Source organism: Hyphomonas sp. BRH_c22, from assembly GCF_000961795.1.
In the GTDB taxonomy this organism is placed as follows: Bacteria; Pseudomonadota; Alphaproteobacteria; order Caulobacterales; family Hyphomonadaceae; genus Hyphomonas.
Genome location: NZ_LADU01000101.1, coordinates 1 through 57,671 on the forward strand (window position 1 = coordinate 1; position 57,671 = coordinate 57,671).

Annotated in this window: 48 protein-coding genes, 1 tRNA gene and 2 pseudogenes; 33 read left to right on the forward strand and 18 right to left on the reverse strand. The window is 57.3% G+C overall.

Features of this window, described 5'->3' with window-relative positions:
• From VR74_RS14035 to VR74_RS21575, 4 genes and pseudogenes are all read left to right on the forward strand, one after another.
• The coding region (locus tag VR74_RS14035; RefSeq protein ID WP_045697868.1) for an IS256 family transposase at positions 1-546 on the forward strand (546 nt) is incomplete at its 5' end.
• Between the two features lie 856 nt (positions 547-1,402).
• Positions 1,403-1,672, forward strand: a complete 270-nt coding sequence (locus tag VR74_RS14045; protein ID WP_045697872.1) for a type II toxin-antitoxin system VapB family antitoxin — start codon at positions 1,403-1,405, stop codon at positions 1,670-1,672.
• A complete protein-coding gene (locus VR74_RS14050) occupies positions 1,673-2,077 on the forward strand; it encodes a type II toxin-antitoxin system VapC family toxin (RefSeq protein ID WP_045697873.1) in 405 nt (134 codons plus the stop codon).
• A gap of 247 nt (positions 2,078-2,324) precedes the next feature.
• Positions 2,325-3,028, forward strand: a pseudogene (locus tag VR74_RS21575) (IS6 family transposase).
• Positions 3,029-3,072: 44 nt separating this feature from the next.
• Here the strand turns inward: VR74_RS21575 and VR74_RS14060 are convergent.
• Entirely contained in the window at positions 3,073-4,521 is a 1,449-nt protein-coding gene (locus tag VR74_RS14060; RefSeq protein ID WP_045697944.1) for a Mur ligase family protein, read from the reverse strand.
• A gap of 58 nt (positions 4,522-4,579) precedes the next feature.
• Between VR74_RS14060 and VR74_RS14065 the strand changes: the two genes are divergently transcribed.
• The 5 genes from VR74_RS14065 to VR74_RS14085 are packed head-to-tail and all read left to right on the forward strand — an operon-like array spanning position 4,580 to position 6,608.
• A complete protein-coding gene (locus tag VR74_RS14065; protein WP_299950624.1) occupies positions 4,580-5,425 on the forward strand; it encodes an LD-carboxypeptidase in 846 nt (281 codons plus the stop codon).
• A 60-nt stretch (positions 5,426-5,485) separates the two neighbouring features.
• Positions 5,486-5,851, forward strand: coding sequence for a TrbI/VirB10 family protein (locus VR74_RS14070; RefSeq protein ID WP_045697875.1), 366 nt, complete (start codon positions 5,486-5,488; stop codon positions 5,849-5,851).
• Positions 5,848-6,084, forward strand: a complete 237-nt coding sequence (locus VR74_RS14075; RefSeq protein ID WP_045697877.1) for a DUF2274 domain-containing protein — start codon at positions 5,848-5,850, stop codon at positions 6,082-6,084. Before VR74_RS14070 ends, VR74_RS14075 begins: the two co-directional genes overlap by 4 nt.
• Positions 6,085-6,088: 4 nt before the next feature.
• Complete coding sequence (locus VR74_RS14080; protein WP_045697879.1) at positions 6,089-6,397, forward strand: DUF736 domain-containing protein; 309 nt, start codon at positions 6,089-6,091, stop codon at positions 6,395-6,397.
• A gap of 10 nt (positions 6,398-6,407) precedes the next feature.
• Positions 6,408-6,608: a hypothetical protein gene (locus VR74_RS14085; RefSeq protein WP_045697881.1), complete on the forward strand. Its 201-nt coding sequence runs from the start codon at positions 6,408-6,410 to the stop codon at positions 6,606-6,608.
• Here VR74_RS14085 and VR74_RS14090 read toward each other — a convergent pair.
• From VR74_RS14090 to VR74_RS14150, 13 genes are all read right to left on the reverse strand, one after another.
• Positions 6,597-7,184 carry a mobile mystery protein B gene (locus tag VR74_RS14090; protein ID WP_045697883.1) on the reverse strand — a complete coding sequence of 196 codons (588 nt, stop codon included), beginning with the start codon at positions 7,182-7,184 and terminating at the stop codon, positions 6,597-6,599. The genes VR74_RS14085 and VR74_RS14090 overlap by 12 nt on opposite strands.
• Positions 7,184-7,654: a mobile mystery protein A gene (locus tag VR74_RS14095; protein ID WP_045697885.1), complete on the reverse strand. Its 471-nt coding sequence runs from the start codon at positions 7,652-7,654 to the stop codon at positions 7,184-7,186. The genes VR74_RS14090 and VR74_RS14095 overlap by 1 nt, the downstream gene beginning before the upstream one ends.
• A gap of 176 nt (positions 7,655-7,830) precedes the next feature.
• Positions 7,831-8,898, reverse strand: coding sequence for an AraC family transcriptional regulator (locus VR74_RS14100; RefSeq protein ID WP_299950627.1), 1,068 nt, complete (start codon positions 8,896-8,898; stop codon positions 7,831-7,833).
• An 11-nt stretch (positions 8,899-8,909) separates the two neighbouring features.
• A complete protein-coding gene (locus VR74_RS14105) occupies positions 8,910-9,734 on the reverse strand; it encodes an oxidoreductase (protein WP_045697887.1) in 825 nt (274 codons plus the stop codon).
• A 473-nt stretch (positions 9,735-10,207) separates the two neighbouring features.
• Entirely contained in the window at positions 10,208-11,584 is a 1,377-nt protein-coding gene (locus VR74_RS14110; protein ID WP_045697889.1) for a tyrosine-type recombinase/integrase, read from the reverse strand.
• A 65-nt stretch (positions 11,585-11,649) separates the two neighbouring features.
• Positions 11,650-11,829 carry a hypothetical protein gene (locus VR74_RS14115; RefSeq protein ID WP_045697891.1) on the reverse strand — a complete coding sequence of 60 codons (180 nt, stop codon included), beginning with the start codon at positions 11,827-11,829 and terminating at the stop codon, positions 11,650-11,652.
• A 389-nt stretch (positions 11,830-12,218) separates the two neighbouring features.
• Positions 12,219-12,734, reverse strand: a complete 516-nt coding sequence (locus tag VR74_RS14120) for a CBS domain-containing protein (RefSeq protein ID WP_045697893.1) — start codon at positions 12,732-12,734, stop codon at positions 12,219-12,221.
• A gap of 376 nt (positions 12,735-13,110) precedes the next feature.
• On the reverse strand, positions 13,111-13,311 hold the full coding sequence (locus VR74_RS14125) for a hypothetical protein (protein ID WP_045697894.1): 201 nt from the start codon (positions 13,309-13,311) through the stop codon (positions 13,111-13,113).
• Positions 13,312-13,794: 483 nt separating this feature from the next.
• Complete coding sequence (locus VR74_RS14130) at positions 13,795-14,487, reverse strand: ABC transporter ATP-binding protein (protein ID WP_045697896.1); 693 nt, start codon at positions 14,485-14,487, stop codon at positions 13,795-13,797.
• A complete protein-coding gene (locus VR74_RS14135) occupies positions 14,484-15,686 on the reverse strand; it encodes an ABC transporter permease (RefSeq protein WP_045697898.1) in 1,203 nt (400 codons plus the stop codon). The genes VR74_RS14130 and VR74_RS14135 overlap by 4 nt, the downstream gene beginning before the upstream one ends.
• The gene (locus VR74_RS14140) at positions 15,686-16,912 is read right to left on the reverse strand and encodes an efflux RND transporter periplasmic adaptor subunit (protein WP_299950630.1); all 1,227 of its coding nucleotides are present in this window, start codon (positions 16,910-16,912) and stop codon (positions 15,686-15,688) included. Before VR74_RS14140 ends, VR74_RS14135 begins: the two co-directional genes overlap by 1 nt.
• Positions 16,913-17,041: 129 nt before the next feature.
• The gene (locus VR74_RS14145) at positions 17,042-17,401 is read right to left on the reverse strand and encodes a chaperone modulator CbpM (protein WP_299950633.1); all 360 of its coding nucleotides are present in this window, start codon (positions 17,399-17,401) and stop codon (positions 17,042-17,044) included.
• Positions 17,398-18,339: a DnaJ C-terminal domain-containing protein gene (locus tag VR74_RS14150; protein ID WP_045697902.1), complete on the reverse strand. Its 942-nt coding sequence runs from the start codon at positions 18,337-18,339 to the stop codon at positions 17,398-17,400. The genes VR74_RS14145 and VR74_RS14150 overlap by 4 nt, the downstream gene beginning before the upstream one ends.
• Positions 18,340-18,553: 214 nt before the next feature.
• Here VR74_RS14150 and VR74_RS21580 point away from each other — a divergent pair, with 214 nt between their 5' ends.
• The 3 genes from VR74_RS21580 to VR74_RS14165 all read left to right on the forward strand — a co-directional run bounded on the left by VR74_RS21580 (position 18,554) and on the right by VR74_RS14165 (position 20,282).
• Positions 18,554-18,955 carry a thiol-disulfide oxidoreductase DCC family protein gene (locus tag VR74_RS21580; protein WP_045697904.1) on the forward strand — a complete coding sequence of 134 codons (402 nt, stop codon included), beginning with the start codon at positions 18,554-18,556 and terminating at the stop codon, positions 18,953-18,955.
• A 180-nt stretch (positions 18,956-19,135) separates the two neighbouring features.
• A complete protein-coding gene (gene folE / locus VR74_RS14160) occupies positions 19,136-19,852 on the forward strand; it encodes a GTP cyclohydrolase I (RefSeq protein WP_045697906.1) in 717 nt (238 codons plus the stop codon).
• Between the two features lies 1 nt (position 19,853).
• Positions 19,854-20,282 carry a BLUF domain-containing protein gene (locus VR74_RS14165; protein WP_045697908.1) on the forward strand — a complete coding sequence of 143 codons (429 nt, stop codon included), beginning with the start codon at positions 19,854-19,856 and terminating at the stop codon, positions 20,280-20,282.
• A gap of 468 nt (positions 20,283-20,750) precedes the next feature.
• On the opposite strand, the gene VR74_RS14170 is transcribed toward VR74_RS14165, so the two are convergent.
• A complete protein-coding gene (locus tag VR74_RS14170; RefSeq protein WP_299950636.1) occupies positions 20,751-21,464 on the reverse strand; it encodes a LytTR family DNA-binding domain-containing protein in 714 nt (237 codons plus the stop codon).
• 8 nt (positions 21,465-21,472) lie between these two features.
• A complete protein-coding gene (locus VR74_RS14175) occupies positions 21,473-22,570 on the reverse strand; it encodes a histidine kinase (protein ID WP_045697912.1) in 1,098 nt (365 codons plus the stop codon).
• A 248-nt stretch (positions 22,571-22,818) separates the two neighbouring features.
• On the opposite strand from VR74_RS14175, the gene VR74_RS14180 reads away from it, so the two are divergent.
• The 21 genes and pseudogenes from VR74_RS14180 (at position 22,819) to VR74_RS14285 (ending at position 54,687) form a co-directional block, all read left to right on the forward strand.
• On the forward strand, positions 22,819-23,880 hold the full coding sequence (locus VR74_RS14180) for a glycoside hydrolase family 16 protein (RefSeq protein WP_299950640.1): 1,062 nt from the start codon (positions 22,819-22,821) through the stop codon (positions 23,878-23,880).
• Positions 23,881-23,888: 8 nt separating this feature from the next.
• Positions 23,889-26,972 carry a TonB-dependent receptor gene (locus tag VR74_RS14185; protein ID WP_299950643.1) on the forward strand — a complete coding sequence of 1,028 codons (3,084 nt, stop codon included), beginning with the start codon at positions 23,889-23,891 and terminating at the stop codon, positions 26,970-26,972.
• Positions 26,973-27,106: 134 nt separating this feature from the next.
• Entirely contained in the window at positions 27,107-28,669 is a 1,563-nt protein-coding gene (locus VR74_RS14190) for a tryptophan halogenase family protein (RefSeq protein WP_045697914.1), read from the forward strand.
• On the forward strand, positions 28,669-29,709 hold the full coding sequence (locus VR74_RS14195; protein WP_299950646.1) for a cupin-like domain-containing protein: 1,041 nt from the start codon (positions 28,669-28,671) through the stop codon (positions 29,707-29,709). The genes VR74_RS14190 and VR74_RS14195 overlap by 1 nt, the downstream gene beginning before the upstream one ends.
• Positions 29,710-29,717: 8 nt before the next feature.
• A complete protein-coding gene (locus VR74_RS14200; RefSeq protein WP_045697915.1) occupies positions 29,718-31,214 on the forward strand; it encodes a tryptophan halogenase family protein in 1,497 nt (498 codons plus the stop codon).
• A gap of 30 nt (positions 31,215-31,244) precedes the next feature.
• Positions 31,245-33,752: a glycoside hydrolase family 3 protein gene (locus tag VR74_RS14205; RefSeq protein ID WP_045697917.1), complete on the forward strand. Its 2,508-nt coding sequence runs from the start codon at positions 31,245-31,247 to the stop codon at positions 33,750-33,752.
• Between the two features lie 55 nt (positions 33,753-33,807).
• The gene (locus tag VR74_RS14210; protein WP_045697919.1) at positions 33,808-35,397 is read left to right on the forward strand and encodes a sodium/sugar symporter; all 1,590 of its coding nucleotides are present in this window, start codon (positions 33,808-33,810) and stop codon (positions 35,395-35,397) included.
• 971 nt (positions 35,398-36,368) lie between these two features.
• On the forward strand, positions 36,369-37,760 hold the full coding sequence (gene selA / locus VR74_RS14220) for an L-seryl-tRNA(Sec) selenium transferase (RefSeq protein WP_299950649.1): 1,392 nt from the start codon (positions 36,369-36,371) through the stop codon (positions 37,758-37,760).
• Positions 37,757-39,637 (forward strand): selenocysteine-specific translation elongation factor, encoded by a 1,881-nt coding sequence (gene selB, locus VR74_RS14225; protein WP_045697924.1) that lies wholly within the window; start codon positions 37,757-37,759, stop codon positions 39,635-39,637. The genes selA and selB overlap by 4 nt, the downstream gene beginning before the upstream one ends.
• Before the next feature lie 35 nt (positions 39,638-39,672).
• Positions 39,673-39,767 (forward strand) — tRNA-Sec (locus VR74_RS14230).
• Between the two features lie 71 nt (positions 39,768-39,838).
• Positions 39,839-41,428, forward strand: coding sequence for a TlpA disulfide reductase family protein (locus VR74_RS14235; RefSeq protein ID WP_045697926.1), 1,590 nt, complete (start codon positions 39,839-39,841; stop codon positions 41,426-41,428).
• Positions 41,429-41,485: 57 nt separating this feature from the next.
• Positions 41,486-42,004, forward strand: a complete 519-nt coding sequence (locus VR74_RS21110) for a UGSC family (seleno)protein (protein ID WP_299950652.1) — start codon at positions 41,486-41,488, stop codon at positions 42,002-42,004.
• A 653-nt stretch (positions 42,005-42,657) separates the two neighbouring features.
• A complete protein-coding gene (locus tag VR74_RS14250) occupies positions 42,658-43,365 on the forward strand; it encodes an ABC transporter ATP-binding protein (protein ID WP_045697930.1) in 708 nt (235 codons plus the stop codon).
• Complete coding sequence (locus VR74_RS14255) at positions 43,362-45,734, forward strand: ABC transporter permease (protein WP_299950655.1); 2,373 nt, start codon at positions 43,362-43,364, stop codon at positions 45,732-45,734. The genes VR74_RS14250 and VR74_RS14255 overlap by 4 nt, the downstream gene beginning before the upstream one ends.
• A gap of 4 nt (positions 45,735-45,738) precedes the next feature.
• Positions 45,739-47,070, forward strand: coding sequence for an HlyD family efflux transporter periplasmic adaptor subunit (locus VR74_RS14260; protein ID WP_299950657.1), 1,332 nt, complete (start codon positions 45,739-45,741; stop codon positions 47,068-47,070).
• Between the two features lie 1,145 nt (positions 47,071-48,215).
• Positions 48,216-48,416, forward strand: a pseudogene (locus tag VR74_RS21585) (Lon-like protease helical domain-containing protein); the annotation flags it as partial.
• Positions 48,417-50,570, forward strand: coding sequence for an ATP-binding protein (locus VR74_RS14265; RefSeq protein ID WP_366462641.1), 2,154 nt, complete (start codon positions 48,417-48,419; stop codon positions 50,568-50,570). It begins immediately after the preceding pseudogene.
• Positions 50,567-51,337 carry a hypothetical protein gene (locus tag VR74_RS14270; RefSeq protein WP_299950663.1) on the forward strand — a complete coding sequence of 257 codons (771 nt, stop codon included), beginning with the start codon at positions 50,567-50,569 and terminating at the stop codon, positions 51,335-51,337. The genes VR74_RS14265 and VR74_RS14270 overlap by 4 nt, the downstream gene beginning before the upstream one ends.
• Positions 51,338-51,523: 186 nt before the next feature.
• Positions 51,524-52,390 carry a universal stress protein gene (locus tag VR74_RS14275; RefSeq protein WP_299950665.1) on the forward strand — a complete coding sequence of 289 codons (867 nt, stop codon included), beginning with the start codon at positions 51,524-51,526 and terminating at the stop codon, positions 52,388-52,390.
• Between the two features lie 106 nt (positions 52,391-52,496).
• Positions 52,497-53,732, forward strand: coding sequence for an amino acid permease (locus tag VR74_RS14280; protein ID WP_045697934.1), 1,236 nt, complete (start codon positions 52,497-52,499; stop codon positions 53,730-53,732).
• A gap of 196 nt (positions 53,733-53,928) precedes the next feature.
• The gene (locus tag VR74_RS14285; protein WP_299950667.1) at positions 53,929-54,687 is read left to right on the forward strand and encodes a universal stress protein; all 759 of its coding nucleotides are present in this window, start codon (positions 53,929-53,931) and stop codon (positions 54,685-54,687) included.
• Between the two features lie 45 nt (positions 54,688-54,732).
• On the opposite strand, the gene VR74_RS14290 is transcribed toward VR74_RS14285, so the two are convergent.
• Both VR74_RS14290 and VR74_RS14295 read right to left on the reverse strand, forming a co-directional pair.
• Positions 54,733-55,875: a site-2 protease family protein gene (locus VR74_RS14290; protein WP_045697936.1), complete on the reverse strand. Its 1,143-nt coding sequence runs from the start codon at positions 55,873-55,875 to the stop codon at positions 54,733-54,735.
• A 96-nt stretch (positions 55,876-55,971) separates the two neighbouring features.
• Positions 55,972-57,669, reverse strand: coding sequence for a class I adenylate-forming enzyme family protein (locus tag VR74_RS14295; protein ID WP_045697938.1), 1,698 nt, complete (start codon positions 57,667-57,669; stop codon positions 55,972-55,974).
• Positions 57,670-57,671: the final 2 nt, after the last annotated feature.

A 57,671-nucleotide genomic window follows, 5' to 3' on the forward strand; every position in this document is an offset into this window, starting at 1 on the left:
CTGCGCGGCGTTAAGCTCGTCATTGCCGACGATCACAAGGGCCTGCGCGCGGCCGCCACGAAAGTGCTGAACACCAGCCAGCAAAGATGCCGGGTGCATTGGATGCGCAACCTCCTCGGCCGGGTCGGCAAGACCCACCGCGCCGCCGTCGCCGCGCTGGTTAAAACGGTCTTTGTCCAGGAGACCCAGGAGGCAGCCCGCCAGCAGTGGCGCAGTGTCGCCGACAATCTGCGAGAGCGCTTCAACTCAGTCGCCGACCTGATGGATACCAGCGAGGAGGACGTGCTGGCCTACATGGCCTTCCCGAAGGAACACTGGACGCAGATCCACTCGACCAATCCCCTTGAACGCCTCAACAAGGAGATCAAGCGACGCACGAACGTTGTCGGTATCTTCCCGAACGATGCAGCCATCATCCGCCTTGTCGGCGCACTGCTGCTTGAGCAGAACGACGAATGGGCGCTCACCCGGCGATACATGTCACTGGAAAGTCTCGCCCGAATAGTCGATAACCCTGTTCTCAGCCTGCCCGGTGTGGGCAACTGAACCCATCACCGCAGCCGAGACGGCGTGCACGATTTACACCATCTGATGGGACGCTACCTAGATGTGCTAATGAAAAGAATAATATCAATCAAAAATACTATAAAAATCAATGTAAAAAAATGTGATAAGGGAGAGTCCCTGTCTCTCCGCCAGCCAGTCTTCAGAGATTGGCCGAGTTCGTTCAGCAACAAAATAGTGCCGGGTTCTGCGGGACTTGCGTCCGCTCTGGCGACACGATTGAGCATACATCCCTACATTTCAATCTCTAATCAGCCGAACTCAGGCGCCGGTCTCCGTTCGCCAATTCGGGGGTTACGTTCAGGCGGGTTCTGGCCGGATAACAGCGAATTTGCAGGGAATTTCTCCAAGAAGCCTGACTCCCGAAATCGCGATATCTTCCATGCCTCAGCCTGTCCAAATGGCCGTCACGTAAGCGTGCGGATACAATTTATCCTGGCACGCAGATTACGGATCGATTTGCAGCCACGCCGACTGATCCTGCAAGGCATCGGGCAGCTGTATCAAGGCAAGTGGCGCGAGCGCGCCATCTGATCCGACTCACAGCTAGCCACGCTGACGCTGAAAAACGGTGCCGACAGAAGCCCTATCCAGGCTCTGCTCGGCCATGAATCGCTGGAGACTACGCAAATCTACACCAAGATATCTGCCGCAAAGCGGGCTGACATACATGCGGCCACGTACCCGGGCCGCGCAGCTGCCGCAGCGGGGCGTGAGGATTTCGAGGCAGATCATCCAAGCCTTACGGACCGTGTCTATCAGCGCCTCAAACAGAAATGTCACCTTAAAATGATCGATATACCATGGCATCTAGAATGCAATCTAGAAAGGAGCTCAAATGGCTTTGAGCATCAAAACAGAAGAAGCGGATCGGCTGGCTCGGCAACTCGCTTCATTGACGGGAGAGACCATGACTGAGGCCGTTACAAAATCTCTCAAAGAACGTCTTGAGCGCCTGCGGGGGCACTCCAACGACAATCGCCCCATTGCTGAAAGGGTTCGCGCCTTCGCGGCCTCTATCGCCGACAAGTATGATCGTGAAACACCCGTCACCCAGGAAGAGTGGGACGAGGCATGTGGCGACATACCTGATGAGCGTGGTTTCTAGGTGCTGATCGTCGATAGTTCGGCGATTGTTGCCATGATGTTTGGAGAACCGGAGGCCGACAGCCTAGCCACCCGAATGGGAGATGCCTCGGCCCGGCTCTTGAGCGCTGCAAATTATGTTGAGACCGGTACGGTTCTGGCGGGGCGCGTTGCAGAGAACAATCGGGACAACGCGCTGGCAGACCTCGATGCTTTTCTGACTGCATTCGACATAAAAATGGTAGAAGTCACGCCCGAGCAGGCAATCACCGCCGTGCGCGCGCGAATCCGTTATGGCAAAGGCTTTGGCGCAGCGGCAGGGCTCAATTATGGTGACACATTTGCCTACGCACTCGCAAAAGCTCACAACGCGCCTCTGTTGTTCATCCGAGATGACTTCACCAAGACCGATGTGGGGATTGCATAAGGAAGATTTGCAGTGCGAAAAGCAAAAGCCGGGACCAGTTCCTCTCTCTCGATGACTTCCTGAAAGAAGAAGGTATCTCTGAGGAAGTGCAGGAAATTGCCATTTTGCGCGTGTTTGCCAGGAAAATCCGCGAGGCAATGAAGGCAAAGGCGTTGTCAGCGCAAACGGGTTTGAAACGGTTTGGCAGGGCGATTAGCCTCTCAGAATGGCCAAGAACCCGTTCGGCTAATTCAGAACCTCGCCTGAGATCATCCGGCTCGGGGTACTGATATATGTCCGGTTCCCGCTCTCGCTCCGAAATGTAGAAGACCTGCTCCACGAGCGCGGCATAGATGTCGGCCACGAAAGTGTGAGGTTCTGGGTCGATCGGTTCGGTACCTACATCGCTCACAGGATCCGGAAGCTCCGATAGGAATCAATGCGCCCAATCCCGCAGTGGGGGTGGCGCCTGAATAAGGTCTTCCTCAGCCTAAGGCAGGCGTAGCCAACATCAGGGATGAGCGACACTATCTTTGGCGGGCTGTCGACCACGAAGGCGAAGTTCTGGAGTCCTATGTCACGAAGAAGAGTGACAAGGACTCGACTATGAAATTCCTAAGAAAAGCAATGAAGGGGTACGGCAATCCAAATGTCGTGGTGACGGACATGTGCCTTTCTTAACAGGCGGCATTGAAAATGATGGGAAACCAACGTCGACAGGAAATTGGGCGTTATCTCAATAACCGCGCCGAGCATTTACACATCCCCTTTTGAAAGCGGAAGCGAGTCATGTCCAGTTTCCGGCGCATGCGAAGTCTGCAGAAGTTCGTTTCAGTCCATTCGTCAGTACACAATCACTTCAACCATCACGGCAATATCAACAAGAGAGGCCGGTTTAAACGGATGCGCGACGCCTCGCTTCGCGAATGGCACCGCCTTATCGCCGCACAGCCCCTGATCGTCCGCGATTAACTCAGACTAGGTCTCATGAAACTGACAGCAACCTCAGACAGCCCTTATGCGACGGATCCTGTCGCAGACGGCCAGTGCCGGCTCGGCTCCCCATGTCGGTCCTTTAGCTCGTCCAGGACGTTTCGGGCGAAAAGCGAGAGCGTATCGTCTCGCGCTCCCATCACCAGGATGCGGTCGCCGGGCCGTGCCAGTTCCAGCAGGCGGTCGCCGCAGGCGGCGCGGTCGCCCGGCGCTTCAGCATGCCGGCCCAGCGCATTGATATCGCCGGCGACGTCCTCGCTGGAAACCGACCTGTCGACAGTGCCGCCAAAATAGACCGGCTCGGGAATGAGCAGGACATCCTCGGCGTCGAGGTTTTCTGCAAAGCAGGCCGCAAATTCGTTCCGCATCTTGTTGAGCGGGCCAAATCCGTGCGGCTGGAACAGGACCAGGACGCGTCCGGGAAAATGCTTAACCGTGCGCAGTGTTGCGGCGATCTTGTCGGGATTGTGGCCGAAATCGTCGATCACGGTAATGCCGTTCTCCGTGCCGACAATGTCGAACCGGCGCAGGATGCCGGTGAAGGTATTCAATGCCCCGGCGGCGTCTTGCAGGGACACCCCGCATGCCAGGCCTGCCGCCATGGCAGCAAGCGCATTTGACACATTGTGCCGTCCGGGCGTCGCCAGACGGATTGCCGCCGTCTCGCCGGTCCTGCGATCGCAAACCGTGAAGGCAATGCCGGTCGGGGCCGGTTCAATGTCGCGGGCAAACAGGTCGGCAGCCTCATGGCCCAGGCTGTAGGTGATGGCGTCTGGGCATTCACGCGCCATCCGCGCTGTCTCGCCATTGTCGAGATTCAGGATCACAGTCCCTGCGCGGGCGACAAAACCGCCGAACAGGGCGCGGAGTTCGTCCATCGACTTGTGATCGAGGGAGATATTGGACACGACGGCCACATGCGGATCATAGGCTGCAATCGACCCGTCGCTCTCGTCGACTTCGCTCACGAAAATATTGCTCGTTCCCACCAGTGAGCTGGCAAACAAAGCATCCGGGGCCTGGAAATTCTTCATAACCGCGCCATTCATGACCGTCGGGCTCTTTCCGGCCTGGTACAGGATCCAGCTGATCATGCCGGTGGTCGTCGATTTTCCGCTGGTTCCGGCGACGCCGATACTGCAGCCTGCCGCATTGAAGAGTTCCGAAAGGAGTTGTGCGCGGCTCCTGCGTGTCGCGCCGACCTTGATCGCAGTCGCCATGTCGGGAACGGTATCTTCAATCGCGGCAGACGCCACCACGATCTGGTCGCGACTGACCAACCCGCTGCCATCCTGGGGATGCAACCTGATTCCCCGGCTTCGCAGGAAATCAAACTTTTCGGGCGTCCGTCCCTGGTCGAGGGAACGGTCCGATCCTTCGACATTGTTTCCCTGGTCCAGCAGGATCAGTGCCAGCGGCAGCATGCCGCTGCCGCCGATGCCGCAAAAGAAGTAGTGTTTGTGATTCTTCATGGACTTCATTCTAACTGCGATTGTCCGAAATGTGTAAGCGCGTGTTCAGGAGGATGAAATGGCGCAAGGAAGGTTGAGAATTGGTGTCGTTGCGCCGGGCAGGGCGATCGATGCGCATGCCCAGCATAAGGTAAGCGCCCTGGCCGCCGAAACCTATGGCGACGAGCGTGTCGAGCTGATCTTTCATCCGCAATGCTTCCTCCGGTCGGGGCACTTTGCCGGGCCGGACGCCGCGCGGGCCGCGGCCTTTGTCGAAATGGCGAATGATCCCGATCTCGATGCCGTCTGGTTCGCGCGTGGCGGGTATGGCTCTTGTCGGTTGCTGGAAGCTGCGTTCGAGGGCCTGGGCGACGTGGCCCGGCGCAAGACCTTCCTTGGTTACAGCGATACAGGAAGCCTCCTGGCACGCCTGTACAGGGACTCCATCGGCACGATCGTGCACGGCCCCATGCCTGCAGACATCACGCGGCCCGGCGGCGAGGCCGCGATCCTGCGGGCCCTGGACTTTCTGCTGGGCAGTGATGACAGGGATGGTCGTGAGGCATCGACGCGCATGCCCGGGCAGTACGCAGCCTTCAATATCACCGTGCTTGCGAATCTCATCGGTACGCCCTGGGTCCCGGATCTCACCGGCCATGTGCTCATGCTGGAAGAAGTCGGCGAGTATCACTACAGCCTCGACAGGATGTTGTTCAACATCACGTCAAATCCCGGTATGCGCGCCGTCGCAGGCATTCTGCTCGGGCGCTGCAGTGCCATCCCGGAAAACGACATCGACTTCGAAGCGACGGAAGAAGAGATCGCCGAGCACTGGTGCGCGCGCAATGCCATTCCGTATCTGGGCCGTGCAGATATCGGCCATGATGTGGACAACAAGATCGTTGTGTTCGGAAGGCAGAGCTAGCCGCGCGGCGCCCCGGCAGCCTGTCCGGTCGTTACCTGGTGCTTTTGCCATGCGGTTCCAGTGACCTGGGACCGGATCATCTTCCCTGACGGCTCCTCCATCGTCATTTCTGCGCCGGGTGCCGACGCCCAAGGTTTTGCGGGTCTCTCCGACCGCACCGACCATCACTGGGACCGTGTGTTTATCGCCGCGGGCCTCGCCACCATTCTCGGGATCGGAGCCGAGCTTGGCGCGGACGGTGACGGCGACCTCGAGCGCGCCATCCGCCGCGGCACGACGGACACGGTCAACCAGGCCGGTCAGCGCGTCGTCGAGCGCAATCTTGGCATTCAGCCGACGATCCGCGTGCGGCCCGGCTGGCCGGTGCGCGTGGTCGTCACCCGCGATCTCATCCTCAGACCCCATCCACAAGGAGCCACACGATGACCCTACGTCTTGACCGTCTTCCCGACCGCACGCCGGTTCGCATGAGCCTGTCGGTCGATCCAGAGCTTGCCAGCGCGCTCACCGACTATGCCGAAATCTATCGCCAGACCTATGGCCACGAAGAAAAGCCCGAAGCGCTGATCCCGGCCATGATCGAAAGTTTCCTGGCCTCGGACGCCGGGTTCAAACGGGCGCGCCGCGCCCTTCATTCCAACGCCAGCAATGAAAGGTAATCCCATGGCACAGATCGGCACGTTCACCCTGAAAGATGGCAGCTATATCGGCACCATCCGCACTATGACCATCAACGTGAAAGCCCAGCTTGTCCCGAACAGTGACAAAGCATCAGACGGCGCGCCCGACTTCCGGCTTTTTACCGGCGGCGCGGAACTTGGCGCAGCCTGGCGCCAGGAAAGCAAGGATGGCGAAACGCCCTACCTCGCCGTCAAGCTTTGCGATCCAAGCTTTGCCAGCCCCATTCGCGCGGCCTTCTTCGAGAATGAGAAGGACGGCACCGGCGTCATGGTCTGGAACCGGGCGAAGTAGTCTTCCCGCCATGGCCGTCAGCGACCAGGACCTTGAAGAAGCACTCAGTATTGCCGCAAAGATGATCGATCTTTACGGCTACAAGTACTGGCCGATTTTCGAGCGCCTGGAAGCGGAACTTGAGGCCAGATCAGATCGCATCAAGCGCGTACAGGCGCGCTTGCCTGTAAGGCGGTCCAGCAAGTGCTCCAACAGGGAGTTAGGAGCGTGAAAACGCGATCAGCGCGTCATAGTCTTCGCGGTCGGCCCGCCGCAGGGCCTCCACATAGGCGCGCCGCAGATCATTGATGTCGGTCAGCGATCCGCCGCCCCAGGACAGAGCCGGTTCGCCAAGCCGACGCAGGACAAGGTCGGCCATCATGCGGGCGTGGCGGCCATTTCCATTGGGAAACGGATGGATGAAGACCAGCTTGTGATGGACCCGCACCGCGAGCTCTGTCGGCTCATAGGTTTGATGTTCGAGCCAATAGGCGGCGTCTCCCATGAGCTGGCTTGTCTGCACACCAATCATATGTGGCGCGATGCCGATATTGCGTTCGGTGCGGCGATACTGGCCTGCCCATGACCAGACATCACCAAACATGCGCTTGTGAAGCTGCAGCACAAACTCAACGCTCATCAGGTCCGGTTTTCGTGCGCGGAAGGCCCAGGCGGCACCCTTATCGATATTGTCCTGCTCGGCAGCATTGAGGTCGGCGCGTGTGGTCACCCAGGTCAGGCGCAACCCTTCGCGCTCATCCGGTGCCAGCGGTGTGGCATCTTCTGGTTCCTGAAACAGGTCCGTCATCAGTCTTCCCAGATGTCTCGGTCGCGCAGCGTTTCCGAGATGAAGATCTGAATACGCTCTTCCAGATCATCATCCAGAACCCTCTGGTCTTCCATGGCCATGGAGTGCGACACGCCGCCGATCGCCTCCAGCGCCTTGGCGCGGGCCCGTTCGGCAACCATGTCCTCAAGCGGCTTGTTGGGCACAAGCGCATAGACCAGCTGGCAGTCGAGCGCTGCCGCCGCCTTGCGCAAGGTCTCAAGGCGAATGGTTTCGCTGGCTTCCGACTGCTCAAGCCCATTGAGCGATTGGGGTGTGATCTTCATTCTCCGGGCAAGCTGCGCCCCGGTCATGCCAAGCGCATCCCGGATCGCCCGCACCCAGCCCTTGGGTGGGACAGACAGCTGCTCAGCCGGCCTGAACCCGTTCAGGCGCTTGTCCAGCGCAACGCGCGCACGTTTGAGTGTTCGGTCCATTTTGGTTGCAATCATTCAGCTTCTGGCCTGATCGAGATGACTTTATATCAGGCTTGCGGCTTATGACATATAAGTATTAATCAGTCTATAAGCAGATATTACGGCAACGTTATCAGTCTTCAGCCTTCGAAGCATACCGGTTGACCGGTGGCGCAAGCGTCGAAAACTCGCCGGAAGGGGCCATCGCAGCTTCAATGCGCGCAAGTCTTTAAACGGCCAGATAACCGCCGTTGGGTGTCTGGCTTCCAATCACCGCTAATGCCCGCTATGCTCACAACTCTGTTCTGATTATTCATGTTGCAGGAACGCCTCCGCGTCGCATGGCCTCCGGTCCAGTTATGGAACGCCCGGACGAATGAGTTCGGATCCTCATAGCCGAGCAGATAGGCGATCTCGGAACTGGAATGGGCCGTGTTGCTCAGGAAACCAATGGCCAGTCGTCTCCGAAGGTCGCGAAGCTCGTCCTGGAAGCTCGTACCATCCTCACCAAGCTTGCGCTGCAGGCTGCGGGGGCTCATGCCGAGCCTTGGGGCAATGTCGCCAATCGCCGTGCGACCGCTTGGCAGAGTTTCTACTAGTGCCGCGCGCAAGCGCGCTACCACGGAAGAATTCGAAGGCAGTTCATCGAGGCCCCGACGCAATTCCGGCTCGAACACAGAAAAAAGCGCAGGATTAGCGCTGAGGAACGGCCGAAAGGCATCTTCGGCGGAGAAAACGACCCGATTTGATTGATCCCGAAGAATCTGCACGCCGAAAAACGCCTCGTAGGGCCGTTTCTCCGGAAGGTTCACGAACGAGACCAGACGCGGCCTGATATCGACTCGCGTTGCTCTGCGCGCCAAGGACACAAGAAAGGCCAGTTCGAAGCCCACGAATTCCGGCGGCAGGTCGACCCCGGTATCCGAGGTGTGGCAGACGCTCAGCAAGCCGTCTTGCGATGACACCTCCAAACGGAACGGCCCGAACAGCGGCTTGAAGAGCGCAAGACGCTCCATGGCCACCTTCAGGTTCGGACTGCAGAACACGGCGAAAATCGGCGGACTGAAGGATTCCACCGGTATCGCTCTAGCAATCTCAAGACCCGGCGCGGGCCTGTCGGTCAATCCTGCAAGCGCCATCCAAAGGCGCAGCATGCCGGCCGCATCGACGGTCGGGCGCTCCCGGCCCAGCAGATCCGCCGGAAGCTGGGCCGCGCGCAAGAGATCGCCAGGCTGGATACACAGCTCGTCCAGAACCGCAGCCCAGCCGATATCCAGCATGAAGGGCCGGCTCACGAAAACTGGCTCACGATAATACGCTCGAATGTCCGATCGCTCAGAATCCAGCGCATAAACAGGAGGGGTCGTGCCATCTGTCCGGTCGCATAGCGGGTGCGCGGGCGCGATGCCCGCACGGCTCGCGCCACTGTGGCCGCGACGACGCGCGGGGGCGATCCCTCTCCCGTTGTCCTCGACTTGTCCACGCGTCCCTCGAACCGGCCGACAAAATCGGCATAGGCGCCATCCTTGCGATAGGTCAGGTTTCCGCCGAGGGTATCTGCAAAGCCGGTATTGATGAAGCCGGGCTCGATGATGACCACGTCGATCCCGAAAGGTTTCAGTTCGAGGCGCGGACAGTCCGACCAGCCTTCGAGAGCGTGTTTCGTTGCGTGATACCAAGCGCCCAGCGGGGTGAAGACCTTGCCACCAATAGACGAGATTTGGATGATCAGGCCTTGCCGCTTGTCGCGCATCGCGGGCAGCAGCAATTGCGTTAGCCGCGCAAGGCCGAAGAGATTCACCTCAAACTGGTAGCGCGCGGTGTCGATCGGGGTATCCTCGACCGGACCATATTGTCCGTAGCCTACGTTGTTGACGAGGACGTCGACCCCGCCATGCTCCTCGAGAATGCGTGCCGCGACAGTCTCGATCTGCTCTTCCTTCGTGATGTCGAGAGCGAGAACGATGGCGCCCTTGTCGGCCAGATCGGCCATCTTGTCGACGCTGCGCGCGGCAACATAGACGGTCAGGCCATCCTTCAGAAGCCGCTCCGCGATTGATTTGCCGATGCCGGAGGACGCGCCAGTAACGAGGGCCATGCGATGTTTTTGTGTCATGAGATATTTCCAGTTGGCGTTGACACCGATGAAATATCACGCAGATCACGAATCTGCACTCGCGCATCGCGCCAACTTGCTCGCAGGATACGCCATTTGCCAATCCCGTAGACGATCTGGATGGAGAGTGGCCGTTGGTTCAATGCAGCCTAACCGGTCTCATCGGGATCAGTGACGCTGCTATGGCCGCGCAACAAGATGGCATGAGCTCATCGAGGCGGGTGATCCTGTGCTTCGCGATGCAGCCAAGACCTCAGTCAAGCCAGGATTGCGAAATGCAAACCTTCAAATGACAATCGTCGTTCGGCGTTCTGAACTGTTCGAAAAAGACTAGGCAGCTCATGCCACTCGTCACGACTTGACTGAATGGCGATTTGTGGGGTCGCTTGGACACTCTCAGCGCGAGGCCGGATTGTCTGCAATGGGCCAACCACGACACTCGATCTCTCCTGAAAAACTGCATCCATTCGACGTCACCCAAACATCTCCGCATCAAACGGATGTGCGATCCGCTCCAGCTGCTCGCGACGGTAAGTCAGTGATCCGCCCTGACCATATTCTGGCCGGTTGTTCTTGTGCCCCATCAGCGCGCAGCGCAAGCCGTAGTCGAGGCCTCCTTCGAGCATGCGGTCCTCGAAGGAATGGCGCAGCGAATAAATCACGTGATCCTTTGAGGGCAGCAGGTCGCGTTGCTTGAATGCTTTCATCAGGTTCGCCGAGACCAGTGTGCTGCGGTCATAATAGTGGCCAAAGCCGTTGGGGCAGAGCCGCATGGCCGGCAGCGCCGCACCGACGAGCGGGATTTCCCGTTCTGAATCGTCAGTCTTCAGCTCGCGGTTCTGTTCAGCACGGATATGGATGTGCGGCACCTCATGGTCGAGCCGGATATCCTGGGGTCTCAGGTTCACGACTTCGCTCAGCCGCGCGCCGGTCTCGATCAAGAGGTAGATAATGACGCGAAGCTCAAGCCTCAGTTCATCGAACAGGCCTGGCACGAGAAAGCGCGTCTGGACGAACTCGTCGCTGAACGAGGCCCGTTTGACCCGCGACTTGCCCGCAAAGAAGAAGCCTTTGAAGGGATCATCAATGTCAGACTGGCCCCGGTACTTGAAATAGCGCTGATAGAGGGACCGCATATTGCCGATATGACGGTTGGCGGTATTTGGCGTGACCAGCTTCGATCCATCCTTTTGGGGCAGCATCCTTGTTTGCCACCGGTCCCTGTACTGGGTCGCGATCTCGCGGGTGATGTCCGTCAGGGGGATATCGCCTACCTGCTCGATGAAATAGTCGATTGAGGTGCGCTTGGTCTTCTCCCAGGCGTTTCTCTGGGCCTCGGACTTGTTGTACTGGTCGTCGAAGGCGATCTTCGAGACATAAAGTTCGAAGGCTTCCGACACGGTGGTCTTGTCGACAGGTTCCGGCACGCCGCCAAGCAGGGCCTCCGCCTTGGCTTCGCTTGGCGCTTTTCCAAGGTCGGTCGCTTTGAGCCGGGCCACGATTTCTTCGATGTCGGGCAGCGCGGCAATTTCTTCGACAGGGCGATAGACGAAGCCCTGAGACAAGGCACGGGAAACGGCCGCACGGTAACGGTGATCCGCCGCTTTCCAGACGCTGAGCTGAGAGTCTCCCCCGACGAATTCCAGCGCCCTGGCATTCCAGAGGGCAGCATCCGCTTCTGCCAGCGCATCGCGGCGCATCATTGCCAATTCAAGGGATTGCGTGCGCAGTGCGATCTGGATGAGCCCACGCTCATCGACATATGTGAAGTGCGCGGGAACCCGTCGCTGATAGTGCCACCAGCCGCCGCGTTCCTTCAGATATCTTGTTCCGTAACCTGCATGTCTCATCGCGATTTGTAGTGCAAAAAGTATGCAAACTGTAGTGCAACCAGCGGCGTCGAACCCCTCTCCGGTTACCCCGGAGAGGAAAAGTTCAATGATTTCACTATTTTACGCGGTAACCATTTCAAGAGAAATGGCGCGAGTGGCGTGCCCTGCGCCTCAAGCCCGGCGAAGAGATAGGCTTGCGTGCGCTCGATATCCGGCGTCCCAGCCTGCTCCAGCAGCCGCTTCAGGTTGGCGCCTTCCAGCAAGGCGCCCGGCCTTCGTCTGCCGAAGGCAGGGCGCAGCCAAGATCCGGGGTGAACGACGCTATCTCTAGCATGCCGTGGACCAGGAAGGGGAAGTCCTTCAATCGTTCGTTACAAAGGAACGTGACAAGGTTGCGACGCTGAAATTACAGAAGAAAGCAATGAGGCGATAGGCAAATCCTGCGGTCGCAGTCACGGACAAATGCCCATCCTGCCGGGCCGCAATACAAGCCAATGGAAATGAGCGGCGCCGGGAAGCCGGACGCCGTCCCAACAATCGCGCTGACAATTCTTACCTATCATTTTGAAGACGGGATGGGCGATGTCTCGACTCCGGCGCATGCGACGTTTGCAGAAGTTCGTCTAGCTCCATTCGTCAGTGCACAATCACTTTAGCTGCCCAGCATAACCAGGAAACCAGCTGCGACTGCAAATATCACGATACTGATGACCATGGAGATCAGCGAAGGCATCTTGATAAACGTGGCCTTGCTTTGCTCCCCCAGACGCTGAAAAAGTTCCGGCCATGTATAGCTGACAAAATCACCCTGGCTCATCATCGAAGTCAAAACACCGGCATCGTCAACAATAGGCAAGTGCCGGAACCGCTCGTTCGACATTATCCGCAACCAGTCGAGCAGGTTGTCTTCTGCCTTGGCGACCTTCAGCTCCGTGGTCATGATCTCCGCAAGCCGCGTGGCACTGGGATCTTTATGTTTGGCCAGCAGCCGGCGCATAAGATCTCGTTCAGTCACAATTCCGAGCGGCTTGTTCGCCGAGTCGACGATCACGACTGCGCCGTAATTTTTCTCGCTCATAACGGCGACGGCGTCCAATACCGGCGTGTCCTTGTCAAAAGACAATACCAACCCCTTGCTGCGATATTCCGGCCGGTCTTTGATTTTCATGTAACTGTTTCCTTTGATTCAGATTTGGCGCAGTTCGCGACCTGTGAAATGGTGTTTTTCAAATTGCTGGTGCAAAGACGATCTTGACCGAGCGCGTCCAATTGGAAGGTCAATGGGCTGGTTAGAGCACTCCGACATGCGCCACGAGCGTGATGTGGTAGCCTGCCCCTTTTCCGGGCGGCACCCCGCCGCATTTCCTCCATATAGCCCGGTGAGGCACAATGGATACAGGGATGCTCGCGATGTTCATAATCTACCTGGACCGGCTGATCGCAGAACAAGTAGGTCTCTCGCAGATCTCGCCTCGCGCCAGATGCTTCCTGAATATTCGTGCGGCCACCGGCGCCAGAATGCGATGGCGCCTTTCGCAGAGATGTCAGCGCCGGGGAAGGCGTACCGGAATGAGCGCCAGCTTGGGCTGAGTGCCCAATGAGAGAAGTATAGCAAAGGCGCTGACCAACAGGTTCCGGGCATCGTCAACCATGCCATCGGTGTCCATCATTCGGGCCTGCTTTGCGCACATCTGGGCCAATAGGCGAGTATCATATTGCTCGTTCAGAATGTCTTGCTCGTTCATCGCGTCTCTCCGCTCAGTTTCGTTCAATTTACGAGCCGTAGCAGACGATGGATCAGATGGCGCGTCAGAGTGCAGCAAGTGTGCGCACCTTCACCTGTGATCCGGAGCGGGATCGCGATATCTGCCCGGCTGGCAAAGAACGCATTCAACACCACGTCGCTGGACGCTGTGGCAAGGCCAAGCTGACCAGGGATGGACGATACACATATCGGTCGCGAAAAACGGACTGCGATGTCTGTCTCCTTCAAACGCATACTGCAACCGGGACCGGTTGTAGCATGACCCAGAGGTCAGAGATCCACTTATCCAGTGACCCGATTGTGTTCAGACGAACCGAGCCACCTCTTTAGGTTATCGATCCTGGCGATTTGCATTCGAGTATGGTCAGGAATCCGTTCCGCTATTTCAAAAACTCGCCTGAGATCAGAGGGAAATCAGTTAGGCCGGGACATGACTGTCTCAAAGGTAAGGCCCCACAACCGGCTATTGCGAACCAGTCATCGTGATGCGTCCATCCTCGATAAGGATACGCTCCTCACAGAAACCTGCAACACGCTCGTCATGTGTCGAGATGAGGAAGGTTGTCTGGTCGGCCCGGTTTATCTCTTTCAATAATCTCATTACCTGGTCGCTGCTTTTGCTGTCCAGGTTTCCGGTAGGTTCGTCGGCAAGAACGAGGTTCGGACTGTTTATCAATGCCCGGGCAATGGCGACGCGTTGTTTTTGACCGCCAGACAGCCGTGTTGCCAGAAAATCCTTGCGATCTGACAGGCCGACCCGATCGAGCAGCATATGGCTGCGTTCCCTTATATCACGCTTGAGGCGGCCGGCCGGCGCTGCGGCAGGGAAGGCAACATTTTCCAGCGCTGTGAAATCCGGCAGCAGGTTGTGGTATTGGAACACGAAACCGAGATGCTGATTGCGGTAGCGAGACAAGATAGCGTCGGAGCGTCCGCTCAGGGGCTGGTCCAGGAGTGTGAGTTTGCCGGATGTCGGCTTCATCAGCAGGCCCAGAATATTCAGGAGCGTTGATTTGCCTGAGCCTGATACGCCCTGCAGGGCGATCATACGCCCTTTGGGCAGGACAAGGTCTATTCCTTTCAATACCTGCGTTTCTTCCTCTCCGTTCGTGAAGGTCTTGATGATGCCTTGTGCGTTTAGAACGATCTCGCTCATTGCTGAATCGCGTCCACCGGATCAACGCTAGCCGCCGCCCGGGCTGGCAGGACGGCCGCGACAGCAGCTCCGATGATGGTGAGCGTGATGACGAGAAAATATCCGCCTTCAGATGGCGCAATTGGCAAGGACGCACGCCCATCTGCGTCTTGGAATGAGGCCAGGATTACGCATAGTTGATAACCCAGTCCCGCGCCGAGAAGTGCGGCAATGCCGCCAATAAAAATGCCCTGCAAGACAAACACGGCGGCGACAAAACTGCGTGAAATTCCAACTGCTCGCATAATACCAATCTCGGCGCGGCGACGATAGCTGGAAAGGAGGAGCGCACTGGATATGGAGATGATGATCGCGATCATCGCGAAGCTTTGTATAAAGAGCCCGGTTCTCCCCTGGGCATCGGTTGCTTCCTCCAGGGTTTTGTTCTTTTCCTGCCAGGGCGTCGCCTTCAAGCCGGTGGCATCCTGCAAGGCCTTTGCGACAGCGCGAGCCGTGTCAGGGTCTGCGAGCTTGATTGATATCTTCGTCACGCCGTTGGGCAGATCAAATAACGGGCGCGCAGCTCCGATCGATATATAAGCCGTACGCCGGTCCAGGCTGGATACACCCGACTTGAAAATACCGGTAATCGGGACGAGCCTTTCAGCGCCGCGCTCAGAGCGCATGAGCACGGGTCCCCCTACCTTGAGATTGAGTTCTTCAGCCAGCTCCACACCAACCAGTAATCCGCCTGCGGAGAGGTCGGCGTTGCCTTCGATGAGATTGGAGGACAGGTCGGCCATGGCATCGACCTTGTCTGGCAGTACGCCTTGAATCGCGACCGGCAGAACGGCTTCACCCCTGGCCAGGAAGGCACTCCCGTCAATGGACGGGCTCACGATTGTCACGCCAGGCATATCTTCGGCCAGTTGCAAGACCTGTTGCCAGTTGCGGACCTGCTTGCGCCGAAAGGTGGAGACCGGTGCTGCCACGAACCTGTCATTGTCCGTCAGAATGCGAGCGACTGTGTTGGGGGGCTCCAGCTCCACATGCGCGATCTTGCTCGTCACCTCTGCCGTCAGGTAAAGTGCAAGTCCATTGATGAGCGCGGTAATGAAGACAAAGACCAGAACGCTCAAGGCGACTCCGGAAATAAGGAGTGCGGTTTGCATGAAATTCGAGGTCAGATACCGAAACGCCACTTTTGAAAGGAAAAGCATCAGTGAACCTTTGATCCTGCTGGATCTGTCGGCCTGACCCTCATGCCAGAGGTGGCGCTAAGAGAATCCAGGACCACCAATTCACCAGGCTCGAGGCCTGACGCGATCACGACGGCCCCCCCCGGCCAGTCAATGAATTCGATCTCGCGCGCGGTCGCCTTGCCGTTCTCAACCACATAGACCCGCCATAGACCACCCTCCCTGATCAGCGCGCTGCGTGGAAGGCTCAGCGCCTGATCGATGCTTTCAACAAGGATGTTCACGTCTACCGAGCGCCCAGGCAGAAAGGCATCATTGTCGGTGCCGGGCAGGAGGCGGACGATGCGACCGCCTGTGAGCGGATCAATACGCGGTGCTATTTCACTGAGGGTTCCTTCATGCACGTTCGTGGATCCGGATGGGGCCAAGAGCGCGGACATGCCAACCTGCAATTTGCCAGCATAAAACTCATCCACTTCTGCTTCGATTTCGACGCCGTCGTGGGAGCCTATCTGAAATATGATATCTGCGGTCCCCACTACCTGGCCGGGGTCGAGGGGCCGGGAAAGGATAATGCCTTGCATTGGCGCGCGTATATCGTATTCGCCGACGCGGGCCTGCGCCTGGATCATGACGGCTTTTGCAGCGTTCCTGCGTGCCTCGGCGGCTGCGAGACTGGCGCGTGCCTCATCCAAGACTGCTGGAGCGACCAGGCCTTTGCCTGCAAGGGTTTCGGTTCGGCCGAGTTTGACCTCGGCCAGGGCGACTTCAGCCTCCAGCGCCTGCAATTGGGCGAGATTGACCGTTAGGCCTGCCTGTTCTTCAACTGACTTGATTTGCGCGAGTACGTCTCCCGCCTCAACGATATCGCCCTCATCATGCGTCATGTCCACAATCGCTCCGGGCCATTCAGAGCGTATGTCCACGAGGGACTTGCTGCGAACGCGCCCGATAACGGCCAGCACCAGCCGGGCAGGTGCGGTCTGCAATTCAATGGCGGCAACCTTCGTGGGACTGCGTGAGCCGAAACTCATGGAATACGCGAGATATCCACCTGCAAGAATGGAAATTCCGAGGAGTCCCAGTTTTTTGTAATTGTACATTTTTTCGCCAGAAGCCGATAACCACACTCTTATATGGCCGGTTACCTGCTGATAACAAAAGAAATATCCAGTTGGCTGAGTCCCGATGGCGACCATTGTCGGATGCCACGTTGTCCGGGCGCCCGGAGCTTCAGTCGCGATCATCCCGGAAACGGACTTGGATGATCCTTGAAATATGGATTATCCTTTATGATTGATGGCAGTACTGGATCTGTTGGATTTTTGCCTGAGACGGACAATGCTCCTGGGCGCCTGGATATCCAGGTTCGCCTTTCAAGGTCCCGCGCTCTTTGATCTCCCGGCTGAACCTGCAAAAGCCTCGATTATAGCTTCACGGACCTCGCCGGGCTGGCAGTCAACCGCCTTGCCCAGTCTTAGCAACTGGTTGCGCAGAGTGTGGATCTGGTCCATCAGCGAGATCACGATGCCGATTCCCTCCGTGGTCAGATCGAAGTCATCGGCGAGATCGCACAAAAACTCAAGGCGAGCGATATCAGCGGCATCAAACCTTTCTTCGCGGTCGTCGGCGGACCTGACGAAGCCTTCGTCGATCCAGCACCTCAGGCGATCGGCAGACATTCGGCTGATCCGGATAATCAGCTGCTCTTGCGTGAAGAATTCGACGTCTTTCAAAGTTCCACTCCTCGGGTCCACGTTGCGCGCGCATCAAATGGGTGGCGCTTCGACCAGGACGCGAGAGCAGTCTTGATCTCGTCATCGAACTTGCTGGTATCGGGCAGGACGACAGACAGCTCGACATACTGGTGTCCTGGTTGCCGACCCCTCGCCCTGATCCCCTGGTTTTTAAGTCTGAGTTTCTGGCCTGAGCTTGCGCCGGGCGGTATCGTCAGCTTGAGCTTGCCGTGCAAGGTGGGGACCTCGATTTGTGCTCCCAGTGCAGCTTCAGTCAGACTGATGGGCACTGTGATTGAGATGTCATCGCCATCCCGGTGAAACAATTCATGGCGCTCCACGGAAATTTCGATAAGCGCATCCCCGGCTGGTCCACCATTCAACCCTGCATCGCCTTTGCCTTTCAGCCGCAAACTCTGGCCATCCCTCAACCCTGCGGGAATAGTGACCTTGAGATCTGATCCGTCCGGCATGGCCAGCATGCGTTCACCACCCCTTGCCGCTTCCAAGAAGGACACAGGTAAGAAATAGTGCCTGTCCCGGCCTGGTGCAGGTCTCATGGCCTGATGGCGCTCACCCGCGCGGGCCCGTCTCAGGAGTTCAGCGAAAAGTTCAGACTGATCCCCAAAGTCTGCAAAACTTTCATGATCTTGGTAGCGGCGGTCTCCGGAGGTTCCGGCATGTTCGCGATAGAATGGGCGTTGTGGCGCTTCTTGACCGGAGGCATCGATTTCTCCGCGATCGTAACGCCCGCGCAGCGTCTCGTCACCGATAATTGCATAGGCGGCTGAAATGGCCTTGAAGCGTTCAGCGGCAGTCGTGTTGCCCGGATTGAGGTCGGGATGATGGGCCTTTGCCAGCTTTCGGTAGGCTGCCTTGATTTCAGCCGCGCTGCTGTCGGCAGATACGCCCAGAATGTCGTAGAGGCCCTCAGCCATGGCGGTTGGTATCTCCGGAAATCCTGATGATCCAGGGCAAGAATACGTGCATGTGAGACAAATTCCATTCGAAAAGGACTGCCATGTGACAAATATCTTGGTTCCCGCTTGCCACAGTTGCCACCGCCATCCTCGCCAGGATGACACAAATCAGCGAACGTAAAGAACCAAATCCAGGTTTCGTGCGTAAACAGAGCCAGAGGATAAACTACACATGTCGCCGAAACCGAAAACACGCATTTCCGTCTACTATGATGGATCCTGTCCGTTATGCAGCCGGGAAATTTCTTTTTATGGAAAACGCCGCGGCGCGGAATCGGTCGAGTTTGTCGACGTATCGCAACCGCGCAACCTGCCAGGCGACCTTTCGCGGGCCGATTCCATGGCGCGGTTTCATGTCCGCGATGCAAGGGGGCGACTGGTTGATGGTGGCCACGCATTTGCCGAACTCTGGAAGCAATTGCCAGCCTTTCGCTGGCTTGGGCTATTCTTCAGTTTCCCCGCAGCGCGATGGGTTCTCGCGCTCGGATATGATGCCTTTCTACCATTCAGGCCGCTAATCCAGTCCTGGTTCAGGCCTCGCCAGGAACCGGAAAATGAAATCCCGAGCGGGTAGTCACGCCATCGGGTCGGATGATTGAAGCCAGTGTTCCGGGTCTCGTCGATGCGTGACGCTATGATATGCAGGCCTGTCGGTGTCATGGACAGTGAGCACAAGGCGCTTATCTGGATGGGACAGGAAAGACATTTTACATTAGTTTCGTTTTGAAAATGGAATATCGGGAGACGCGTGCGCATGATTGATAAACCCCAGCCGAACAAGTCAGAGAGCGGGGAACTGGTTTCTTCACGGGTTCGCGAAAGACTGAAGCTTGCCAGGAAACGGTTCCATGCGAACGACAATATATCCGGCTTCCTGGAACCTGGAGAGCTAGAAGAATTGCAGATTGAGGTGGAAGCCAGGTTCAAGGAAGTCCTTGAGAGCCTGGTGATCGACATCGAGAGTGATCACAACACCCAGGATACCGCGCGCCGGGTTGCCAAAATGTACCTGACTGAAGTTTTCAAGGGACGCTATGTCGAGCCACCGCCCGTCACTGAATTTCCAAATGCGGAATCCCTGAACGAGCTCATGATCGTGGGCCCGATCACGGTCCGAAGCGCTTGCAGCCATCACTTTTGTCCGATCATGGGCCGCCTGTGGATCGGCCTGATGCCGAATGAACGCTCCAACCTGATCGGATTGTCCAAATATGCGCGTCTTGCAGAATGGATAATGAGCAGGCCCCAGATCCAGGAAGAGGCAATTTCCCAGATGGCCGAGGTCCTGATGACCAAGGTGCGCCCAGACGGCCTTGCGATTGTCATGGAGGCAGATCATTTCTGCATGCAGTGGCGCGGGGTCAAGGACGATGCGGTAATGGTCAATAGCGCTATGCGTGGGTCTTTTCTCAAGGATCACACGTTGCGCAGTGAATTTCTGTCACTTCTGAATTTGAGGAATCGAGGCTGATATGCTTGTTCGTTGCTTATATGCCAGTCGCCCCGTCGATAAAATGACCGGTCCGCTCCTGGATGATATTCTCGAGCAGTCCCGGCAAAACAATGCCGCGCTGGGCGTCACGGGTATGTTGTGCGTGTCCGAGGACCTGTTCATCCAGGTGATCGAGGGCGGGCGCGACGAAGTGTGTGAATTATTCAATGCAATCGTCCGTGATGGCCGCCACAAGAAGGTCCGCTTACTGATGTATGAGGAGATCTCGGAACGCCAGTTTGCCAATTGGTCGATGGGCCAGGTGGATATCACCCGGTTGAACCCGACCATGCTCCTGAAGTATTTCAAACGTGCGGAAATTGATCCTTTTGACTGTTCGGGAAACGCAACTCTGGCGCTTCTGGCCGATCTGGTGTCGGCTGGTGCAATTGCCAGGCGGGGTGAGTAGTGCTGCGCCCCCGGGCGCAATATGATGATGGGTTTGCGAGTGCATTCAGGCTCCGGGCGCGCCAGTCAGCGCCCCTTGTCAATTGCTGGGTTGGGGAAAGGCACTCGCTGTAAATGACAAGCATTCAACACAGCCTCCGGCCCAGACTTCGGATTTCGGAGCAAGCTGACATTTTCGTCGATGTACGCAAGGCGTGGCCATATTTCGCCCTGGGGCGGGAAAGTTCTTAACCATGGATCCGGCGCGCCGGGACCGGCAGCCGTGGTCTTTTCATTTTCCAGCAGGCGGCGGTCATTGTCTTGCCTGTCAGGCGCCCAGTCGGGCTCGCTTTCCGGACGGTGCAGTCCATCCTGGTTGCGGCAGAACCCAGAGAGCAGACACCCACTTATCCAGTGACCGATACCTGTTCCGATGGACCGGGCCATCCTTGCGAGTAGCGCAGACAGGCTGGCATTGGCCCGCAACCGCTTACTCGGGCATCAGGTCTTCGATCACATGCCTGTGGCTCCGGCTGACGGGTATATCTCCACCTGACCTTGTCTGGAGCAGCGCTTCGCCCTTGGGCTTTGGAATCAACCTTACCACCTGGTCCAGGTTGACCAGATAGGAGCGATGGGTCTGACGAAACAAGGGTTGGAAATCGGCGGCGAAGGCTGAGAGGGTTTTGCGAAAATGAAAACTTCGCGTACCCGCATGTACACGGACATAGTCTCCGTCCGCTTCAATCCATTCAATTGAATTTGCATCCAGCATCTCGATGCCTCCCAACACGGGAATGGCGATCATGCGTGGAGCGGGCGCGTGTTCACCTGCCTTTTGTAAATCGAGAACGCGTTCAATGGCGCGCTTCAGCCGATCAGATTGAATCGGTTTCAGCAGATAGTCCACTGCCTCCACTTCGAACGCTTCGGCCGCGTGTTCTGCGTGAGCCGTCGTGAAGATAATCCTCGGGGCTCTTGCCCGGTTGGCGTACATTGCTTTAGCCACCGCCATTCCGTCGCCATCGGGCATATTGATGTCCAGGAAAAGGAGGTCGGGACAAAGTTCTTCTACAGATTCAATTGTTCTACGGCCTGTTGCACACAGAGCGACAATCGACAGCTGGACGAGGTTCGGCGATATTTCCATTAGTTGCGCTTGCAACATGTCTCGGCTGAGAGATTCGTCATCGGCGATGATCACACGCAAAGTCATTGAAACACGGTAGGAACGCCAAGAGGGAGGGTAAGCGAAGCGCGTGCGCCGCCTTCACGCCGGTCGGTCAGGGAAAATGATGCGGTGTCGCCGTAAACCGAGTGCAGTCGCGAGAGAACATTCGAAAGGCCCAGGCTTTCCCGGCTGTGTTCCCGCGGTTCGGATTTCAGCCCCGGCCCGGTATCAGAAATTGAGATCACAATACCACCATCGCTTTCGCGGGCTTCGATGGAGATTTCGCAATGTGCGGTTTGTTTCTCGACACCGTGCCTCACTGCATTCTCAACCAGTGGCTGCAGGATAAGGCTTGGTATCTTCACGTTTCTTAATGCATCCGGCACGTCAAAGCGAGTGGTCAGGCGATCCTGAAATCTCATCTGCTCAACATCGAGGTAGCGTTTGGCGGTGTCCATTTCCTCGGAAAGCGGAACAATCAGGGGAGGGTCACGCGCGAGTGTCATGCGCAAGAGGTCGCTCAGCTTGTCGATCATCAGTCGTGCATCGCTGTTTCTGTTCGTTACTATCAGTGCATTGACAGAGTTGAGCGTGTTGAAAATGAAGTGCGGATTGATCTGGTAGCGCAACATTTTAAGCTGCGCGTTACTGGTCAGCTGCTCTGCACCGAGGCGGCGTAAGCGTTCTTGGGTGGCGAGTTCTCGCTGTGTGGTCGCGATCTGGTGGGCTCGAAAATTGTGGAACACAGCCGTCCATAGGGCGAAAATCAGAATCGCCGAGAAGGCCCATCCTCCAAACTGGTTCCATATTTCTGCTCCCGGGAAGAATACGGGAAAGAACAGCATACGCACCAGGTTCCAACCCTGTGAAAGCACCAGCACCATTGTTGCCAGAACGATGGCGCGCGAGATGACAGGCATCGTGCCGAGCCGTGAGGCGCTCCACAGTATGGGCCGCGTGAAGATGATTCCGAGCAGCGCTTCGAACAGGAGGTCGGCAATGTTGGTAAGTCCCGGCTCACCATAAAACAATGTGAGGGCAATAAATGAGGCCAGGGCAACAGCGACCCAGAACAGGATTTCTGTAATCCACCATTGCGAAGGTGCGAGGCTGTTCGTTTTGCGCCGCGTGGCTTCCATATTCCACCTGCCTTTTTTTCAGCACTTGAGTGACGCCAACGCAGAAGGTTTGTCAAATCGGAGATACTGAGGGCGACGCTGCCCTTTTATCCTCTGGCCATCCGATGGCTTGCCAGATCAGGCCGGTATTTCGGCCGATGTCGCTGGAAAAAGTCCCGTTCGTCGCGCAAATCGCCCAGCTTGCCGCATGTTGATTGAAGGCGCCCGCCCGGTGGCGCATGGCTTACTCAGGGAGGAAGTGGGCGAATATGAACCTGCACACCAGGATTCTGCTGGCCTTGATTGGCGCCGTTACGATTGCCTTTGCGGCGATACGGTTACAGCCGTTTGCTGCAGATGCTGGCGTGTCGGCCGGGCGGACCGCGCCTGCCGACGAAGTTGCCGGGTCGGGTGAGTGGCGGCTCGTCTGGAGTGATGATTTTGAGGGCAAGTCACTCGATCGCACGAAATGGCAACCCGAAGTGTCTTGCTGGGGCGGCGGGAATAACGAACGCCAGTGTTATGTAGACAGCAGCGAGAACATCGAGGTCAGGGACGGCATGCTCCGCCTTATCGCTCGACAAGGTGCGCATGAGGGACCTTTGTATCCTGAAGGAATGTCGGGTGCGCCGGGTGGCATGGTCGAGAAAGACTATACGTCTGGAAAGCTCAGGACCCGGGGGCTTGCGGCTTTCAAGTATGGTCGTTTTTCGGCGCGCATAAAGCTGCCTGCCGGACAAGGCACGTGGTCGGCTTTCTGGATGATGCCTGAACACGATGTCTATGGCGGCTGGCCCTTGTCGGGCGAAGTGGACATCATGGAGGCCGTGAATCTCGAAACGGCCTGTGCAGAATGCACGGACGGAATTGAGCGAAGAACGTCTGGCGCGCTGCATTACGGAGAACAGGCGCCCGGCAATGAGTATCTTTTTTCATACTCGGATCGAGCGGCAGACATCGGCCCATCAGGTGAGTGGCGCGAATATGCGGTGGAGTGGGCCGAGGGCACGATACAATGGTTCGTGGATGGCCAGATCTTCATGCGTCTCGATTCCGGCCAGTGGTTTACCGGATCACACCTTGCTGAGGGCCGGAATTTCGCGCCCTTCGACCAGTCATTTCACATCATATTGAATCTCGCTGTTGGTGGAAATCTCGCAGAGAAATCCAATGGAATGGGATTCGATCCGGCTTCTTTTCCTGCGGACATGCAGGTCGATTGGGTGCGGGTCGAACAGTGCGTGGGCGATCTGGAGACGGGCAAGTCGTGCCTGTCTGACCAGGCGTGGAACGCCGAACCTCTTGGGCCTTGGGAGGTTCAGGCTCGGTAAGTCAGAATTTGAGTGTAGGCAGAAATAAAACAAAATATGGGAGGAAACTGTCAATGAGAGTAAACGTGCAAACGAAGAAAATCGGATTTGGTGTGGCGCTTTTGGGCGGGGTATCTGCGCTGGCGTTTATGTCGCCGGCCGCCGCGCAAGAGGCCCCGGAGGCTGATGAGGTCTTCGAAACAACGGATGTCGCCGATGGTGAGGCCCGAATGGATACCGTCCTGGTCTCAGGTATTCGGAAAAGCTTGCAGGCCTCGTCAGACATCAAGCGCGACGCTCAGGGTGTCGTAGATGCGATTACAGCTGAAGATATGGGCAAGTTTCCGGACACCAACCTGGCTGAATCCCTTCAGCGCATCTCTGGTGTTTCGATCAACCGCTCGAACGGCGAGGGTAGCCAGGTTACGGTTCGTGGTTTCGGCCCTGACTTCAACCTCGTCCTTCTGAATGGCCGTCAGATGCCATCAGCCTTTCTCGAGGGTGGTGCACCCTCTTCGCGCAGCTTCGATTTCGGCAACATCGCGTCCGAGGGAATAGCCGGTGTCCAGGTCTACAAGACGGGGCGGGCTGATCTTCCGACGGGCGGTATCGGTTCGACGCTGAACATCTTGACAGCCCGACCATTGTCCGCGCCCGGCATGCGCTTCTCCGCTGGAGCCAAGGGCGTCATGGACAATTCTGTCACCTCGCTTGGCGATGACAGCATTACCCCTGAAATTTCGGGTATTTTCTCAAATACGTTCGCCAATGATACATTCGGCGTCGCCCTCGCCGGCTCGTTTCAGGAGCGCGATTCAGGCGTTGCGCAATTTGGAACATCCAATGGATGGCGCGGTGCATACCTTGGTTCGGAAAATAATTGGGGCACACTTCCTCAGCCTCCCGGTGACACGCAGGTGACAAACCGGCCCGGTCCCGATGATGTTTACTCTGTTCCTCAAAATGCGAACTACTCGTTGACCAATACGGATCGCGAGCGTTTGAATGCTCAGGTTGCCCTGCAGTACAGCCCTGTCGATACCTTCACGGCCACGCTGGACTATTTTTATTCCGAGAACAAAGTTGCGACAGAACGCTCTGACCTTTCAGTCTGGTTCAACCACGGAGACACAACGAGCGCTTGGACAGATGGCCCGATCGCCAGCCCCCTTTTCTATTCTGAGGACTTCGGGGCCGGTGGCTCGGATCTTTCCATGGGCGGTGCAAAGTTCGCGACGAAGAGCGAGAATAGCTCCATTGGTCTCAATCTCGATTGGCAAGCAACCGAACGTTTGAGCGTGACTTTCGATGCGCACAGCTCAAGTGCCGAATCCGGCCAGGACAGCCCATACGGCACGAGCGCCGTTGCCGGCACCGCTGATTTCCAGCTCCGGAGCCAGGCTGTCGATTTCACGTCGCAGCTTCCGACGCTTTCTCTCGGGTTCCAGAGCCCGTTTACGGATATAGATCCGGCGCGTATGATTGCGACCGGGAACGTTTTCTCGAACAGCTTTATCAAGACCGAGATTGATCAGTACCAGCTGGACGGTTCGTACGATTTCGACTTTTCGTTCATTAAGAGTGTTGACTTCGGTGTGTCGTCCACCACGAACAAGGTTCGTTCGGCATTTGCGAACGCCCAGCGCGACACATGGGGCGGTGTGGGAACTGCGGGCGATCTGCCTGACGATATTTTCCGTCGGCTGGACCTCGCAGGAAACTTCGACCAGTTCAGTGGCTCCGGTCAAACCCAGCAGGATTTCTTTGCAATTGACATTGACCAGTTTATTGCGACGCTTGATACGCCAGCATTTGGCTCGGTTTGCGGAGGAGACGGCATTTGTCGATCAGACGACTTCCTGATTGACCGCCGGATTGAAGAAGAGAGCATTGCGGCATTCTTCCAGATCAATAACGAGTTCGATATCGGTTCGATGCCTGTCTCGCTATCGGCTGGCCTTCGCTATGAAACGACTGAGATCACGTCTCCGTCACAGGTTACAGTGCCTACGGGAACTGCTTGGGTGGCGGCAAACGAGTTTTCGTTGCTCGGTCTGACCGATTCGGCGAATGTTCAGACGCAGGAATTCACCGGAGAGTATGACTACTGGCTCCCGGCGATCGATTTACAGTTCGACCCTGTTGAGGATGTCATTCTGCGTGCATCCTACAGCAAGTCGCTGACCCGCCCGGGCTATGCCGATATTGCCGGGGGCCTGTCTGTCGCTCAGCTCTTCCGTGTCGACGGTGGCTCGGGAACCAACGGAAACACCAATCTAAAACCGTTCGTCTCTGAAAATTTCGATCTCTCTGCCGAATGGTACTATGACGAGGGATCTTATGTCTCTGCGGGCTATTTCAACAAGAAGGTCGAAAACTTCATCGGCAGGGGTGTCGTGACCCAGACCCCGTTCGACGTGTTTACGCCGTTTGGCGGCGCGCGTTACAACGCCGCGGCAACGGCGCTTGGCACGAATGACCTGGCAGCGATCCGGCAGTGGATCTTCGAAAATGCCGATCCGTCCACCTTTGAGATCACGGGTACGGATTCAAATGGCAATTTCACTGGCAGCATCTTCGGCGTTGCTGGTGAAGACCCGCAGGTTACATTCCAGATTGGCCAGCCTGTGAACCAGGAAACTGCTTCGGTCGATGGCTGGGAATTTGCCATTCAGCACTTCTTCGGTGACACGGGTTTTGGGGCCATCGCGAACTATACGCTCGTGAAGGGAGACACAGAATTTGACAATCTTCAGGTGCCTTCAAGCGGGGATCCGCAATTTGCCATTACTGGATTGAGTGACAGCTACAACCTGATCGGATTCTACGACAAGAACGGCCTGCAGGCACGTATTGCTTACAATTGGCGCGACCAGTTCCTCGTTTCGACCGTCGGTGTGAGTGGTACGCCAAACAACCCGCTCTACGTGGAGGACTATGGCCAGGTGGATGTCAGCGCCAGTTATAGCGTCACCGATCGGATCACGGTGTTTGCTGAAGGCATAAACGTGCTGGACGAAACGACGAGAACCGTCGGACGCACCTCGAGCTATGTGAACTTCGCTGTCCAGACAGGCTCGCGCTACAATCTTGGTGTTCGCTACTCATTCTAGCAGCAAGCCATGGATCCAGGCGTCCTCCCGACGCCTGGATCATTCTTTTGTGTGGCCTTATAGCAGGCAATTCGCCTTGAGTGGTCTGTGATACACACGCATTGAGGATTCACGCAGCCCGAGGCAAGTTTGCAATGTCAGAGCTAAAGCACGTTGTCATCATCGGCGGTGGAACCGCCGGTTGGATCACGGCTGGTATACTCGCTGCCGATCACCGCGCCTTTGCGGATGACGGTCTTGAGATAACTCTTGTCGAGTCGCCGAATATCCCGTCAATCGGCGTTGGCGAAGGCACCTGGCCGACGCTGCGGGATACGCTTCAAAGGATCGGGATTTCCGAAGCTGAATTTCTGAGCGTTTGCAGTGCCAGTTTCAAGCAGGGCTCGCGTTTCGATGGTTGGGTCGATGGCGGAGCCAATGACACCTATTATCATCCGTTCGATGCTCCTCCCGGAGAGGATGATTTTGACCCTGTCAGTTTATGGCGCGCCTCAGGCGATACGCCGTTCGCTGATGCCGTCAGCTCGCAAGCTGCGCTTTGCAGGAATGGCCGGGCACCCAAGCAGGCCCAGACACCGCCATATGCAGCGGTTGCAAACTACGCATATCACCTCGATGCGTCGGCGCTGGCGGCTCTGCTCACCGAACACTGCGTAAAGCGACTCGGCGTGAAACTGATACGTGATGACGTGGTGGATACAGCGCTAAGCGCGGATGGCAGCGTCGACTTTGTGGAGACGCGTGAGCACGGAAGGATTGGCGGCCAGCTGTTTGTCGATTGTACCGGCCAGCAAGCGCTATTGATCGAGAAGGTGATGGGCGCGCAGGCCACTGACGTTTCGGATGTCCTGTTTAATGATCGCGCCTGGGCAACGCGCGTACCGTACACCGATCCCCAGGCTGAGATCGCGTCACAAACAAACTCCACGGCCATGCCAGCAGGTTGGGTGTGGGACATCGCATTGCAGAACCGGCGGGGCGTGGGTTACGTCTTTTCGTCTCGCCATATCAGCGAGGATGCCGCCCAGGAACAGTTCCTGGCGTATCTTGAAGGCGCCTCGGCTGGCGCAAAAATCGATGTCGACGGGCTCAGGCTCCTGAAGTTTCGCTCTGGATACCGCGAAACGCCCTGGGTCAGGAATGTGGTTGCGATTGGAATGTCGCAAGGGTTTGTCGAGCCGCTGGAGGCCTCCGCAATTGTTATGGTTGAGCTTTCAGCGGCCATGCTTAGCGATACTTTGCCACCCAGGATTGCTCAGATGGCGTCGACGGCGGCACGCTTCAATTCCCGCTTCGCGTATCGCTGGGCGCGAATCGTGGACTTTCTCAAGCTGCATTACGTGCTGAGCAAGCGAATGGAGCCGTTTTGGAGCGATCATCGCGACGAAGTGACTTGGCCGAAGCGCCTCCGGGAGTTGATGCAACGCTGGAAAGACATGCCGCCGTCGCGAGAAGACTTTGTGCAATCGCAGGAGATATTCCCAGCAGCGAGCTATGCCTATGTCCTGTACGGGATGGGCTTTCCGGTTCCTGACCGACCGCACCTGAGACGGAAAGACTCGCCAGAACGCGCGCAGCGGCGGCTGTCTGAAATTGCTGAACGAACTGAAAAGATGCTGGGTGGGCTACCAAGCAACCGAGACCTGTTGAACCAGGTCTGCGGTCACAAGCTTGTCTCTGAAATCGGGCTGAGGTGATGGACGCCAACCGAAAACCTGTTGCTGAGTCCGGGAGCGGCCGGCGTGTTGCGGAATGCGTCGGAGTTTACAGTTCCGGAGCGATTGAGACACTGTGCTCATCTGCTGAGCCGGTTGTCCTGCGTGATTTTGTGAGCCATTGGCCGGTCGTGGGTGCCGCGAAGGCGTCAGATCGGGAATTGGTCGATTATCTGATGCAGTTTGATAAGGGCGCGACCGTACCTGTATCTATCGGCCCTCCATCGCTCAATGGACGGATGTTTTATAATGATGACTTCACCGGCCTGAACGCGGATCGTGGCAACGCGCGGTTTTCGACGTTTCTCGAACGTGTGCTGAGGCATGGGCAGGAAAGCCACCCGCCGCTGATCTACATGGCGTCCATGGATATCAATGCGTGTGTGCCCGGTTTTGGTGAGCGCAATTCCATTGATTTCGGGGCGGCAGATCCGCTCGCCAGCATCTGGATTGGGACAAGGACTCGCATTGCGGCGCACAATGACCTGCCGCTGAATATTGCATGCGTCGCGGCGGGGCGCCGGCGTTTCACGCTATTTCCTCCAGACCAGACCCAAAATCTCTATCCTGGCCCGTTCGAGCTCACGCCTGCCGGACGCCCAATCAGTCTTGTTGACTTCCATGCGCCCGATCTCGAACGCTTCCCCAGGTTTGAAGATGCGTTGCAAGTTGCTCAAATTGCTGAGCTTGGACCGGGCGACGCGATCTTTATTCCTTCCATGTGGTGGCATCATGTGGAGGCCACCGAAGGCGTCAACGTTCTGGTGAATTACTGGTGGCGCAAAGTACCGGGTCATCTGGGCACCCCCCAGGATGTTCTCAATCACGCGATGCTCACGTTGCGGGATCTGCCTATGGAAGAGCGTCGCATCTGGAAAGACATTTTTGAGCATTATGTCTTTGGCGCGAGTGAGGCGAGTTTCTCGCATATTCCGTTCCATGCGCGTGGCATCCTGAATCCGATTGATGAAGCAATGGCAAAGCGGGTGCGAGGGTTCCTGCGTGACCGGTTGGACAGATGAGGCAGGACATGGATGTATCGAACCCGGGAATGAAGCGCGTCGTGATTGCTGGTGGTGGGACCGCTGGCTGGATGACGGCTGCGGCTATGGGCAAAGTGCTCTCCAAGGTCGCAGACATCACGTTGATCGAGTCCGACCAGATCGGGACAGTGGGTGTCGGCGAGGCGACGATCCCCACATTGGTCACTTTCAATCGGTTGCTCGGGATTGACGAAGCCGACTTCATGAAGCGGGTGAGCGCCACTTTCAAACTTGGCATCGCCTTTGAAAACTGGACTGATCTCGAGCATCGCTACATTCACTCCTTCGGTATTACCGGCAAGGATCACTGGACGGCAGGGTTCCAGCATTTTTGGAAGCGGGGGCGTGATTTGGGCGTTGCGAGTGAATTCGGGGACTATTGCCTGGAGCTCGTCGCGGCAGAAGAGGGACGCTTTGCGCACCTTCCCAAACTCGGCCTGAACTACGCCTATCACGTCGATTCCTCTGCCTATGCCCTGTTCTTGAGGGAGATGGCTGTTGGTTTCGGCGTCAAGCGGATCGAAGGACGAATAGATCGCGTCCAGCGAAGCGAGTCCGGCGACCTGTCTTGCCTCTCGCTGGACAATGGGCAGGAGATAAATGGCGACCTGTTCATCGACTGCTCGGGGTTTCGTGCGCTCCTGATAGGTGATGCCCTTGGGGTCGGCTATGACGACTGGTCACACTGGCTGCCTTGCGACAGGGCGATCGCGGTACAGACGGAATCTGTCGGATTGCCGCGGCCTTACACGCGCTCCATTGCCCACGAAGCGGGTTGGCGTTGGCAGATCCCCCTGCAGCACCGCACAGGAAACGGGATTGTCTTCGCCAGTCGCTACATGGAGGAAGAAGCAGCGCGATTGCAATTGCTCGAATCCGTCGAGGGCAAACTGCTTAGCGAGCCTCGGCTGATCAAGTTCAGGACCGGGACACGTCGGGCACACTGGCACCGCAATTGCGTATCTATAGGTCTGTCGAGCGGGTTCATCGAGCCGCTGGAGTCGACCAGCATTCACCTGATCCAACGTTCCATCATGCGCTTGCTGCAAATGTTCCCCAGGGGCGATATCAGCTCTGCAGATGTTGCGGAGTTTAACAAGCAGACTTTTTACGAGCTCGATCACATTCGCGATTTCATCATCCTGCACTACCATCTGACGAATCGAAACGACACGGATTTCTGGAACCATGTCCGGACGATGGACATTCCCGACACCCTGCGCCACCGCATGCAACTGTTCAGGGACACCGGCCGCACTTTCCGCGCAAATGACGAGCTCTTTGCAGAAAACTCCTGGACGCAAGTCATGCTGGGGCAGGGCATCTTGCCGGAGTCCCATCATCCGGTCGTCGACATGATGACGCCTGACGAGGTTAGGCTATTTCTCAACCACATCACTGAAAATGTCCGGCGCACTGTCGCCGATTTGCCTGTGCACGACGACTATATCAAAAAATACTGCAACGCTTCTGGTTCGGCCTGAAACAGAATCCAACCTCCGGGATATTCAGATATGCTACTTGGAAATACTCTCCTCGGCCGATTTAATCTGTGTGCGTCTCTTGTCGCCGCGCTCCTGACCTCGTGCGCCATCATGCCAGAGCAGGGCAAACCTGTGACGGATATTGAGTCATGGCCGTCACTGAATGTTCCGGCGCTTGATCCGGCCATTGAAAGGCGGATCGATGAAATCATTGCGCAAATGACGCTTCAGCAGAAAGTCGGCCAGGTGATCCAGGCCGATACAGACAGCGTGACGCCCGAAGAGGTGAAAACCTATCGTCTGGGGTCGGTATTGTCTGGCGGAAATTCCGCCCCAGGAGACCAGCCTTACGCGGCCGCGCATGAGTGGCTTGCTGCCGCGGACGAATATTTCGAAGCGTCGATCGACATGGAGGGCGTGGCGATCGCTATTCCCATTATCTGGGGGATTGATGCGGTTCACGGGCATGCCAACCTTTCGGGAGCGACTGTGTTTCCTCACAATATTGGCCTTGGAGCGGCGAATGATCCTGATCTGATAGAAGAGATCATGGAAGTAACGGCAGCAGAGCTTATCGTTTCAGGCCATGACTGGACCTTCGCGCCGACACTGGCCGTTCCTCGAGATGATCGTTGGGGTCGGACTTATGAAGGGTTCTCGGAGGACCCGTCCATTGTTGCATCCTACGCAGACAGAATCGTTTTTGGTCTCCAGGGCCGGCCCGGGTCCGACACGTATTTCGATCAGACGCGCGTTATTGCGTCCGCCAAGCACTTTCTCGGGGATGGTGGCACGACAAGGGGGGTCGACCAGGGAGACACAGCGATTGCCGAAGCGGAACTGCGTGCCATTCATGGCGCAGGATATTTCCCAGCCATAGAAGCAGGTGTGCAAACCATCATGGCCAGTTTCAATAGTTGGAATGGCGAAAAAATGCATGGTAGCAAATATATGCTCACGGATGTTCTCAAGACCCGAATGGGGTTCAATGGATTCGTGATCGGGGATTGGAACGGACATGGCCAGATTCCGGGATGTACGAATACTGATTGCCCGGCGTCGTTCAATGCAGGTGTGGACATGTACATGGCGCCGGACAGCTGGAAGGGTGTCTACCAATCCACCCTGGACGCCGTTGAATCCGGAGAGATCACACAGCAACGGCTTGATGATGCCGTCAGGCGTATCCTGCGTGTTAAGCTTGCTGCGGGTCTTTTCTCGAAGTCGAAACCGAGCGCCCGGAAAGGTGCCCAGGACGTTGAAATCCTGGGATCGGACCGTCACCGTGAGGTCGCGCGACGCGCTGTGCGCCAGTCCCTCGTTCTGTTGAAGAACAATTCGGATACGCTTCCGCTTCGCGCAGACTTGACGGTCCTCGTGATCGGCGACGGTGCGGACAGTATTGCAAAGCAGGCCGGTGGATGGACGCTCTCATGGCAGGGGGGTGGATATGCCAATCAGGACTTTCCAAATGGGGAATCCATTCTGGACGGTATTCGTCATGTCGTCGAATCCGGAGGCGGTCGCGTCATTCATGATCCGACGGGAGCGTCAGCGGCTTCAGCTGACGTCGTGATCGCCGTATACGGAGAGGAGTCGTATGCAGAGTATAAAGGAGATCTGGATCATCTGGATTTCAATCCCGCTGGCTTTGACCCGCAGGTGCTCAAAGCTTTCCAGGATCGCGGAACGCCAACCGTCTCGGTCTTCTTGTCCGGGCGACCACTGTGGGTCAATCCGGAACTGAACGTGTCGGATGCTTTTATTGCGGCTTGGTTGCCCGGAACCGAGGGTGGCGGAGTTGCCGATCTACTCTTCCAGACAAGGCCAGATTTCGATTTCACGGGGCGCCTGTCCTACTCCTGGCCCAAGACGGCAGTGGACTTCAACAATAACAAGGGTTCGACAGCTTATGACCCACTCTTTCCGATAGGCTATGGCCTGTCATATTCAGGAGGCGCCGGGACCCTTGCCAGACTGGACGAGGACAGCGGTCTGGCGGCTGGCCAGCTCGTCGAGCGTGGAGCGGTGTTCCGGCGGGGCGGCGCGATTGCGCCCTGGAAAACCTTCCTGGTTCTGGGTTCCGAAGGCGTCCTGTTCAATGGAACAGGGGCAAATGTAGAAGGTCTGGCGGCAACGCGCGCGGACCATCTGGCACAGGAAGATGCGATGGCGCTGGAGTTCTCGGGTAATGGTGCTCGCTTGGCTTTTATTCCCGAGAACGGAGCTGTCGACTGGTCGTCAGACGCATCAGACGACAAGGTTCTCGCTTTTGCCGTCAGCTCTGAATCCGATACGCGCATCGTTTTGAGTATGGGGTGTGAGGACGGGGGCGAGTGCGCAGCGGCCCAGGCCATTGATATCACCGCGGGTGGCTGGCGAGATGTTCAAGTTCCACTCAGCTGTTTCGCCGGAGCCGTCGACATGTCGAATATAAGAACGGCGATTTCCATTGGCACCGCGCAGGAATCGAAGATCGCAATTGCAGATGTCCGGGTTTCGGCACGCCGCGAAGTACAGATGACCTGCGACCAATAATGCCTGGGAATTATCCTGAGAAAAGAAATAAACAAGCCACTGGGAGGCGCTAGTAATGGACCTTGGAGCAATAGATCTGGGAGTTGTGGCAGTCTATGCTATTGTCCTTTTCACAATCGCATTTTGGGTCTCGCGAGAACCCGCAGGACATTCCAAGAATACCGAAGACTACTTTCTCGCCGGGCGGTCTTTGCCATGGTGGGCTATTGGTGCCTCGCTGATTGCGTCAAACATTTCGGCTGAACAGATTATTGGCCAGTCGGGGCAGGGTTTTGTCGTTGGCATGGCGATTGCGGCCTATGAGTGGCAGGCCGCAATCGTGCTGCTGCTGACAGCAAAGTTTTTCCTGCCGATTTTCCTCAAGCGCAAGATCTACACGATGCCCCAGTTTCTTGAGACCCGTTACGGGCATGGGGTAAAGACCCTTATGTCTGTCTACTGGATCACATTGTACACCGCCGTGAACCTCGCTGCCGTCCTCTGGCTTGGTGGATTGGCGATCGAGAGCGTGACGGGATTCAATGTAATCTGGGCGATGTGTGGATTGGCGGCATTTGCTGTTCTTTATTCGCTTTATGGCGGTCTGAAGGCCGTCGCGCTCACAGACATTATCCAAGTCGTTATTCTGATTATTGGCGGACTGGCGATTACCTGGATTGCGCTGGATCTTGTGAGCGGCGGCGATGGTCCGATTTCGGGCTTCGCACGTCTTGGTCAGGAAGTACCAGGGCATTTCAAGATGATCCTGAGCTCCGATCATCCAAATTACGCAGACCTGCCCGGGATTTGGACGCTTCTGGGTGGACTCTGGGTGCTGCACTTCTCCTATTGGGGATTCAATCAATACATCATCCAGCGTGCGCTTGGCGCGGAGAACCTGGCGGAAGCCCAAAAAGGCCTGGCATTCGCAGCGGTGTTGAAACTTCTGATCCCGCTTATCGTCGTGGTTCCTGGAATTGCTGCGCTGATCCTCGCCCAGGACGGAGCGCTGGCTGCGGATGCCCTCAACGAGAAGTCTGACCGTACCTATGGTGAACTCATGAAACTGGCACCGACGGGGCTGAGGGGGCTTGTCTTTGCAGCGCTCATTGCTGCTATCGTTTCTTCTCTGGCTTCAATGATGAACTCGATTTCGACGATTTTCACCATGGACATTTATCGCGATTACATTGCGCGCGACCGGGAGGAAAAGCACTATGTCCTGGTTGGTCGCATTACGGCCCTGGTTGCGATGGTCATGGCTTTGGTCCTTGCGAAGCCATTTCTCGGTGGAATGGAAAGTGCATTTCAAACAATCCAGGAATATAGCGGTTTCATAGCGCCCGGAGTTGTTGCGATCTTCCTCCTCGGATTCTTCTTCAAGCGCGCCAACGCGACCGGCGCGTTTGCTGTTCTGATTGGATCGGTTGTTGTCAGTATCCTGCTGAAGCTTCTCATGCCAGATATGCCATTCGTGCTTCGAATCTGGATTGTGTTTCTGACAATCATGGTATTCGGCGTGGTGGCCAGCCTGGCTTCACAAGCGCCTGAACCCAACCAGCCTGTTGCGTTGAGCGATATCAATTTCAGTACACGACCGGTATTCAATATTGCCGCATTGATCGTTACTGCTATCCTTGTTGCGTTGTATGTGGCGTATTGGTGAGGAAGGGGCGTATTGTTTTCAAAGGCGGACCTGAGGCGTTTGGGCGGGGGGGTGCCTTGTAAAATGGGCAGGAACCCGTCAAAATGTCGCCTGGGATCATCCAGCCTGGTCTGCCTATGTAGATCAGGTTTCCACGCTCGCTTCGCAATGTCGAAGACCTCCTCCATCAGCGCGGCATCGACATTTTTCTATGAGGGCGGCTGTCTCTGGGGCGAGCGGTGCGGTAGGTTCTTGGCACACAAGTTCCCGAAGCGGCGATTCGAGGCGATGCAAGCAAGCCCGCAATGGCCGCAGCACCCGGACGGGGTCTTCGTCAGCCAAAGGCAGGCGTAGCCAACATCTGCGGCGAGAGGCGTTATCTCTTGCGAGCTGTGGATTACGCGGGCGAGGTGCCGGAAGCCTGTGCGATGCCGAAATGCGATAAACGTACCGCGCTGGAATGCCTCAGAAAAGCAATGATCTGCAAGCGCTCGTCGCGGATAGGGCGGTAGTGTCCAGAAACTTTCGCACTTTTTATCATGCGACGGCGGTTCCATTGGATTGAAGTTTCATCTCGTGTAGCGGCTGCATGTTCAATTATCTTCGTGTGTTCCACTCGGCTCAGGCGCATGCGAAGTCTGCAAATGTCCGGGTCAGTTCATTCGCCCGTCCACAATCGCTGCACCTTCGAAAGGCGCATCAACTCCCGAACAAGGTTCAAAAAGAAACGAGACGCCCCGGGTTCGCAAGTGGCGCGACCTACCTGTCGCCTGGGACTTGCTGGTCTGCGAATAATGCAGACAGATTCGTATTCGTCTTACAGCGTCCGCCCAACTGCCTCTCAGCACCGCGGCAGCAGCTTGGGCAGCCGAAATCGTGCAAGGAGCGACCTGTCCGGATAACCTCCCTCTTCTCGGACGCGCAACCAGCGTTTCAACTTGAACGGCCTCATTCGATGTCTACACTAGCGCGCAGCAGCAGGGTGAAAGCACGTGGATAATCTATTGAGACAATTGCCACAGATGCAAGCGCTCCTTGAAACAGCGCATATCGGGGCGTTACTTCGGACCTATACGCGCCCGGAGGTTACCCGGGCGCTTCGTTCGAGGCTTCAAGCCCTGCGCGGTGGCGTTCGGTCGGGGCACATGACCAGCCTCCCTGACTTCGAGAGCGAAACCTTTGCCACCAGCCTGGTCAGTTCGATCGAAGTGAGGCGTCGGCCGAATATGCGCGCGGTTATCAATGCGACAGGCATTATCATCCATACCAATCTAGGTCGTGCCCGCCTCGCGCCTGAAGCGATAGCCGCTATGCAGGCGGTTGGGGCAAACTATTCAAACCTTGAGCTCGACCTCGATACCGGAAAGCGTGGCTCGCGCTATGCCCATGTCGAAGACCTCATCTGCGACCTGACGGGTGCTGAAGCCGCTCTCGTCGTGAACAATTGCGCTGCGGCTGTATTGCTCAGCCTGATGGTAACTGCGCAGGGCAGGAAAGTCATCGCGTCACGTGGTGAGCTGATTGAAATTGGTGGTGCTTTTCGCCTACCTGATGTCATCGAACAAAGTGGTGCGATCCTCAAGGAAGTCGGCTCTACAAACAAAACCCGTGCCTCAGACTATGAACGTGCCATAGACAGCGAAACGGCTGTCCTCCTGAAAAGCCACACGAGTAATTTCCGCATCGTCGGATTTACGTCTGCCCCCAAGCGCGAAGACCTCGCCTTGCTTGCGCGCAATTCAAACACCATCCTCATGGAAGACCTCGGTAGTGGTGTCCTGATGGACCTTTCCACCTATGGTTTGCGCGATGAACCTGTCGTATCTGACATCCTGAAATCTGGCGTCGATCTTGTCATGTTTTCGGGTGACAAACTGCTAGGCGGACCCCAGTCAGGTATAATTGCCGGACGCGCCGATCTTGTCGGCAGGTTGAAGTCTCACCCGCTCTGCCGGGCTGTGCGCATTGATAGGCTCTCGCTCGCGGCGCTTGAGGCGACACTCCGGCTCTACCGGGAACCTCACGACCCTTTCCAAAGCGTGCCCGTCCTACGGGCCATCGCACAGACGGTTGGTGAGGTTCGTGCGCGAGCTGACCGACTCGCCGATGCGCTCATTGCATCAGGTCTCGAAGACGTGACCGTTGCGAAGAGCGCAGCCTATGTCGGCGGAGGGTCTCTTCCCCAGCAAGATCTGGAAAGCTATGCCGTTTGCGTATCTGCACCGCCCTATACTGCAGATGCGCTTGTCATTGCCCTACGCGCCGCCGAGACTCCAATCATCGGTCTCATCAGGGATGACCGATTCGTCATGGACGCCCGCACCCTCAATGATGAAGACCTGCCCATTGTCATGCATGCGTTTCGCGGTTTTCGCACCCGATGAGGACGTGTCCCGTCATTGTGATTGGGCATGTCGATCACGGAAAAACGTCACTGGTGCGCGCGCTGACGGGTATGGAAACCGATACGCTGCCAGAGGAAAAGGCACGCGGGCTCTCCATCACGCCAGGCTTTGCTTACCGGCAGTTCGGCGAGGTCATGATCGACTTCATCGACGCTCCCGGTCATGCAGACTTCGTCCGCGCCATGGTCTCGGGCGCGTCTGGTGCCCGCGCAGCACTTCTTGTCATATCCGCAGAAGATGGCATTCAGGCGCAAACTCTGGAACACCTTCAAATTGCTGAATCCCTCGGCATCCATGAAGGCATTGTCGCCGTCACCAAATCAGACCGGCTTTCCAGAACTGAACACGCGGTCCGCGAAGCCGAGCTGCGCATGGCGCTGTCAGGCACACGATTTTGCGACGCGGCAGTGATCTTCTGCTCGTCGACAACCAGGCAGGGGATAGACGCACTCGGGGATGCACTGGGGCAACTTGGCCTCAGGACAAACGGCGCCGAACCCTTTTTTGCTGCCTTCCTTCCTGTTGACCGCGTCTTCGTTGTGGACGGGCGCGGCACAGTTGTTACGGGCACATTGCATGGCGCATCGATCCAGGCAGATGATGCCCTTGTTCTTGCCTCCAACAGGCAATCCACAACCATCCGCTCGATACACGTGCGCGGTCAGGAATCATCTCAGGCCAATCCCGGCGAGCGCACCGCGCTGAACCTGCGAGGCATCTCCGCCATTCATGTCAAACCCGGTGACATCGTGCATGCGCTGGACGCATTCCTCCCGTCCACTCAATGTGATGTTTCAATCAGCCTTTCCCCCCGGGCCAACCGTCCCGTCAGGCACATGCAGCAGATCCGTGTTCTGTATGGCACTGCCCATGCTGTCGCGAGCCTCCGCCTCTTTGAGGGCAAGCAACTGAACCCAGGTGAATCGGCCTTTGCCCGGCTTCGCTTCCCCGCAGACATCACCACCTTTGCCGGCCAGCGTGCAATCATCCGCAGCCTTTCGCCAGCTGAGACCATCGGCGGAGCCATAATAATCGATCCCCTGGCGGACCCGAACAAGTCCAATAAAAAGCGTCGGCTCGAGACCCTGAAAGCGGCACAGCTTGGCGACACCCCCGGGATCGCGGCAGCTCTCGCGCGCGAACATCTGGGGATGGCAGGTATCGCAGATATCTGCCGCCTTGCACGCAGCCCTGCTGCTAAAGTCCGCACGCAATTGGGAGCGATGTTTTTGGACGTCACCGATACCCTTGTTGTAGGGACATCCACCGCTCAAAAGGTCAAAGAAAGCTATATCGAGCGCCTCCAATCCTATCACGCGACAAACCCGCTCAAGCCATTTGCACCGCGTGTCCATATGCATGTCCCTCACACGGCGCAGGCACTGGTCGAGTTTGTCGAGGCGGTGCTCGTCTCGGAGGGAAATCTGGTTCTTTTCGGTACTGAAGCGGCCTTGCCAACTCACAATCCTCTCCATTGCCTGACAGCACAACAACAAGAACGCATGGTCAGCATGGCCCGAAAATTGAAGGAATCGGGACTTACTCCCCCTGCGCAAGATACATTCATCGCAAGCACGGACGACGCCGACCTTCTCGCCCTTCTCATTCACGAAGGGACGGCGATCCGCCTGACTAACGTCTCACTCAAGCAGTCTCTCGTGTTTCACTCCGACGCCATCGCTGCTGCGGTCAGAACACTCAAGTCCAGCTATCCGGGTCAGACCGCCTTTGCGACCGGAGAGGCTCGCGCGACCCTGAACACGACCCGCAAGTTTATCGTACCGATTCTCGAGCATCTCGATTCACAAGGCAGCACAATTCGAATTGGTGATACTCGATATATGGCTGACATTTGACGGACGGCTGGTTGCCGCTACTGTCGGCTGTTCATGGAGGTGACTGGAGTCTGGTGGCTTCCCTGGTCTTCAAAACCATGGACGCGTCGAGAAGACGTGTGGTGGGTTCGATTCCCATCCACCTCCGCCAGCCCCTGCGTCACCCTAGACAATACACGTCTATCCTACCCAATGTGTTCTTAATCGATAAGGAGAGAGTCCATGACGGAAACCAAACCGAGCTTCTCTCTGAAGTCTCTATCCGGCGACACCCATACGTTTCCTGGCAACGGCCCGCACCTCGTCGTTTTCGTCAAGGAAGACTGTGAAACGTGCAACACGGCCGCGCCTGTCGTAGAGGCTCTTCACAAGGCGTACGGTGAAAAGTTACGGGTTTTGATGCTGGGGCAATCCGGAGATGACAACGCTGCTCTCAAGGAACGCCATGGTCTCACGCTCCCGGTCCTCGATGACAGGTCCTGTAAGATCTCCTTCAACTGGGACATCGAGATCGTGCCTTCGGTGTTCTGGATGGATGCTCATGGCAGGGTGAAGTCGCATTTCGAGGGTTTCGTGCGTGAAGAATGGCAAACGCTCAGCGCAGACCTGGCCCGGAGCTTAGATGTGGCTCAAGCCCAGATCGACTGGGCAAGCCTCCCGGCATGGCGTCCCGGATGCGGCTCCAAGCATCTTTATCCTGAAATTTATGACAAGTTGCGCGCAAGCGCAGAGGACAGTGCGATACAGGCGCGGCGCATTGATATTGCCCCTGCGGACGACGTGATTGAGTTCATGTTTGATCAGGGCTTTTCCGACGGTCTGCCGCTCGTGCCACCAACGCCCGAACGGGTGCTGCGAATGCTCGAGGGCACGCGCCGCCCTGCGCAAGACCTAGTCGCCATCGTACCTCCCAATATGGGTGTAGCGACAGTGGAAAAGATTGCCATCAATGCGGTCATGGCGGGTTGCAAGCCAGAATATATGCCCGTTATCATCGCTGCACTGGAGGCTGTCTGCACCGATGCATTCAATATTCACGGCGTCACAGCCACCACGATGGGTGCGGCGCCGGTGATTGTCGTCAATGGTCCGATCCGTGACCAAATCGGCATGAATAAGGGACTGGGTGCGCTCGGATCTGGCAACCGCGCCAACGCGACAATCGGCCGTGCCTTGCGCCTCATCGTTGGCAATGTGGGCGGCGGAAAACCCGGTGGTGTCGAGCGCTCTACGCTTGGCAATCCGATGAAATATACGATGTGTTTCGCGGAAAACGAAGAACGCTCTCCGTGGCCGCCGCTTCACGTTGAGCGCGGTTTCAAGAAGGAGGATTCGGTCGTCACGGTCTTTGCCATGACTGGCGGCCCAGTCCATATCGTTGACCAGGAATCGCGCAAGCCCGAACAGGTCGCCGGGTCTATCGGGTTGGGACTGGAAGGCGTGTTTCTGCCTAAATTGAGAAACCTGCCAGTAGACGCGCTTCTCGTTGTCTGCCCGGAGCACATCGACACGCTCATGAGTGAAGGAGATTACAGCAAGGATCGACTGCGAGCCCGGATACAGGCTGTGACCCGGCGCCCCTTGAGCGAAATGGTTGCCGACGACATGTCCGGCGCAGGCATCCCCATGGCAACCGCCGAAAAAATGGGCGCGGGGAAGCTCGGGACTGAAGTACCGAAATTCGCTGGCCCGGAATATATCCACATTGTCGTAGCAGGATCTGATGCAGGCAAGTTCAGTTCTGCTTTCCATGGCTGGGCGACCGGCGAAATCGGTTCGCAATCGGTGTCGCGCAAGATCGATTTAGGCTAGAGACAGAATCCCAAACGGGTATGATCAAAAGACAGGCGAGCAGAAGAAGGACGGAAAATGACGACAATTCTTGATCCCACTGACGAGCGAAAGCCGGTCGCGCGTCAGATCACGCCGAGAACCGGGGGGCTCACAGGCACGGTCGGCCTGCTCGACATCCGCAAGCCCCGCGGCAATGTCTTGCTTGATGAGCTTGAGCGCCAACTTACGGCCGCGATACCCGGCATTAAGGTGAAGCGCTATTCGAAGCCGACCTTCACCAAGCCGTGTCCAGATGACCTGCGTCGCGAAATTGCATGCGACGTGGACTATGTCGTCGAAGCGCTGGCCGATTGAGGTTCCTGTACGACGTGCAGTCTGCACGACACAGTCTGGTTTGAAATCCAGGGAATCCCATCGGTCTCCATCGCATCGTCCGAGTTCGAGGAAGCCGCCAATTTTCAGCGCAGTGCTCTTGGCATGGAAGGCGCTCGCTATGTCCTCGTCCCACATCCTATCCAGGATGCCACGGATGATGAAATGCGAACCAAAGCAAAAAATGCGCTCACCGGGATCATCGACGCGCTGACAAAGTAAAGACGCTGGCTGGAAGCGACATTCACGCAACGCAGAAAAGTGTGTCACGTTGGGAGGGGGAGACGGGCTCAAGGAAACGGACGGGCGAGCATTCCCTCGCGCGTTCTGACCCGGGTGACCAACCTTCATAAAAAGGCCCCTTATGATCAGGGGCATCTGGGACGAGAAATTCGCGGCAAGCGGCACTGGCAACCAGTCACGAATTTCAAGCAAGACAGTTTTCAGCGCGTTATGCGCGTGCGTCGACTCGGTCCGCTCGAGAACCTCCATCAGTTCCTCCAGCCATACACTGGCCGCGTGGAGCGCTTCATCATACTGGTGCAAGCCTGACTGCTACATCGCGCTATCCTGCCGCCTGGGCGGCCGCCCTCGTTACATTCCCATCATTTCGGTATTCGACCTTGTCGAGCCTAAGGTCACCGACCGCGATCAGACTTGATCGGAATCAAGTCATTCCCTCAGCGAGTTGGCATATTGTCAAAGTTGCAATCGGAGACCGGAAGCCTGTCGAGAGAGCGAGTTGTTTCCGTGCAGGAAAAATGTGAAATCATGCAATCTGCGAGCACGCGCGGACTGGACAGGTTCACAGGACATGCAAACCTCGCAACGAAACAGGCCGGGTCCCGGTTGTCACGCAAAGGTATTCGGCTCCCATGCCCTCCACCCTCATGACGGCCAGAAACCTGACAAAGGTCTACGATACGGGCGAAGTGAAGGTGCATGCCTTGCGCGGGGTCGATCTCGATATCAAGCAGGGTGAATTGATCGTCCTGTTAGGACCGTCGGGGAGTGGGAAGTCGACCCTGCTCAACATTCTCGGCGGGCTCGACAGTCCGACTTCTGGCGAGGTACTGTTTCAGGGAAAATCTTTGACGGGATCAAGTTCCGCAGCCCTGACCCGGTACCGCCGTCAGCACGTCGGGTTTATCTTCCAGTTCTATAATCTTGTTCCCAGCTTGACGGCCCGTGAGAACGTCTCGCTTGTTACCGAGATCGCGGACGATCCGATCCCGGCCGACGAGGCCTTGGCGATGGTCGGCATGTCTGAGCGGATCGATCATTTTCCGGCGGAACTTTCAGGGGGCGAACAACAGCGTGTTGCGGTGGCCCGCGCGATCGCCAAACGACCTCACCTCCTGCTTTGCGATGAGCCGACCGGTGCGCTCGACAGTGCGACAGGCGTGCGCGTGCTGGAAGCGCTCGAACACGTCAATCGGACGCTCGGATCCACAACGCTCATCATCACCCACAATGTTGGTATCGGGGAGATGGCGGACCGGGTAATCCGCTTTTCGGATGGCAGGATTGCGAGCACCGAGAACATGGGGCGTCGCCGAAAGCCTTCGGAGATTTCCTGGTGAACCTGTTTTCGGCGCTCGACAGAAAACTGTTTCGTGACCTCGTGCATATGAGGGGGCAGGCAGTTGCTGTGGGTATCATCATTGCATGCGGCGTCGGGATACTGATCATGGCCCTGGGCGCGCTTCAGTCCTTGCAGCAAAGCCGTGCCATTTATTATGAACATTACCGGTTCGCAGACGTCTTTGCAGAGGTCAAACGTGCGCCTGAACGGTTATCCTCCGAGATACGCCAGATCGATGGCGTCCAGCAGGTCGAGACCAGGATTTCCAGGATCGTTACGCTCAATATACCGGGCCTGGAGGAACCTGCCAACGGTCAGCTCGTGTCGATCCCGGACGAAGGCGAGCCCACCCTTAACGGGGTGCTCTTGTATGAAGGCCGCTGGCCAGACCTGACACGACCCGACGAAGCAATTGCCAGCAAGGCGTTTTCAGAAGCAAACACAGTCGCGCTTGGTGCGCGTGTATCAGCCATAATCAATGGGCGGGCGCGCGATCTGGAGGTTGTCGGCATCGGAGATTCACCTGAATACATTTACACACTCGGGCCGGGCGCCTTGTTGCCGGACGACGAGCGCTTTGGCGTTTTCTGGATGCGCCGCCGGGCGCTGGAAGCAGCCCTCGATCTGGATGGAGCGTTCAGCAGTGTCAGTGTGACCCTCGCCGGCAACGCGCAGCCTGGCAATGTGATTGCTGAAATGGACACACTGTTGTCCCCTTTTGGCAGCATCGGTGCGTATGCTAGGGAAGACCAGATTTCCCACGCCTTCATTGAGTCCGAAATGCAGCAGCTGAGAAGCATGGCGCGTGTCATTCCGCCGGTCTTTCTCATCGTGTCCGCAATTTTGATCCACGCAATCCTCACACGTTTGATTGCGACCGAGCGCCAACAGGTCGGCCTGCTCAAGGCATTTGGATACACGCGGGTTGAGATTGCCTGGGTCTATGTCAAATTCGCGCTTGTCTTGACGGCCGGTGGCGTGCTTGCGGGCTTCGCGTTAGGATGGGCGCTGGCGGGTCTGCTGACGCATCTTTATTCCGATACGTTCCGGTTTCCTGATATCATCCTGACCCTCGCTCCGGCCTCGTTCCTGATTGGCGCGATTGCGGCTTTTTCGGCTGCCATTGCTGGTGCGTTGAATGCTGCACTCAAGGCGGCCAGCCTTGCTCCTGCAGAGGCAATGTCTCCGGCGCCGCCGACAATTTACCGTCGTGGGTTTTTTGAAGGACTGAGCGGTTCAAGCCACCTGGATGCGCCTACACGCATGATTGCCCGGCATATTACGCGCTGGCCCCTCCGTGCGGGAATGACCATGGCCGGAATTGCAGCTTCCGTCGCGCTTCTGGTTGGCACCCTGTTTGCCTTTGATTCCATCGACGTGATGCTCGATACAAGGTTCAACCGCACCGACGCTTATGACGCCGCGGTGAATTTTATCGAACCCCAGGGAACGGATGCCGTGCTGGAACTCCGCCGCCTCCCGGGCGTGCTGTCAGTTGAGGGGAACAGGGATGTCTATGTTCGACTGCGTCATGGGCCACTTGATGAGCGCAGCGTGATAATTGGCCTGCAGCAGGGTGGGCACCAGAAACAATTGCTGAACGAGGATGGGCAGATCGTGCCGGTGCCTGAGCACGGGCTCGCATTGTCGAACCAGATGGCCAGCATGATTTCAGCAGGCCTCGGTGACCAGGTCACGGTCGAAGTGCTGGAAGGCCGAAGGCCTGTTGCGGCCATGCCTGTGACGGCGATTGTCGCCGACGATATCGGTGCGTTCGCTTATATGGAAATCGGTCAGGTTAACCGGCTGCTGGGTGAGCGGCCAACGGTCACCGGCGCATTTCTGGCAATCGATCCCGATCAGAAGGCAGCTTTCAGTCAACAGGTCCTTGCCCGCCCGCGCATTGCCAGTGTGTCACTACAGGAACCCGCCATCGCGGCCTTCGAGACAACGCTTGAGGAAACCATTTTCATCATGATGGCTATCTATGCTTTGATTGGCGGTTCGATTGCAGCCGGTGTCGTCTATAATGCGGCGCGGATTGCGATGATGGAGCGTGGCCGGGAACTTGCCAGCCTCAGGGTTCTGGGTTTCACCGAAGGGGAGGTAACACACATCCTGTTAGGCGAGCTTGCCATATTGATCATGATCGCCCTGCCCATCGGAGCCATCTTTGGCTTGGGGTTTGCACATCTCATCGCTAGCGGCATGTCAACGGAATTGTACCGGATCCCATTTGCCCTGCAGCCTTCTACCTATGGCATGGCGGGCCTAATTGTGTTGGTTGCATCAATCGGCGCGGCCATTCTGGTTGCGCGCAGGGTGCGCGATCTGGACCTGATCGAGGTGTTGAAGACCCGTGAGTAAACCCATGTCACAATCCCGAATGATTTTCTGGGGCACGCTCGCGGCCCTGCTGGCAATGATGGCTATCTGGGCACTCTGGCCAAGGCTTGTTCCGGTCGACCTGATCGAAGTCTCGAGCGGGCCGATGGAGGTTACCGTCTCCGAAGAAGGCGAAGCGCGGGTTCGGGATTTGTTCGTTGTGTCCGCACCCGCAGGCGGTCAACTCTCGCGGATTGAAATGAAGGCCGGAGATTGCGTCCAGGCGGATACAACCGTGATCGCGTCGATTTACCCGATGGCTACTCCCACGATCGATGCCAGAAGTGCCGCACAATTGCAGGCCGCAGCTGGTTCAGCGCGCGCAGCGGTGTCCGCGGCGGAGGCAGACTTGAACCGCCGGCGCGCCGATGAAACACGCGCCGAAGGCGACATGGACCGGGCCCGTACGCTTTCGGTGACCGGTACAGTCTCGCAACAGGCGCTGGAGCGCGCCGAAACCGAGTATCAAACCTTGTCCGCCGCCACGCTGCAGGCTCGTGCTGCACTGGACCTTGCCCGCCATGAACTGCAAAGGGCTGAAGCAGCCTTGATGCCTGCCGGTGCAAGTACAGGCGGCGGTAGCGTTTCAGTCGTCGCGCCTGTGACTGGCGTAATATTGCGGGTCATACGTGACAGCGAAGGTCCCGTATCAATGGGCACACCTCTACTGGAGATTGGCGATCCAGATGATATCGAGATCATTGTCGATCTGCTTTCCGAGGATGCCGTCAGTATCTCGCCAAGTGATGTCGTCCGTATTCGCGGGTGGGGTGGGGCGACGCTGACAGGCCGGGTGCGCATCGTGGAACCCTACGCGTTCACGAAAGTCTCGGCGCTCGGCATCGAAGAGCAGCGCGTTAACGTCCTGATCGATCTGGACGGTTCAGGCCGTCGCCTGGGTCACGGTTTTCGTGTACGCACGGACATTGTCGTCTGGTCCGCGCCTGACGTTGCGCGTGTGCCGATGACGGCGCTTTTCAAGTCTGGTTCTGACTGGACCGTCTATCGCCTTGAACGTGGCCGGGCACGCCTCGCCAAGGTTCAAGTCGATCATATGAATGGACACTCCGCCGAGATACTGACCGGATTGGACCAGGGTGATCTGGTCATCGAACATCCTTCCAGAAATATTGCCGATGGCATTCGAGTTAAACAAAGATCGTTCCGGAAGGGCGGCACCCTTGATGAGATATCCGGTGCTACAGTCGGAATAGTAAGTGATTCCAAGGACATCACCGCATGCGCAGGATCAGGTTCAAACCTCCGGCCGAGTAGGGCTTCTGAAGCAGTTCCGCGCGCACCAATGACAAGTGAATGAAGGACTGGTCTGCGCATGAAGTGACCTTCTCGCAACCGGGTATGGCTCGCTCACAATCATCGGGGGCTGGGTCGCGAGCGGCCTCTCCCGCCGACGCCGCAATGTCCCATGTCGGGCTTTTCATGAACCCGGCAGCAAAAAGGCGCTGTGATTCGTGACTATCGCCACGCTTGGTGCGATTCGGGAATTGCCACTCTCCCTTGCCGGCATGAGAAAGTGCGCGACAGCCAACAGCAGGGCCAGGAAGACCTCAGCCCCTGAGCACCAAGTGCTCCCCTCGACCGACCATGCGGTTCGCGCCGGTCAAGCGTGCGCATCGGCTGGCAGGGTGGCGAAACCAATCGCGCGCCCGCTGCGGCAGAGGATGTGAACTGCGCCCCACAACGCTCTTGCTGCAGGCAGCAAGAATGGTATGCATATTGATTATGCTCAGTATAAGGATATTTTACCGGGATGCTTCGCGGTGCCGAAGCACTATCGTCTGAGAGGAAGCCGGAAGCTGACCTTTTAAGGGCCATTGTCTGCATTCTGCCCGGAGAGGGCAGGCACATGACCGCGTCTCTCAGATTGGCATCGCATGAGTTTCACTCTTGCAGAACCCGGGGCGGCTGCGCATGATCGCGCCTTTTGGGCCGCGTTGCGACCATTTGGTCTTGGCGGTTCCTGCTCGAATGGTATTGAATAATTCCCATGACCGTTGCCCAGACGATACAAGCTCCCGCGCTTGCTCCGCTTCTTAAGCTAGATCGGAAAAACAGCTTGTCACTTCAGGAACAAATAGGTCGCGGATTTTTCAATGCGATCGGGTCGGGCGTGCTGCCAGCCGGGGTACGATTGCCTTCGTCGCACAAACAGGCAGACAGGCTCAGGGTCTCACACAACACTGCGCTTCTGGACAACCTACCCCAAGCGCGTCAGGGGCCGATGTTGGCGCCATTGTGTGCATGATATGATGATAATTGCAGGATGTGGAGGTGGAATTGCCATTAAGTGGAACCGCACGGACCGTTGATCCACTGCCGGCGGACCGCCTTCGCAGGCGTACCCATCTCGCAAAGATCAAATCGACGCAGTCCTTACCAGAAGAATTTGATGGTTTCTTTGGCCAGGAACGTTCGCGCGAGGCTATCGAGCTTGCCGCTGCAATGTCAGCAAAGGGGTTCAATCTATTCGTGGCTGCGCCTCCGAGGGCCGATGCGTCAGCCGCCACGAAGCGGTTGCTAGAGAGAGCCACCGCAGATCGTGAGCGGCCGGATGACTGGGCCTACGTCTTCAATTTTGACACACCTCACAAACCCCGGGCCCTTCGTCTGCCGTCGGGTGCCGCGACAAAGTTCCGGGATGTCATGCGCGATCTCGTTTTGGACCTGATTGCCGCGGTGCCCGCCGCGTTCGAGAAGCCGGAATTTCAGGCTCGGAAAGAGGCGCTGCAAGAGGCGTTCGTGAACCGCAAGGAGGACGCGTTTGAAAAGCTTGGTGAGGAAGGACGCAATCGCGATGTGGCCATCATCCAGACGCCCATGGGATTTTCACTGGCCCCCCTCGAGAACGGTGAAGTCCTTGACCCGAAATCATTCAATGCGCTTTCGAAAGACGAGCAAAAGCGACGCCAGAGTCAACTGAAGGAGGTGCAGGACTTGTTGGCCGACTCGCTCCGGGACTTGCCAAAATGGGAGCGCGAAACGCGTCAAAACCTCAGGACCCTTGAGCGCGATACCGCCGAGGTAGCGATTGCGGAATCCATCGAGGAGACCAGGGCCTTGTTGCAGGAATTCCCAGCAGCCATAGAGCATCTGGACGCGATGCATCGTGACCTTGTGGAAAACATAGTTCTTTTCTCAACCTTCGCCGCGCAATCCCGCGACGCTGGCGTGGGACCGGCCATTTCCAACGGCTTGCTCGGCCCCCTTGAGCGCTATGGCGTCAACGTATTCGTCACTCATGACGACGAGCGCAGTGGCGTTCCAGTGGTCGAGGAGGTCCATCCAACACTCGCCAATCTCGTTGGCCGGGTCGAACACAGGGCCGAGGCCGGTGTACTTACAACAAGCTTCATGCTGATCAAACCCGGTGCCCTTCACATGGCAAATGGCGGGTATCTGATCATTGATGGCCATAGCCTTTTCCGCGAACCGCTGGCCTGGGATGCGCTCAAGCGGTGCCTCAGGCAATCGGAGGTTGAGATCGAGAGCGTCAGCGAAGTCCTGAATCTCACGACAACAATCACGCTGGATCCGGAACCGATACCGATCGATCTACGTGTAATTCTTGTGGGTGATGCGTGGATGCACCATGTGCTGGTGACCTACGACCCCGATTTTTCCGTTCACTTCAAATTGCTGGCTGACTTCGAAACAGACGCACAACGTTCCGAAAGCTCCGAGGCAGCTTTCGCAGCAAAACTGTCTGCTCATGCGATCCGGGAAGGGCTATTGCCACCCGATAATTCCGCGCTGGAACGTCTCGTCGAGGAAACAGCGCGTTCCTCCGGTGATGCAGACAGGCTGTCACTCGTGTCAAGTGATATCCGGGATCTGATGATCGAGGCATCGCACCGCGCCGGTGTGGCCAACAGGGCGTCTATCACGCTCGCCGATGTGGCAGAATCAATCGCTTCAAGACGCCGTCGCTCGAGCAGGATCAGTGACCGAATGCAAGAAGGCATATTACGCGATATTGCATTGATCGACACTGACGGCGTGACGGCAGGACAGATCAACTGCCTCAGCGTATTCCAGGTCGGGGGTTTCATCTTTGGCAAGCCCACCCGCGTTACAGCGCGAGCGCGACCCGGCAGCGGCCAGGTCATTGACATTGAGCGGGAAGCCAGTCTCGGCGGACCAATCCATTCCAAGGGCGTGATGATCCTGACGGGCTATATGGTCGGACGCTACGCGGTCGACAAAGCAATGTCGCTGCAGGCGAGCTTGGTGTTCGAACAATCTTATGGGGGAGTCGAGGGCGACAGCGCGTCTCTGGGCGAACTGTGTGCACTCCTTTCTGCAATTGCAGACGTGCCGCTGGCGCAGTCGCTCGGCGTGACGGGTTCGGTCAACCAGAGAGGGCAGGTCCAGGCGATTGGAGGCGTCAATGAGAAGATCGAAGGCTTTTTCGACATTTGTAATGCACGCGGCCTGACGGGTGAGCAGGGCGTGATCATCCCCTGGAGCAATGTTCAGCACTTGATGTTGAACGAAGAGATTGTCCAAGCGTGCCGGGCAGGTCGCTTCAACGTCTATGCCGTTCACACTGTCGATGAGGCAATCGCGTTACTGACAGGTGTGTCTCCTGACATTTTCCATGAAAAGGTTGACGCCTCGCTATCGGCATTTGCTCAAGCCATTTCAGAGTCGGGCGGCATCAGCGAAAAATTCCCCGCCGGTCCGGTTCCTAAAACCGTCCCGCCATCGGATCCACTGGGCACTCCTCCGGAAGAACCACCCAGCAAGCCACCTCGTACGCCGCCGAGCCGGTCGTCTGCCACCAGAGAGACCCGGTGAACGCGATGCAGGCTCAGTTTTCAAACTGTACGGTTGTCAGCATTGCGGCGATAGATGATGCGGCAAGCGAAACCACGGCGCTCGTGATGGCGAAACGCCTCGGCTCGACTTGCAACGCCATCCTTGTCACGAGTGAAGACTTGCTCGTGTCCGCACAGAGGACGTTCGGCCAAATACTGGATGTCACGACGGGAAAATGGCGCGACCAGCGGCCTCTTGATGATTCTCCAATTACAATCAGAACGTCTGCGCAGCGGGTCAAGCGGTATCTGGCGGTGGCCAGATCTCTGGGAATTGAGGTGGACATATCCGTGCTCGAAGCGGGGCAGGCGCTTGCTTACGTGAGGGCCGCACCCCGTGAGGGACTGCTGATCCTGATGCAGCCTGCTGACCCGCTTGTGCGTCAGTCCCACCCGTTTACCAAATTGCGTCACGCAGCTTTGCTGGCGCAGGCCCCAACCCTGTTTGCACCACCTTACCGACTTCCAGAATCAAATGGCATACTGGTATTGGCGAGGGGGGACGACGACCCGGCAATTCACCTGGCGGAACAGATGGGATATGCTGTCAGTGAACCTGTGGAACGCTGCGGCACCAGCCGCCTGGATGCGCTTGACCCGGCTTGGTTAGCCCGTCGATCGTGCCCGCCGACATTGATCGTCAAGACGCGGGACGACCAATTGGATGATCCTGCTAGCGTGTCGCGAAATACCCTGCGCTTGCGCGTTCCGATTCTACTCATTGATTCCCAAATCCCACCCGAATGACCCGGACTAATCGGCGCAGGAACCTGAATTCGCGATCACGACCTGCTATCTTCCGTGATATGAGGGGGGCCTGCCCATTGAAACTAATTTGGATGGCCCAAGGGCGTTACATGGATCGAGAACAATAGTTGTGGTCTGCTATTCTAGAAGCTGAACATTTGGGAGAACGGGATGAAAACGATACTGGTGCCGCTGATCGGGCAACACGATTTGGAAAATCCGCTCGAAGTTGAGCGGTTCGCGCTGGCCGCCGGTTTCGATCTTGCGCGCCGGTTCGGGGCCCATGTCAAAGTCGTATCGCTTATTGATCGACCATCGTCATCATCACGAAATTGGCCGATCTGGTGGCCTCGCGGCGGTGCTGGCGAGCTTCTGGACTGGATCGATGAGGTCAGCGAGCAGCGCCGAAAGCATGCTGTGGCCCAGTACAATGCCATTGTAAGTTCTCAGGATCCGCAACCGTTGCAGACAGAAAGTCCAACTCCGGGATTCACAGCAAACTTTTCCGAGCAGGTTGGCGAAGTTGTCACGATGCTCGGCCCCATCTGTCGTCTTTCTGACCTGATCGTCACGTCGGCTGCAGATACGGACTGGCTTGTGCCCTTCTCGCCGCTTGTCGAACATATACTTTGCGATGCGGGCAAGCCGCTTCTGGTCGTGCCGAAAAATAGCGCTGGCGTGATCGGAGAGAACGTGGCGGTCGCTTGGGACGGCTCTGCTGCGTCGGCGCGGGCAGCGGCTGCCGCGCTGCCATTCCTCCGCTTGGCACGCGAGATCACAGTGTTTACTTGCGATGAGCTCGGGAAAGCTGATGTCGATCCTGCGGACATGGTTGCCTATCTGGCATGGCATGGACTGGACGCGCGTAGCGCTCGCATAAAAGACGCAGGCCAGCGCCCCGGTCCGGCCATCATTGATGCGGCGCTGGAGCAGAACTGCGATCTTGTCGTCTTGGGTGCCGGATTGCATTCACGTGCGCATCGGCTCGTATTCGGCAGCATGACGGAATATGTGGTGGATAAACCGCGGATAGCCGCGCTGCTGGTGCCCTGACCGCCAGAAGGCGGGATGGAGGCGCAAGGCAGCCAGGCAACATTCTCAATTCCAGTGAACCCTTGAAGGTGACGCTACCGCCCGCCACCCAAATGCAGGACCGATAATGCCTGATCAAGAGCCAGAAACCAGCCAACCACGCCTAAAGCGCGCGCTGACGCTACCCTACATCATTTTGTACGGGCTCGGCGTAACCGTTGGTGCGGGAATTTATGTTCTGGTCGGAGATGTCATTGCGCTGTCAGGCAATCATGCCCCGATTTCATTTCTGATCGCCAGCCTCGTAATGCTCTTGCCTGCGGCGTGTTTTGCGGAGTTGACGGGGCGGATGCCCTTTGCCGCAGCCGAGGCCCATTTCGTCAGGGCCGGGTTCAGGTCCTCCACCCTCTTCCTCGTCGTGGGTCTGGGTGTTTCTGCTGTCGGTATCGTCTCGTCGTCGGCAATTGCGCACGGGGCCTCGGGATACATCGTGGAACTCGTCGACCTTCCCTACATCTTGGTTCTCGCCGGCGTCATCGTTATGAGTGGCATTGTTGCATGTTTCGGCATTCGCGAGTCGATCCTGTTCGCAGGCGTCCTGACACTGGTGGAGATTGGCGGGCTCGTATTGCTTGTCATCGGTGCGATCTGGTCGGGCGCTGATCTGGGGGGGCAGGCTGTGAAAGCCGTGCCGACCTCATTTTCTCCGGTGCTCTGGTCGGGCATATTTGCTTCGGGCCTGCTGTCTTTCTTTGCTTTTATCGGCTTTGAGGACATCGACTCGATTGCCGAGGAGACCGTGAATCCGCAGAAGACGCTCGCTCTGGGGATTTTCGTAACTCTGGGACTGACGCTCGTACTTTACACGTTCGTCGTCCTGGCGGCGCTTGCGACGGTTTCAGTTGACGAGCTCTCGAGCAGCCGAGCGCCGCTCGCCATTGTATTCGATCGCACCACCGGGCTGTCTCCGGTCGGTATCACCCTGATCGCCATTCTTGCGACAGTGAACGGCATTATCGTCCAGATCATAATGGCGGGGCGGGTTATTTACGGACTTGCAAACGAGGGAGCGTTGCCAGCCTTTTTGGCGCGCGTGAATGCGCGCACGCAGACGCCGGTCGTGGCCACGGTACTCGCCACACTCATCGCGTTGACCTTGGCTCTGGGGTTCACGATCACAGCGCTGGCCGAATGGACGTCCATGATAACACTGGTGATCTTCGTTCTTGTCTGCCTGGCCCTCGCACGGATCAAGCGCCGCAAAGATCCGGCACCGGAAGGCACGTTCATCGTTCCCCCTTGGGTGCCATATGGCGGAGCCCTCGCAACCCTGCTGCTGCTGGTCCTGGGTTTGACGGCCTGAGTTGCATAAAAGATGTCGGCAAGTATATTCGCGATGCGGACAATTTATTGAGGCGTTATCAAATACCGGTGCGCACTTGCATGCTATCGGATGTTATCGAAAGCACGAGGCAATTATGAAAATCAGGGACATTAGTGTGTGCATGGCGTCGCCCCAAGAGGACATGCAAGCGTTCGAATTCGCGTGTGACTTTGCCATGACACACAATGCGCACCTGAGTTGCGCTGCCTTCACGATCCTGCCGCCCATGTTTACAGGCTATGGCATCGGCGGCGCCGGCGAGGTTTACGCATCGATACTGCAGGAAACGCGGAACATGATGAAAGCCGCGTGGGACGCGTTCGAGGAGGGGCTGGCTGGCAAGGAGCCGGCAGTGGAAATGCGACACCTGGAGACCTTCCCCAACCGCGTGGAAGCGACTTCCGCAATGAATGCGCGTTATGCCGACCTCGTGATCGTGCGCGCCCCCGATGAATCGGACGCCCAGCCTCATGCCGATATGGTGGAGGGCGTCTTGATGGGAAGTGGCCGTCCGGTTCTGGTCCTGCCGGTGGGCTGGAACGGCCGGACTATCGGCGATCGTGCGGTGGTTGCCTGGGATGCCAGCCGCGAGGCTGCTCGGGCGCTGCATGACAGTATGCTGGTTCTGTCGGACGATGCGAAAGTGTGTATCGCGACGGTCGATGCGAACCCCAGCGAAACAGGCTATGGGCAAGGGGCGGGATGGGATATCGGTGCCCATTTTTCCAGGCACGGATACGATATCGAAGTGCGCAATGAGGATAGTATCGGTCGCTCCGTCGCGGACGTGCTTCTGGACCTGACGGTGTCATATGACGCCAATCTCATCGTCCTCGGCGGATACCGGCATGCGCGTCTTCAGCAGGCCATCGTGCCAGGTGTCACCCGCAGCTTGCTTCGGACATCTAAGGTTCCGCTTCTGCTTTCGCACTGAAGCCGCGTCACGCGCCAGCCTGGCTCGCGGCATATACGCAACCGGTCAGGCCCCTCCGCTTGCTGGTTCGAGCGCGAGTTTCATGGATAGCAGGTCCATCAGGTCCTTCAGGACGATGACACCAAGGAGCGTCTCATGGTCAATGACCAGGAGTCGGTTCAGGCCATTTTTCTGCATTTGTATCAGTGCATTCATGGCTGGCTCATCCGCTGAAATGGTTTTGACGGGCGTGAGCGGTGTCATGACGTTACCGGTCAGGGTCTGCGGCCAGGCATCCCGCGGGACCATCCTGACCTCACCGAGGCCGATCGTGCCTACAGGTTTGCCGGCCGTCAGGACGGGAAACATGTCGTGTCCGAACTTGTAGAGATGATTTTCTACGAAATCTGCAAGGGTGACGTCTGATGAAACCGTATCCGGCGCTGGCGTCATAAACCGGGCAACAGGCAATCCGTCCAGAACGGTTTCGATCCTCGTATTCAAGAAGGCTCCGATCGCAGAAGCCCGGATGAAGCCTCCGATCAGCACCCACCATATCCCCGCCAGCAGGTTCCCGGTCAGGACGCCGAGCAGGCCAGCCAGCATAAAGCCTGTCCCGATATACTTGCCCACTTGCGAGGCACGCATCGTTGCCATCCTGATATCTCCGGTCGCTGCCCATATCGTTGCGCGCAGCGCCCTGCCGCCATCCATAGGAAAGGCTGGGACAAGGTTGAATATGGCCAGTACCAGGTTGAGCAGTGCGAGATAGTGCAACACGCCCGCGAGAACGGGAAGCTGGTCTATCCCTCCCACAGCGATACTTGCGCTGAAGAACAGCCCCGACAGGACAAGGCTCATGGCCGGTCCGGCCAGCGCCATCAGCAGCTCAGGTATCGGGGCCTTGGGTTCCTGTTCAAGCGCCGCCACGCCGCCGAACATGAACAGGGTGATGCTGGAAACAGGGGTGCCAAATCTTGCCCCAACAAGTGAATGGGCAAGCTCGTGGATAACAATGGAAATGCCTAGACCGACGACTGCGGCAAGGGCCATTGCCCAGTAAGACTGCGTCTCCAGGCCGGCATACAGCTCCGGAAATGTACCCTGCGCGAGTGACCATGCGATCAGTGCGGCAATCACGGCCCAGCCTGGATTGATTCTTATCTCGATCCCGAAGAGCTTGAACAGGAGAAAGCTGCTACTGAACATGAAAGGCTTGGCGTCTTGTAGCGGCTTGCTCCGCAGATTGATGTTTCATCAGTTATTCACCGCTTCCATTTGCGCAGGTGTGAGGTCGGTTCCAGTTCAGGCAGGGATTACGCTTGCGCTGAGGCGATCACGCAATTCGCGCTTGAGGAATTTGCCGCTGGCATTGCGCGGCAGGGCTTCTTCGAGAAACCAGATGTAGCGGGGGGCCTTGTGCTTGGCCATGATCGCCGCGCAATGATCACGCAAAGCGTCTTCTGTCAGTCTCTCGCCAGGTTTCAATACCAGCGCAATGCCGACTTCTTCCCCCAACCGATCATCAGGCACGCCAAACGCGCAGCATTCAGCAACGGCTTCATGGCGATAGACTGCCGCTTCGACCTCAGCACAGTAAATATTCTCTCCCCCGCGCAGGACCATGTCCTTCTTGCGATCGACGATGAAGATAAATCCATCATCGTCGATGCGGGCAATGTCACCGGTATGCAGCCATCCGTCCGTGATTGAATCAGCGGTCGCCTCGGGGCGATTGATGTAGCCTTTGATGACTGACGATCCCCTGACCCATAACTCGCCAACCTGACCCGGTTGCACTGCCTGGCCGTCATCATCCACGCACTTGGCCTCAAAGTTGGGCATTGCTGGCCCGGCACTATCGGGCTTGTCCACAAAGAAGTCTGCGGCGATCGAGGTGATTATCCCGCAGGTTTCCGTCATTCCATAGCCCGTGCTGGGGCGCGCGGTAGACACCTGGGACTCGATCTTGTGCACAAGGTCAGGAGGGACCTGCGCACCGCCACCAGACAAGGAGGCCAGGCTTGAGGTGTCGGTGGTGGCAAAGTCGGGGTGGTTGATCAGTTCGCGTGCCATCACGGGCACGCCGCTCATCGAGGTCACGCGCTCCTTGCTGACCAGGCGGAGCGCTTCACCAGCATCCCAGCGATACATCAGCACAAGCGCCCCACCGGCAGCGGTCGTCGCATAGGCACCACAATTATTGGCGGTGACGTGGAAAAGCGGTGTCGTAATCAGCGTCGTCGGGATCGGCGGCGTCACCGGTGGTGCGATACCCGTCGCCCGCTCGGTGGCAAGCGCCGATGAGGCGGCCGCATACATCAGGTTGAAGAGATTGGACACGCAACCCCGGTGAGTAAGTTGTGCGCCTTTGGGGTGCCCCGTCGTGCCCGACGTGTAGAAGATGCAGGCATCGGAGTCTGGGTCCACCTCTAGGTCCGGCATGTTGCCGCCATGAGCGATCACCTCCGACCAGGGTGTGACGTTTTCGGGTGCATCGGGAATACGTATACCCACAATCTTTAGGTTCGCCGCTAAGTCTGGGCGTTCCTGTAGGCGGGCAAGGCGTTCGGAATCGAGAAAGACGACTGCAGGTGCAGAATCGGAGAAGGCATAAGCCATTTCTTCGGTGGTCCACCAGGCGTTTATGCCAACCACTGTGATGCCGGAAGACACGCAGGCCCAGTAGATCAACATCCATTCGGGATAGTTACGCATGGCGATTGCCACGCGATCGCCGGGTTTTACGCCCTGGGCAGCCAGCCATGAGGCAACAGCGTTCACCCGCTCGTGGGCGTCAGCGTACGTCAGCCTTTCATCGCCATAGATCAGGTAAGGACGCTCGGCGAACTGGATTGTTGACAACCAGACCTCACGTACGTTGAGCGGTGCGTTCTTGTAGATGCGGGCCCGGTTTCCAAGCACCTCAGACTCGACAATCTCGAAAGGGCCACCAATTCCGGTCAACTCTTCTCGTGCTTTTTGCAGTTCGGCATAATGCATTG

Coding starts and splice junctions, on each gene's coding strand:
- VR74_RS14045 (WP_045697872.1), top strand. CDS start 1,403: ATGGCTTTGAGCATCAAAACAGAAGAAGCGGATCGGCTGGCTCGGCAA.
- VR74_RS14060 (WP_045697944.1), bottom strand. CDS start 4,521: ATGAAGAATCACAAACACTACTTCTTTTGCGGCATCGGCGGCAGCGGC.
- VR74_RS14065 (WP_299950624.1), top strand. CDS start 4,580: ATGGCGCAAGGAAGGTTGAGAATTGGTGTCGTTGCGCCGGGCAGGGCG.
- VR74_RS14075 (WP_045697877.1), top strand. CDS start 5,848: ATGACCCTACGTCTTGACCGTCTTCCCGACCGCACGCCGGTTCGCATG.
- VR74_RS14080 (WP_045697879.1), top strand. CDS start 6,089: ATGGCACAGATCGGCACGTTCACCCTGAAAGATGGCAGCTATATCGGC.
- VR74_RS14085 (WP_045697881.1), top strand. CDS start 6,408: ATGGCCGTCAGCGACCAGGACCTTGAAGAAGCACTCAGTATTGCCGCA.
- VR74_RS14090 (WP_045697883.1), bottom strand. CDS start 7,184: ATGACGGACCTGTTTCAGGAACCAGAAGATGCCACACCGCTGGCACCG.
- VR74_RS14095 (WP_045697885.1), bottom strand. CDS start 7,654: ATGATTGCAACCAAAATGGACCGAACACTCAAACGTGCGCGCGTTGCG.
- VR74_RS14100 (WP_299950627.1), bottom strand. CDS start 8,898: ATGCTGGATATCGGCTGGGCTGCGGTTCTGGACGAGCTGTGTATCCAG.
- VR74_RS14105 (WP_045697887.1), bottom strand. CDS start 9,734: ATGACACAAAAACATCGCATGGCCCTCGTTACTGGCGCGTCCTCCGGC.
- VR74_RS14110 (WP_045697889.1), bottom strand. CDS start 11,584: ATGAGACATGCAGGTTACGGAACAAGATATCTGAAGGAACGCGGCGGC.
- VR74_RS14120 (WP_045697893.1), bottom strand. CDS start 12,734: ATGAAAATCAAAGACCGGCCGGAATATCGCAGCAAGGGGTTGGTATTG.
- VR74_RS14125 (WP_045697894.1), bottom strand. CDS start 13,311: ATGAACGAGCAAGACATTCTGAACGAGCAATATGATACTCGCCTATTG.
- VR74_RS14130 (WP_045697896.1), bottom strand. CDS start 14,487: ATGAGCGAGATCGTTCTAAACGCACAAGGCATCATCAAGACCTTCACG.
- VR74_RS14135 (WP_045697898.1), bottom strand. CDS start 15,686: ATGCTTTTCCTTTCAAAAGTGGCGTTTCGGTATCTGACCTCGAATTTC.
- VR74_RS14140 (WP_299950630.1), bottom strand. CDS start 16,912: ATGATCGCGACTGAAGCTCCGGGCGCCCGGACAACGTGGCATCCGACA.
- VR74_RS14150 (WP_045697902.1), bottom strand. CDS start 18,339: ATGGCTGAGGGCCTCTACGACATTCTGGGCGTATCTGCCGACAGCAGC.
- VR74_RS21580 (WP_045697904.1), top strand. CDS start 18,554: ATGTCGCCGAAACCGAAAACACGCATTTCCGTCTACTATGATGGATCC.
- folE (WP_045697906.1), top strand. CDS start 19,136: ATGATTGATAAACCCCAGCCGAACAAGTCAGAGAGCGGGGAACTGGTT.
- VR74_RS14165 (WP_045697908.1), top strand. CDS start 19,854: ATGCTTGTTCGTTGCTTATATGCCAGTCGCCCCGTCGATAAAATGACC.
- VR74_RS14175 (WP_045697912.1), bottom strand. CDS start 22,570: ATGGAAGCCACGCGGCGCAAAACGAACAGCCTCGCACCTTCGCAATGG.
- VR74_RS14180 (WP_299950640.1), top strand. CDS start 22,819: ATGAACCTGCACACCAGGATTCTGCTGGCCTTGATTGGCGCCGTTACG.
- VR74_RS14190 (WP_045697914.1), top strand. CDS start 27,107: ATGTCAGAGCTAAAGCACGTTGTCATCATCGGCGGTGGAACCGCCGGT.
- VR74_RS14195 (WP_299950646.1), top strand. CDS start 28,669: ATGGACGCCAACCGAAAACCTGTTGCTGAGTCCGGGAGCGGCCGGCGT.
- VR74_RS14200 (WP_045697915.1), top strand. CDS start 29,718: ATGGATGTATCGAACCCGGGAATGAAGCGCGTCGTGATTGCTGGTGGT.
- VR74_RS14205 (WP_045697917.1), top strand. CDS start 31,245: ATGCTACTTGGAAATACTCTCCTCGGCCGATTTAATCTGTGTGCGTCT.
- VR74_RS14210 (WP_045697919.1), top strand. CDS start 33,808: ATGGACCTTGGAGCAATAGATCTGGGAGTTGTGGCAGTCTATGCTATT.
- selB (WP_045697924.1), top strand. CDS start 37,757: ATGAGGACGTGTCCCGTCATTGTGATTGGGCATGTCGATCACGGAAAA.
- VR74_RS14235 (WP_045697926.1), top strand. CDS start 39,839: ATGACGGAAACCAAACCGAGCTTCTCTCTGAAGTCTCTATCCGGCGAC.
- VR74_RS14250 (WP_045697930.1), top strand. CDS start 42,658: ATGCCCTCCACCCTCATGACGGCCAGAAACCTGACAAAGGTCTACGAT.
- VR74_RS14260 (WP_299950657.1), top strand. CDS start 45,739: ATGTCACAATCCCGAATGATTTTCTGGGGCACGCTCGCGGCCCTGCTG.
- VR74_RS14265 (WP_366462641.1), top strand. CDS start 48,417: ATGCGCGATCTCGTTTTGGACCTGATTGCCGCGGTGCCCGCCGCGTTC.
- VR74_RS14280 (WP_045697934.1), top strand. CDS start 52,497: ATGCCTGATCAAGAGCCAGAAACCAGCCAACCACGCCTAAAGCGCGCG.
- VR74_RS14285 (WP_299950667.1), top strand. CDS start 53,929: ATGACACACAATGCGCACCTGAGTTGCGCTGCCTTCACGATCCTGCCG.
- VR74_RS14290 (WP_045697936.1), bottom strand. CDS start 55,875: ATGTTCAGTAGCAGCTTTCTCCTGTTCAAGCTCTTCGGGATCGAGATA.
- VR74_RS14295 (WP_045697938.1), bottom strand. CDS start 57,669: ATGCATTATGCCGAACTGCAAAAAGCACGAGAAGAGTTGACCGGAATT.